This is a genomic window from Duganella sp. Root336D2, from assembly GCF_001425005.1.
Taxonomy (GTDB): domain Bacteria; phylum Pseudomonadota; class Gammaproteobacteria; order Burkholderiales; family Burkholderiaceae_D; genus Rugamonas.
In genome coordinates, this window is sequence record NZ_LMDB01000001.1 from 1 (window position 1) to 57,671 (window position 57,671).

The 57,671-nt window shown below is 62.3% G+C and carries 41 protein-coding genes, 1 pseudogene and 1 riboswitch (1 of these 43 running past the window's edge); of the genes and pseudogenes, 16 read left to right on the top strand and 26 right to left on the bottom strand.

The genetic code is table 11. The annotated features are described in order from the left end of the window. The coding region (locus tag ASD07_RS31520; RefSeq protein WP_229207003.1) for a hypothetical protein at positions 1-184 on the top strand (184 nt) is incomplete at its 5' end. 43 nt (positions 185-227) lie between these two features. On the opposite strand, the gene ASD07_RS00005 is transcribed toward ASD07_RS31520, so the two are convergent. The 3 genes and pseudogenes from ASD07_RS00005 to ASD07_RS00015 form a co-directional block, all read right to left on the bottom strand. Then, entirely contained in the window at positions 228-509 is a 282-nt protein-coding gene (locus tag ASD07_RS00005) for an Ig-like domain-containing protein (protein WP_055923372.1), read from the bottom strand. Between the two features lie 8 nt (positions 510-517). Then, a pseudogene (locus ASD07_RS31320) lies at positions 518-2,094 on the bottom strand (S8 family serine peptidase); the annotation flags it as partial. Between the two features lie 120 nt (positions 2,095-2,214). Then, a riboswitch (cyclic di-GMP riboswitch) is annotated at positions 2,215-2,301 on the bottom strand. Between the two features lie 324 nt (positions 2,302-2,625). Further along, the gene (locus tag ASD07_RS00015; RefSeq protein ID WP_055923376.1) at positions 2,626-4,098 is read right to left on the bottom strand and encodes a S8 family serine peptidase; all 1,473 of its coding nucleotides are present in this window, start codon (positions 4,096-4,098) and stop codon (positions 2,626-2,628) included. 237 nt (positions 4,099-4,335) lie between these two features. Here ASD07_RS00015 and ASD07_RS00020 point away from each other — a divergent pair, with 237 nt between their 5' ends. Continuing rightward, on the top strand, positions 4,336-6,426 hold the full coding sequence (locus ASD07_RS00020; protein WP_055923378.1) for a 3-hydroxyacyl-CoA dehydrogenase NAD-binding domain-containing protein: 2,091 nt from the start codon (positions 4,336-4,338) through the stop codon (positions 6,424-6,426). Here ASD07_RS00020 and ASD07_RS00025 read toward each other — a convergent pair. Beyond that, a complete protein-coding gene (locus tag ASD07_RS00025; protein ID WP_055923380.1) occupies positions 6,423-6,965 on the bottom strand; it encodes a GNAT family N-acetyltransferase in 543 nt (180 codons plus the stop codon). The two genes, ASD07_RS00020 and ASD07_RS00025, sit on opposite strands and share 4 nt — an antisense overlap. 39 nt (positions 6,966-7,004) lie before the next feature. On the opposite strand from ASD07_RS00025, the gene ASD07_RS00030 reads away from it, so the two are divergent. Further along, positions 7,005-7,748 carry an ABC transporter substrate-binding protein gene (locus tag ASD07_RS00030; RefSeq protein ID WP_055923382.1) on the top strand — a complete coding sequence of 248 codons (744 nt, stop codon included), beginning with the start codon at positions 7,005-7,007 and terminating at the stop codon, positions 7,746-7,748. Here ASD07_RS00030 and nadB read toward each other — a convergent pair. Beyond that, positions 7,745-9,352: an L-aspartate oxidase gene (nadB, locus tag ASD07_RS00035; RefSeq protein WP_055923385.1), complete on the bottom strand. Its 1,608-nt coding sequence runs from the start codon at positions 9,350-9,352 to the stop codon at positions 7,745-7,747. The genes ASD07_RS00030 and nadB overlap by 4 nt on opposite strands. 101 nt (positions 9,353-9,453) lie before the next feature. On the opposite strand from nadB, the gene prsR reads away from it, so the two are divergent. Further along, positions 9,454-10,800 (top strand): PEP-CTERM-box response regulator transcription factor, encoded by a 1,347-nt coding sequence (gene prsR / locus ASD07_RS00040; protein WP_055923387.1) that lies wholly within the window; start codon positions 9,454-9,456, stop codon positions 10,798-10,800. On the opposite strand, the gene ASD07_RS00045 is transcribed toward prsR, so the two are convergent. Together ASD07_RS00045 and ASD07_RS00050 are read right to left on the bottom strand one after the other, a co-directional pair. Then, positions 10,774-11,394, bottom strand: coding sequence for a hypothetical protein (locus tag ASD07_RS00045; RefSeq protein ID WP_055923389.1), 621 nt, complete (start codon positions 11,392-11,394; stop codon positions 10,774-10,776). The two genes, prsR and ASD07_RS00045, sit on opposite strands and share 27 nt — an antisense overlap. Then, positions 11,379-12,083, bottom strand: a complete 705-nt coding sequence (locus ASD07_RS00050) for a hypothetical protein (RefSeq protein ID WP_055923391.1) — start codon at positions 12,081-12,083, stop codon at positions 11,379-11,381. The genes ASD07_RS00045 and ASD07_RS00050 overlap by 16 nt, the downstream gene beginning before the upstream one ends. 98 nt (positions 12,084-12,181) lie before the next feature. Between ASD07_RS00050 and ASD07_RS00055 the strand changes: the two genes are divergently transcribed. From ASD07_RS00055 to ASD07_RS00065, 3 genes are read left to right on the top strand one after another with little or no spacing between them, the layout of a single operon-like run. Beyond that, the gene (locus ASD07_RS00055) at positions 12,182-14,263 is read left to right on the top strand and encodes a glycosyltransferase (protein ID WP_229207004.1); all 2,082 of its coding nucleotides are present in this window, start codon (positions 12,182-12,184) and stop codon (positions 14,261-14,263) included. Positions 14,264-14,273: 10 nt separating this feature from the next. After that, on the top strand, positions 14,274-15,692 hold the full coding sequence (locus tag ASD07_RS00060; RefSeq protein WP_162246519.1) for an oligosaccharide flippase family protein: 1,419 nt from the start codon (positions 14,274-14,276) through the stop codon (positions 15,690-15,692). Positions 15,693-15,703: 11 nt separating this feature from the next. After that, positions 15,704-16,750 carry a glycosyltransferase family 4 protein gene (locus tag ASD07_RS00065; protein WP_055923395.1) on the top strand — a complete coding sequence of 349 codons (1,047 nt, stop codon included), beginning with the start codon at positions 15,704-15,706 and terminating at the stop codon, positions 16,748-16,750. Between the two features lie 2 nt (positions 16,751-16,752). On the opposite strand, the gene ASD07_RS00070 is transcribed toward ASD07_RS00065, so the two are convergent. From ASD07_RS00070 to ASD07_RS00085, 4 genes are all read right to left on the bottom strand, one after another. After that, entirely contained in the window at positions 16,753-17,499 is a 747-nt protein-coding gene (locus tag ASD07_RS00070) for a class I SAM-dependent methyltransferase (protein WP_055923396.1), read from the bottom strand. Continuing rightward, the gene (locus tag ASD07_RS00075) at positions 17,496-18,260 is read right to left on the bottom strand and encodes an XrtA-associated tyrosine autokinase (protein WP_055923398.1); all 765 of its coding nucleotides are present in this window, start codon (positions 18,258-18,260) and stop codon (positions 17,496-17,498) included. The genes ASD07_RS00070 and ASD07_RS00075 overlap by 4 nt, the downstream gene beginning before the upstream one ends. Positions 18,261-18,271: 11 nt before the next feature. After that, positions 18,272-19,795 (bottom strand): XrtA system polysaccharide chain length determinant, encoded by a 1,524-nt coding sequence (locus tag ASD07_RS00080; RefSeq protein WP_055923400.1) that lies wholly within the window; start codon positions 19,793-19,795, stop codon positions 18,272-18,274. A gap of 102 nt (positions 19,796-19,897) precedes the next feature. Further along, positions 19,898-20,833 carry an EDSAP-1 family PEP-CTERM protein gene (locus tag ASD07_RS00085; RefSeq protein WP_055923402.1) on the bottom strand — a complete coding sequence of 312 codons (936 nt, stop codon included), beginning with the start codon at positions 20,831-20,833 and terminating at the stop codon, positions 19,898-19,900. Between the two features lie 40 nt (positions 20,834-20,873). On the opposite strand from ASD07_RS00085, the gene ASD07_RS00090 reads away from it, so the two are divergent. Beyond that, positions 20,874-21,719: a long-chain N-acyl amino acid synthase gene (locus ASD07_RS00090; RefSeq protein WP_200953730.1), complete on the top strand. Its 846-nt coding sequence runs from the start codon at positions 20,874-20,876 to the stop codon at positions 21,717-21,719. Position 21,720: 1 nt separating this feature from the next. Next, positions 21,721-23,331: an FAD-binding oxidoreductase gene (locus ASD07_RS00095; RefSeq protein ID WP_082507021.1), complete on the top strand. Its 1,611-nt coding sequence runs from the start codon at positions 21,721-21,723 to the stop codon at positions 23,329-23,331. On the opposite strand, the gene ASD07_RS00100 is transcribed toward ASD07_RS00095, so the two are convergent. The 6 genes from ASD07_RS00100 to ASD07_RS00125 all read right to left on the bottom strand — a co-directional run bounded on the left by ASD07_RS00100 (position 23,316) and on the right by ASD07_RS00125 (position 29,876). Then, positions 23,316-24,203: a hypothetical protein gene (locus ASD07_RS00100; protein WP_055923408.1), complete on the bottom strand. Its 888-nt coding sequence runs from the start codon at positions 24,201-24,203 to the stop codon at positions 23,316-23,318. The genes ASD07_RS00095 and ASD07_RS00100 overlap by 16 nt on opposite strands. 96 nt (positions 24,204-24,299) lie before the next feature. Then, positions 24,300-27,041 (bottom strand): XrtA/PEP-CTERM system TPR-repeat protein PrsT, encoded by a 2,742-nt coding sequence (gene prsT / locus ASD07_RS00105; RefSeq protein WP_082507022.1) that lies wholly within the window; start codon positions 27,039-27,041, stop codon positions 24,300-24,302. A gap of 94 nt (positions 27,042-27,135) precedes the next feature. Continuing rightward, positions 27,136-27,516, bottom strand: coding sequence for a hypothetical protein (locus ASD07_RS00110; protein WP_200953731.1), 381 nt, complete (start codon positions 27,514-27,516; stop codon positions 27,136-27,138). A gap of 235 nt (positions 27,517-27,751) precedes the next feature. Next, on the bottom strand, positions 27,752-28,147 hold the full coding sequence (locus ASD07_RS00115; protein ID WP_055923411.1) for an Hpt domain-containing protein: 396 nt from the start codon (positions 28,145-28,147) through the stop codon (positions 27,752-27,754). A gap of 14 nt (positions 28,148-28,161) precedes the next feature. After that, positions 28,162-29,442: an alpha/beta hydrolase gene (locus ASD07_RS29830; RefSeq protein WP_082507023.1), complete on the bottom strand. Its 1,281-nt coding sequence runs from the start codon at positions 29,440-29,442 to the stop codon at positions 28,162-28,164. 68 nt (positions 29,443-29,510) lie between these two features. Beyond that, complete coding sequence (locus tag ASD07_RS00125) at positions 29,511-29,876, bottom strand: hypothetical protein (RefSeq protein ID WP_055923412.1); 366 nt, start codon at positions 29,874-29,876, stop codon at positions 29,511-29,513. A 191-nt stretch (positions 29,877-30,067) separates the two neighbouring features. Between ASD07_RS00125 and ASD07_RS00130 the strand changes: the two genes are divergently transcribed. The 3 genes from ASD07_RS00130 to ASD07_RS00140 all read left to right on the top strand — a co-directional run bounded on the left by ASD07_RS00130 (position 30,068) and on the right by ASD07_RS00140 (position 35,052). Further along, positions 30,068-32,203, top strand: a complete 2,136-nt coding sequence (locus tag ASD07_RS00130) for a hypothetical protein (RefSeq protein WP_055923414.1) — start codon at positions 30,068-30,070, stop codon at positions 32,201-32,203. Between the two features lie 113 nt (positions 32,204-32,316). Beyond that, entirely contained in the window at positions 32,317-34,569 is a 2,253-nt protein-coding gene (locus ASD07_RS00135) for a PAS domain S-box protein (protein WP_156397790.1), read from the top strand. An 87-nt stretch (positions 34,570-34,656) separates the two neighbouring features. Then, on the top strand, positions 34,657-35,052 hold the full coding sequence (locus ASD07_RS00140) for a hypothetical protein (RefSeq protein ID WP_055923415.1): 396 nt from the start codon (positions 34,657-34,659) through the stop codon (positions 35,050-35,052). 15 nt (positions 35,053-35,067) lie between these two features. Here ASD07_RS00140 and ASD07_RS00145 read toward each other — a convergent pair whose 3' ends face one another. The 4 genes from ASD07_RS00145 to ASD07_RS00160 all read right to left on the bottom strand — a co-directional run bounded on the left by ASD07_RS00145 (position 35,068) and on the right by ASD07_RS00160 (position 39,985). Next, complete coding sequence (locus tag ASD07_RS00145; protein ID WP_055923417.1) at positions 35,068-36,132, bottom strand: M35 family metallo-endopeptidase; 1,065 nt, start codon at positions 36,130-36,132, stop codon at positions 35,068-35,070. Positions 36,133-36,291: 159 nt separating this feature from the next. Continuing rightward, positions 36,292-37,386: a rod shape-determining protein RodA gene (gene rodA / locus ASD07_RS00150; RefSeq protein ID WP_055923418.1), complete on the bottom strand. Its 1,095-nt coding sequence runs from the start codon at positions 37,384-37,386 to the stop codon at positions 36,292-36,294. 132 nt (positions 37,387-37,518) lie between these two features. Further along, positions 37,519-39,129, bottom strand: a complete 1,611-nt coding sequence (locus ASD07_RS00155) for an alpha/beta hydrolase (protein ID WP_055923419.1) — start codon at positions 39,127-39,129, stop codon at positions 37,519-37,521. A gap of 16 nt (positions 39,130-39,145) precedes the next feature. Then, positions 39,146-39,985, bottom strand: coding sequence for a universal stress protein (locus ASD07_RS00160; protein WP_055923420.1), 840 nt, complete (start codon positions 39,983-39,985; stop codon positions 39,146-39,148). A gap of 198 nt (positions 39,986-40,183) precedes the next feature. Here ASD07_RS00160 and ASD07_RS00165 point away from each other — a divergent pair, with 198 nt between their 5' ends. Both ASD07_RS00165 and ASD07_RS00170 read left to right on the top strand, forming a co-directional pair. After that, positions 40,184-42,316, top strand: coding sequence for a TonB-dependent siderophore receptor (locus ASD07_RS00165; protein WP_055923422.1), 2,133 nt, complete (start codon positions 40,184-40,186; stop codon positions 42,314-42,316). A gap of 12 nt (positions 42,317-42,328) precedes the next feature. Then, positions 42,329-43,543: a PepSY domain-containing protein gene (locus tag ASD07_RS00170; RefSeq protein WP_055923424.1), complete on the top strand. Its 1,215-nt coding sequence runs from the start codon at positions 42,329-42,331 to the stop codon at positions 43,541-43,543. A gap of 5 nt (positions 43,544-43,548) precedes the next feature. Here ASD07_RS00170 and ASD07_RS00175 read toward each other — a convergent pair whose 3' ends face one another. The 4 genes from ASD07_RS00175 to ASD07_RS00190 form a co-directional block, all read right to left on the bottom strand. Next, the gene (locus ASD07_RS00175; RefSeq protein WP_055923425.1) at positions 43,549-44,619 is read right to left on the bottom strand and encodes a trypsin-like serine protease; all 1,071 of its coding nucleotides are present in this window, start codon (positions 44,617-44,619) and stop codon (positions 43,549-43,551) included. Positions 44,620-44,801: 182 nt separating this feature from the next. Then, positions 44,802-45,218, bottom strand: coding sequence for a response regulator (locus ASD07_RS00180; protein ID WP_055923427.1), 417 nt, complete (start codon positions 45,216-45,218; stop codon positions 44,802-44,804). Positions 45,219-45,294: 76 nt separating this feature from the next. Beyond that, positions 45,295-46,938 carry a ShlB/FhaC/HecB family hemolysin secretion/activation protein gene (locus ASD07_RS00185; protein ID WP_055923430.1) on the bottom strand — a complete coding sequence of 548 codons (1,644 nt, stop codon included), beginning with the start codon at positions 46,936-46,938 and terminating at the stop codon, positions 45,295-45,297. A gap of 42 nt (positions 46,939-46,980) precedes the next feature. Then, a complete protein-coding gene (locus tag ASD07_RS00190) occupies positions 46,981-51,654 on the bottom strand; it encodes a YDG domain-containing protein (protein ID WP_082507024.1) in 4,674 nt (1,557 codons plus the stop codon). Positions 51,655-52,042: 388 nt separating this feature from the next. On the opposite strand from ASD07_RS00190, the gene ASD07_RS00195 reads away from it, so the two are divergent. Continuing rightward, positions 52,043-54,259, top strand: a complete 2,217-nt coding sequence (locus ASD07_RS00195; RefSeq protein ID WP_055923434.1) for a hypothetical protein — start codon at positions 52,043-52,045, stop codon at positions 54,257-54,259. Between the two features lie 29 nt (positions 54,260-54,288). Here the strand turns inward: ASD07_RS00195 and ASD07_RS32255 are convergent, their stop codons facing one another. Next, positions 54,289-55,617, bottom strand: coding sequence for a sigma 54-interacting transcriptional regulator (locus tag ASD07_RS32255; protein ID WP_055923436.1), 1,329 nt, complete (start codon positions 55,615-55,617; stop codon positions 54,289-54,291). A gap of 300 nt (positions 55,618-55,917) precedes the next feature. Here ASD07_RS32255 and ASD07_RS00205 point away from each other — a divergent pair, with 300 nt between their 5' ends. Further along, positions 55,918-57,671, top strand: the 5' portion of a protein-coding gene (locus ASD07_RS00205) for a hypothetical protein (protein ID WP_055923438.1). The gene runs 391 nt beyond the window's last position; 1,754 of the gene's 2,145 nt are visible here — the first part of the coding sequence; it begins with the start codon at positions 55,918-55,920; its stop codon lies off the right edge, out of view.

Below are 57,671 nucleotides of genomic sequence, written 5' to 3' on the forward strand. Positions count from 1 at the left end.
TGTTTCAGATCTTGCTGTAGGGAACTATAATCATGCAATTGCCGTGTGGCAAGCAGAATTTTTAAAACTTTTTTTGAATGTCGCAATTAAGTCTGGAATTAAAGAAACTTTAGTTAATTCAAGGACTTGGGTTATTTCCTATAGTCACTTTTACTTTCGAAGTCTCAATAATGAAATTAAATAAAAAAAACCCGGCCGAAGCCGGGCTGTAACAGGGTATTTAGTAATTAGCGGGTCACTTGTACAGTGGTGGTGGAGGTGTTGCCRGCGGCATCCTTGGCCACAGCCTGGACAGTGTGGTTGCCGGCAGCGATCTTGCGGGTGTTCCAGCTGTAGGACAGGGAGGAACCGGCGCCGGATGCTTKMAGCTGGCCGTCGATGTAGACACTCATGTTGATGCCGGCCGAGCCGCTGTTRTCGGAGGCGTTCACGGTGACGTTCACAGTGCCGGACACCGAACCGGAGGTCGGGTTGGCGATGGTGACCACTGGAGCGGTGGTGTCAGCCACCGGTGCGNTCGGAGGCGTTCACGGTGACGTTCACAGTGCCGGACACCGAACCGGAGGTCGGGTTGGCGATGGTGACCACTGGAGCGGTGGTGTCAGCCACCGGTGCGGCCACGGTGTTGGCGACGTTCACCGACACGGTGCTGGAGCTGGCCACGTTGCCTGCAGCGTCATAAGCGATGGCTACCAGGCTGYTCATGCCGTTGGCCACGCCTTTCGAATCCCAGCTGAAGCTGTAAGGSCCGGTGACGTCGGARGCGACCACGGTRCCGTTGACTTTCAGGTCGACCCGGCTGACAGCGACGTTGTCGGTWGCGTTCACGTTGACGGCGACCAGGCCGGAAACGGTGCTGCTGCTGACCAGGTTGGTGATSGCCACGGTCGGTGCGCTGGTGTCGGCTGCCGGGGCGGCCGGGGTAGCCTTGGCGGCGGCCACGGCGGCTGCCGCGTTGACACGGCCGTAGCCGAAGTAGATGTCACGGCCGGCGGCGCCGAGGTCGGTCGCGGTGCTGAACAGGATGCTCTGCACCTGGGCGCCGGTCAGTGCCGGGTTGGCCGCCATCACCAGTGCGCCGACTGCCGCGGCGACCGGGCTGGAGAACGAGGTGCCGGCCTGCATGCGGTAGCCGCCGCCACGGGTGGTGGTGTTGATGTTGGTGCCTGGAGCCGACAGCTGTACGAAGGAGCCGTAGCTGGAGAAGCTGGCCTTGGCGTCGTTGCCATCGGTGGCGGCGACGGCGATCATGGAATCGGTCGGGGTGAAGCCTTCGTTGATGTTGCTGTTGCCGGCGCCGACGAACACCAGGCCGTTCTTGCTCTTCATGTAGTTCGAGGCGCTGATCACGGCCGAGCTGCTTGGCAGGTAGGCGTAGCTGGCGTTGGCGATGCGGGCGCCGTGGTCGGCAGCGTAGGTGATGCCGGCGGCGATGGCCGAGTAGGAACCCTGGCAGGCGCCGGTGGACGTCAGGTAGCCGGTGCGGATCGGCATGATCTTGGCTTTGCCGGCGACGCCAGGCACGCCCAGGGCGTTATTGGTTGCCGCGGCGGCGGTGCCGGCAACTTCGGTGCCGTGGCCGCAAACGTCGGCGGAGTTGCTGTTGTTGTCGTAGGTGTTATAGCCAGGCACGATGTTAGCGGCCAGGTCAGGGTGGGTCGATTCGACGCCCGAGTCGACGATGGCGATGGTGACGCCTTCGCCCCAGCTGCTGTCCCAGGCGGTGCTGGCGCCGATCTTGCCGATGTACCAGGCGCTGCCCATGTATGGATCGTTGGCGGTGGCAGCGATATCGACCAGCTTGTCGAGCTCGGCGAACTTGAAGTGCGGGTTGTTCTTCAGCTTGTTGGCGATGGCTTTTTCGGAGCCGTGCGCCACGTCGATCACGTGGATGTTGCTCTGGCCCAGCTTGCGGGCGCTGCCGGCACCGTTAGCCTTCAGGATCTTGGAGAATTCCGCCACGGTCAGGCCGGCTTTCGGTTCCACAATGATGCGGCCCTTGATGAAGTCTTCGTTTTGAGCGGCGAAGGCTGGTGCAGCCAGGGTAGCGACAGCGGTAGCGATTGCGGCGGCGATGGTGGTGATGGTTTTCATGGTGCGAGTCCCTGTTTCAAAAAATAAAAACGAGGACTGCCCGCCGGTCTATAAGCCGGTAGAAGACTGCATCACAACCCGCACAGGCATATGAGCGCCCATGTTGAGGGGATACTTTTGTCTGGCAGTCCTGCCGTCATGGAGCCGAAGCTCTTTAGACCGATGACTTTGCGTCCCACCGTTTCCAGTGGTTTGCCCTGTTTCAGATCTTGCTGTAGGGAACTATAATCATGCAATTGCCGTGTGGCAAGCAGAATTTTTAAAACTTTTTTTGAATGTCGCAATTAAGTCTGGAATNTGTTTCAGATCTTGCTGTAGGGAACTATAATCATGCAATTGCCGTGTGGCAAGCAGAATTTTTAAAACTTTTTTTGAATGTCGCAATTAAGTCTGGAATCAAAGAAACTTTAGTTAATTCAATGACTTGATATATTTCTTTTGGTTACTTCTACTTTCGTAGTCACAATAATGTTTTTAAATTAAAAAGCCCGGCCTAAACCGGGCTGTATCAAGGCAATTAGAATGATTGCATTAGCGCGACGCGCTATTGGCGACGTTCACCTGCACCGTGCTGGAATTGCCTGCGTTCCCAGCGGCATCGTAGGCCACTGCGGCCAGGCTGTTGATGCCGTTGGCGACGCCGCTGGAATTCCAGCTGAAGCCAAATGGAACGGACGTATCGGAAGCAACGACAATTCCGTTCACCTTCAGGTCGACGCGCGTCACGGCCCGGTTGTCGGATGCATTCACGTCGATCGCTACCAGGCCGGAAACTGTACTGTTCCCGCTGGGGCTTGTCATGGCAACAGCCGGCGCTACGTTATCAGGCAGAGGCGCAGCCATAGCGGCTGCTACCGCGCCGGCAGCATTGACCCGGCCGTAGCCAAAGTAGATATCGCGTCCGGCGGTCCCCAGGTCGACTGCGGTATTGAACAGGATGTCCTGTACCTGGTCGGCGGTCAGTGACGGATTGGCGGCCATCACCAATGCGCCGACGGCTGCCGCAATCGGACTTGAAAAGGATGTGCCATTCACGCCACCGTAGCCGCCGCCTTTCACCGTGGTGTAGATACCGGAACCCGGCGCGGACAAAGCGACGAAGGCGCCGTAGCTCGAGAAACTGGCGCGTGTGTCATTCGAGGCGGTAGCCGAGACCGGGATCATCGCGGTGGTGGGGGTAAAGCCTTCATCACGGTTGTAGTTTCCGGCCGAAACGAACAGTAGGCCGCCTTTGCTGCGCAAGTAATTCGCCGCGCTTTGCACCGCAGAACTGGCTGGCACGCTGGCGTAACTGATGTTGGCTATCCTGGCGCCATGATCCGCCGCCCAGGTCAGGCCGCTCGCCATGGTTGAGAAATAGGCATAACAGGAGCCCGAACTCAGGAAAGCGATTCGAATCGGCATGATCTTGGCTTTGCCGGCCACACCCGCCACACCGAGGGCATTATTGGTCACCGCAGCGGCCGAGCCTGCGACCTTGGTGCCATGGCCGCAGACATCCGCCGTATTGGTGTTGTTGTCGTAGCTGTTGTAACCAGCCACAATATTGCCCGCCAAGTCTGCGTGGGCCGAATCGACGCCCGAGTCCAGGATCGCGATGGTGACGCCGGCCCCCTGGGAAGTATCCCAGGCCGTATTCGCTGCAATTTTGTTGATATGCCACTCGCTGCCGAGATAGGGATCATTGGCGGTGGCCGCAACCGGAACCATCTGGTCCAGTTCCGCGAATTTGAAATGCGGGTTGTTCTTCAATCTGCTGACCATGGCCCGTTCGGAGCCCTTGCTGACTTCCAGCACGTGAATATTGCTTTGCCCGAGCCTGCGGGATTGATTACCGCCGTGCTGTTTCATGAGCTTCGACATTTCGTCAATTGCCAGGCCGGCACGCGGCTCGACAAGGATGCGGCCAAGGGCAAATGCTTCGGGCGGTGCGGCGCTGCTGGAGGCGGTATAACTTGCAAACGCAAGGGCGATTACCGAGGAAAGCGAGAGAATTGATTTCATGGTGCGAGTCCCTGTCTTTAATAGATTAAAAAACGAGAACTACCCCGCGAGATATTATTCGGCCGATTAATGGAAGGCAAGCGGATTTATGCGAATGTTTGTGTTGGTAATATCCTTGGGCAATATGTTTTATATAATTCAGAACGAATTTCCCGACTCGAAACGTACGATCGTTCGATTGCTGGGTTATAGTAGCTGCTCGGCACCACCATCACACCAAGAAAGAAGAGACATTCCATGAGCGCAGATTACGCAGTCCACGGTTCCATTGCTGTCATTTCGTTCAACAACCCGCCAGTCAACGGCCTCGGGCTGGCGACGCGGACTGCCGCTATCGAAGGCATCCGGCGGGCGCAAGAGGACGATGCGGTAAAAGCCGTTGTGCTGACCGGTGCGGGCAAAGCGTTTTCCGGCGGCGCCGATATCAAGGAATTCAATTCGCCCAAAGCGCTGACCGAGCCGACTTTGCACAGCCTGATCCGCGCGGTGGAGGGTTGCAGCAAGCCGGTGGTGGCAGCGATCCATTCCGTTGCCATGGGCGGTGGCCTGGAATTGGCACTTGGCTGCCATTACCGCGTAGCGTTGCCTGGTGCCCAGATCGCCTTGCCGGAAGTGAAACTGGGTTTGCTGCCGGGGGCTGGCGGGACGCAGCGGTTGCCGCGCGTGCTTGGCCTGGAGATGGCGCTGAACATGATTGTGTCCGGCACGCCGGTGCTGTCCGAAAAGCTGGCGGGTACCGCACTGTTCGACAAACTGCTGCCTGCCGGGGCTGACCTGCTGGCCGAGGCCAAGGCCTTTGCGGAAAGCGTCGCCGGCCAGCGTCCGCTGCCGAAAGTGCGCGACCGCAAGGTCGACTATCCCAATCATGAAGCTTTCCTGCAATTCAGCCGCAATACCGTCAAAGCGGTGGCCGGCCCATTCCCGGCACCGATCGAATGCCTGGAAACCGTGGCGGCATCCGTCACCATGGAGTTTGAAGCCGGCCTGAAATTCGAGCGCGAACGCTTCCTGCACCTGATGCAAACCACCGAATGCAAATCACTGCGCCATGCCTTTGTGTCAGAGCGCGCCGCGGGCAAGATTCCCGATGTGCCGCCCGATACCCCGGTGCGCGAGATCCGCAAGGCCGCCGTGATCGGCGCAGGCACCATGGGGGGCGGTATTGCAATGAATTTTGCCAACGCCGGCATTCCGGTTGTGCTGCTGGAAACCCGGCAGGAAGCGCTGGACAAAGGCCTTGCCACGATCCGCAAGAATTATGAAAACACCCTGAAAAAGGGCAAATTAACGCAGGACAAATTCGACCAGCGTGTGGCCTTGATCGGCGGCACCCTGGATTACGCCGCCATCGCCGACGCCGATATTGTCATCGAAGCAGTATTCGAGGAGATGGGCGTCAAGGAAACCGTATTCCGTCAGCTGGACGAGGTAATGAAACCGGGTGCCATCCTGGCTTCGAATACTTCCACGCTGGACCTGGACCAGATCGCGGCATTCACCAGCCGTCCGCAAGACGTGGTCGGCACACATTTCTTCAGCCCGGCCAATGTCATGAAGCTGCTGGAAGTGGTGCGTGGCAAGGCGACCGGCAAGGATGTGCTGGCCACCACCATGGCGCTGTCGAAAAAGCTGAAGAAAACCGGCGTGGTTTCCGGTGTCTGCGATGGCTTTATCGGCAATCGAATGATCGAGCAATACTTCCGCCAGGCTGGTTTCCTGCTGGAAGAGGGCGCTTTGCCGGAGCAGGTGGACAAGGCGATCGAGAAATTTGGCTTCCCGATGGGGCCGTTCCGCATGAGCGACCTGGCCGGCAATGATATCGGCTGGTACATCCGCAAACGCCGCTATATCGAAAAGCCGGAAGTCGTGTATTCGAAGACTGCCGACTTGCTGTGCGAGATGGGGCGCTTTGGCCAGAAAACCAGCGGCGGCTGGTACGACTACAAGGAAGGCGACCGTAAGGCTTACCCAAGCGCGGAAGTCAACCAGATGATCGTCAAGCATTCGGCCGATATCGGCGTTGTACGCCGCCATGTCAGCGAGCAGGAAATTGTCGAGCGCCTGGTTTATGCCCTGGTGAATGAAGGCGCGCTCATCCTGGAAGAGGGGATCGCCTTGCGCGCCTCCGACATCGACATGGTCTACCTGACCGGGTACGGCTTCCCGCTCTACCGCGGCGGCCCGATGTTCTATGCCGACACGGTGGGGCTGGCTAACGTAGTGGGCGCTATTGAGAAATTTGCCAGGGGCCGCCATGGCGAAGCCTGGAAACCGGCCGCGCTGCTGCTCAAACTGGCCGCCGAAGGCAAAGGTTTCAATAGTAATTAAGTAATATGCTTGCGCATGCGCAACAGCGGTACCGAGACGTTGCCGGGCAGCGCAAGCGCGAACTCTTCCACCGGCTTAAAACCGCAGGCAATGTACAACGGCACGCCCGGCATGGTGGCTGCAAGTTCCATGGCATGGAAACCGGCGGCGGCTGCCTGGTGTTCGCAATGCTCCATCAGCATGCGGCCCAGCCCCTGGCGCGGCACCGTGGGATCGACAAAGAATGCCCGGATCCGGGCTGGCTGGGTGGCCGGATCCAGCAAGGGGTCCGGGCCGGATTTGTGCTGGTCGCCGCCGAACAGCGTGGCCCGCTTGCTCCAGCCGCCGCAGGCCCGCAGCTCGCCATCGCGTACGATGAGGAAATACGTGCCGTCATCCACCAGCTGCGTGTCGACCCCGAATACATGGCGCGTCACCGCGGCGGCCTGTTCGTCCGAATAGAAACCCTTGCTGAGCTCGATTCCTGAGCGCCGGATCAGGGCCTTCATGGCCGGGATATCGGCTGTTGTGGCAGCGCGCAGTGTGGCTGGATTTGTCATTCGGAAATGCTATCATAGGGTGGCACCCAGGGAGAAACCATGCGCAAATTCGCTGCTGCTATCTTCGCCTTGCTTTGCTGCCTGCCGGCGGCCGCCCGCGACCTGCTGGTGATCGGTACCCATTTCGAACGCGTGTACGAGCGTGGCCAGGAGGGCGAGATTGTTGGCTTCGGCCCGGAAGTGGTGCGCCTCATCGCCCAGCGCCTGGGGCACCGGGCCATCTTTGAACTCTACCCCTGGGCGCGTGCCCAGGCGCTTGTCGCGCAGGGCAAGGCTGATATCCTGGTCGGCCCCTACAAGACTTTCGAGCGCCAGCAGCTCATGTCGTTTTCACGACTGCCGTTCTACCAGGACCAGATGGTGTTCTACGTGCGCAGGGGCGCGATGCAGGATTGGGACGGGGACTATGCCTCCTTGTCGGAGCAGCGCATCGCGATCGTTAACGGCTGGTCGTATGGGACGGCCTTCGACAAGGCGCGGCCGCAATTACGGCTCGACGTGGTGAACAGCGTCGACAGCGGCCTGAAAATGCTGGCGGCGCAGCATGCGCATATGTTTGCCAGTAACCGCCGTAACACCGAGCCGGTGCTGGGGCGAATGGGACTGTCCGGCCAGCTGTCCATGCTGCCGCGGGTGATCGAGGTGCAGGACGGCTATTTCGCGTTCCCGAAACGCCCCGCGTCCGACGCGCTGCGCAAGGAATTCGATGCGGAATTCCAGCGCCTGGTCGATAGCGGAGAGCTGAAGCGCCTCGGCGTGCGGCACGAAGTGACTGTGCCTTAGCGGCGTTCCGGCGTGAGTACGGTCGGCAGCGCTTTCGGCAGCGTGGCCGGATAGTCGCGACTGAAATGCAGGCCGCGGCTCTCGCGCCGATGCAGGGCGCTGTTGACGATCAGCGAAGCCACTTCCACCAGGTTGCGCAACTCCAGCAGGTCGCTGGTAATGCGGAAATGGCGGTAATACTCGTCGATCTCCTCTTTCAGCAGGGCGATGCGGTGCTGGGCGCGCTCCAGGCGCTTGGTGGTGCGGACGATGCCCACGTAATTCCACATGAAGCGGCGCAGTTCGTCCCAATTGTGGGCGATCACCACTTCTTCATCGGCGTCGGTAACGCGGCTCTCATCCCAATCCGGCAGGTAGGGCGTGCTTTCCTTGTCCTGGGCGAGGATGTCCTGGGCGCAGGCGCGGCCAATGACCACGCATTCGAGCAGGGAATTGCTGGCCAGGCGGTTGGCGCCATGCAGGCCGGTGCAGGCCGTTTCGCCCACGGCATACAGGCCCGGCAAGTCGGTGCGGCCGAACAGGTCGGTTACCACGCCGCCGCAGGTGTAATGCGCTGCGGGCACGATAGGAATCGCCTGCCTGGTGATGTCGATGCCCAGTTCCAGGCAGCGTGCGTAAATGGTCGGGAAGTGTTCGATCAGGAACTCGGCCGGCTTATGGCTGATGTCCAGGTGCACATAATCCAGGCCGCGCTTCTTGATTTCGAAGTCGATGGCACGCGCCACCACGTCGCGCGGCGCCAGTTCGGCGCGTTCGTCGTGAGCCAGCATGAAGCGCTGGCCGGCGGCGGCGCCGGCTTCCGGCGGCAGTTTCAACAGGCCGCCTTCGCCGCGAATTGCTTCCGTGATCAGGAAGGACTTTGCGTAAGGGTGGTACAGGCAGGTCGGGTGGAACTGGATGAATTCCATGTTCGACACGCGGCACCCGGCGCGCCACGCCATGGCGATGCCGTCGCCGCTGGCCGTGTCGGGGTTGGTGGTGTACAGGTAAACCTTGCCGGCGCCACCGGTTGCCATCACGGTATGCTCGGCGGTGACGGTGTGCACCTGGCCGGTGGTGACGTCCTGCACGTACAGCCCGTGGCAGCGCGGCTGCCCGTTGGCAGGGCGCGGTCCCAGCTTGTCGGTGGTGATCAGGTCGATCGCGCAATGCTGCTCGAACAGGCTGATATTCGGATGGGCGCGCACCTTTTCTTCCAGCGTGACCTGCACGGCATGGCCGGTGGCATCGGCAGCATGGATGATGCGGCGCTGGCTATGGCCGCCTTCGCGCGTCAGGTGGAAGCCGAGTTCCGCATTCTCGTCGCGGGTGAACGGTACACCGAGGCCAATCAGCCATTCGATGGCTTCGCGCCCGTGTTCGACGATGAAGCGGGTGGCGCCCTCGTCGCACAATCCGCCGCCGGCCACCAGCGTGTCGGCGATGTGCTGCTCATGGCTGTCGCCTGAATCGAGCACGGCGGCGATACCGCCCTGGGCCCAGTTGCTGGCGCCATCGAGCAGGGCGCGTTTGGAGATGATGGCGACTTTGCGGCTTTCCGCCAGGTGGAGTGCAACAGAGAGGCCGGCCAGGCCGCTGCCAACAATCACGACATCGAATTTCATGGTGTTTCGGGCTTATTTTTAGCGTAATAAGCAACAATATAAACTATTTGCCGTTGCGCTGCCTCAAAAGCCCCACTGGCGGCATGCTGCATCATGGGCTCATGACCAAGAAAAAGCTGCTCGTGGTGGAGGATGACCTGGGCCTGCAGAAGCAGTTGCGCTGGGCTCTGGACGCGTATGAGGTGGTCTTTGCGGGCAACCGCGATGCCGCCCTGGGTCAATTGCGCCGGCACCAGCCGGCAGTGGTGACGATGGACCTCGGCCTGCCGCCGGAGCCGGACAGTGCAAGCGAAGGTTTGCTTTTGCTGCAGCAGATGCTGGCCATTGCTGCCGACACCAAGGTAATCGTCCTGTCCGGCAACCAGGACCGCGAAAACGTGCTGAAGGCAATGGCGCTCGGCGCCTATGATTTCCACCAGAAGCCCTTGGACGGCGCCATGCTGTGCCTGATGGCGGAGCGTGCCTTCTTCCTGCACTCGGTCCAGCAGGAAAACCGGCGCATGCTGCAAACCGAGGCCGATTCGCCCCTGGCGGGGCTGGTGACACGCGATCCCGGCATGCTGCGCGTGTGCCGGAGCATAGAAAAAGTCGCCCCCAGTTCCGCAACCGTGATGCTGATGGGAGCCTCCGGCTGCGGCAAGGAAGTCCTGGCGCGCGGCCTGCATCAACTTAGCACCCGGCACGACCGGCGCATGGTGGCCATCAATTGTGCTGCGATACCCGAGCACCTGCTGGAGAGCGAGCTGTTTGGGTACGAGAAGGGCGCTTTCACCGGCGCGGAGCGCCAAACGCTGGGCAAGATCGAACTGGCAGCAGGGGGCACTTTTTTCCTTGATGAAATCGGCGACATGGCCTTGCCGCTGCAGGCGAAGATGCTGCGCTTCCTTCAGGAGCGCGTGATCGAGCGCCTCGGCGGGCGCAGCGAGATCGCGGTTGACGTGCGCATCGTCTGTGCTACGCACCGCAACCTGAAGGTGATGGTGGACGAGGGGCGCTTCCGCGAAGACCTCTTTTACCGGCTGACTGAAATCGTACTGGTGGTGCCGCCGCTGCGCGAACGGATCGGCGATGCGGTCTTGCTGGCGCAGCACTTCCGGCATCGTTTCCTGCAGTCGGAAGGGTGCCCAGCATGGCCATTCCATCCGGATGCGCTGGCCGCCATTGAAGCTTACGGCTGGCCCGGCAATGTGCGCGAGATCGAAAATTGTATCAAGCGTGCCGTAATCATGAGCGAAGGGCCGCATATCTCGCTGGAGGACCTGGGTTTGCCTGCCGGTGCGCCCCAGGCCGAGAACATCGACCTGCGCGATGCGCGCAATGCGGCCGAGTACCGGGTGATGGTCAAGGCGCTGGCAAGAACGGGAGGAAATATTGCGCGTGCTTCCGAATTGCTCGGTGTCAGCCGCCCCACCTTGTACGACTTAATGAGCCACCACGGCATCAAGTGAGTCGGGTTCGCGCCATTCGCGCGCTGCCTTCAATTGCTGCCGCAGTCCGGGCAGCGGGAATCCGAGTCCATAGGCTTTGTGCGCGGCGTCCAGCGCCGCCGGCCAATCTTTCCGGCGCACGTGGGCCAATCCCAGGTTATACCAGGCCGCAGCGTCGCCGGGTTGGATGTCCAGCGCGGCCCGCAACTGCCCTATGGCATCGGCATCGCGCTTCAGCGACAGCAGGTAGGCCCCAAACAAGGCCCGGGCGGCGCCGTCGCTGGGAACGAATGCGATGGCGCGCGTGAAATAGCACTCCACTGTATGGTGTGCACCGGGCACCTGGACTTTCTTTGCGCGCAATCCCAGCCGGGCCATCGCGGCCAGGGCGCGGGGATGGTTGGGGAAGTGCTCCAGCGTGTAGGCGATATCGCCGCCCAAGGTGCCTGACATCCCGCGCAGCAGCGCCTCCACCTGCGGGCCGAAATGGAAGGCTTCCACCACGGCCAGCCCTTTGGCATCTTCGCCGTTGTAGTAGTCGCCGCCGGTGCTGCCTTTGCTGAAAGGAGGACAGTCTGCTGCGAGCGCTGCGAGCAGCATCAGGTAGGCTGGCATGGGTGTCCTCCAGGTTCGAGCGCGCGGGTGTCGAAAACAAGTTGCGGCCGCGAGCCGGGGCCGGCGGAGAGGTGGATGAATGGCCGCCGGCCTGCAAACATCAGCTGCCAGCGCCCCAGGGCGATGAAGGTTGCACTGCCAAGGTGGACAGTGCCGATACGCCGGTGCGCCCGCAGCGAGCCGGGATTGAAGGCGGAAATCCGGCTGCAGGTCCATTGCACTCCGCGCGCGCGCATGCGCCGGTGCGCCTCATCCCAGATTCGGCAAAAGGTCATGCCCAGGCGCATATGCGGCTGCACGAAGACGTCGTAGTCCCAGCAAGAATCCGGCGCAGGCAGGAAGTAGCGCGCGCGCACCTCATCTTCCTCATAGGCGCCGAACTGGTACCACAAGGTTGCGGCGAGTTCCCTGCCTTTCCAGGCCGCGATGCTGCAGCCGCCCTGGCGCAGGCGCGCCGCAACCACTTCGCGCGGCCTCGGATAGTCCGGCGGCAATTCGGCCAGGCTTGCAACAGACGATATAACGATCTTGCCGGGAGCGGAGCGCATGGCTGCCGGCGCCACGCGCTGCGCAACGAAATGGTAGCGCCACAGCTGCAGCCCAAGGAGGCGCAATGCCCGCGCAAGGGCGTACCAGGCCGTATTGCCGGGGCCGAGTTCCGAGATAGTGTGCAAAAGGTGGGTGGCCATGCAGTCATTACAGCAAAGCTTTGCGCGAGCTCTTTGAGCTAACGCAAGCGCGTTCTCCGTCGCCTTGCATAGACTGGCATTTCCGGGGAGGGATCATCATGCTCACTGTGCTGATGGCTACGTTCAATGGGGTGCGTACTTTACCTAAAGTGCTCGATGCCTACACGCAGTTGCATAGCCCGGAGGAGGGCTGGCGCCTGCTGGTCGTGGATAATGGCAGCGACGATGGCACGCGCGAATTGCTGATGTCCTACGCCAGCCGCCTGCCGCTGCACTATGCCTACGAACCGCGGCGTGGCAAGAACGCGGCGTTGAACCGTGGCCTGGCGGTGGCGATGAAAGGGCCCGAGACGCGCCTGTTTGTCTTCACCGACGACGACGCCACGCCTGAGCGCGACTGGCTGGTGCGCTACGCCGACGCAGCAAACGAACGGCAGGGTTTCGCGATTTTCGGTGGCAGCATCGTGCCCGATTGGAGCGAGATGCCGCCGGAATGGCTGCTGCGGCTGGTTCCCTGCGGCCTGACGTATGGCCTGACCGACCCCAAGCTGCCGGAAGGCCCTGTCTATCCGGGGCTTGTGTGGGGCGCCAATATGGCGGTGCGCGGCGAGGTCTTCCGCCACGGCTACCGCTTCGACGAGTCGATCGGGCCGGCCGCAGGCGAATATGCGATGGGAGGCGAAGTCAGTTTTACCCGCCTGCTGGAGGGCGCCGGATTCCAGTCCTGGTTCTGCCCTGCGGCGCGTGTTGCGCACCATATACGCCCGGTGCAGCTGACGCCCGACTGGGTCATGGCGCGCGCCCGGCGCTATGGCCGCGGTGCCTGCCGGCTGACCAAGGCGGGCCAGTTTCCCGAGCTGTTTGGCGCACCGCGCTGGATGCTGCGCAAGTACATGGAAGAACTGGGCGGCCTGGCTACAGCCATGCTGCTGCGCCAGCCGGAACGGATCTTCCAGCGGCGCTGGGAACTGGCCTACCTTGGCGGCTACATTGCAGAAGCGGCAGCGGCCATCAAACGCCCGGCCAGCCGCCGCATCGTGCTGACCAGCTTTTCGGGCGAGTTGGGCGGCATGGAGCTGCGCATGCTCGACGAAGCCCGCTTCCTCAAGGGTGTCGGCTATGAGTGCGTGTTGGCGCCGCCGCGCTTTGTCGGCGATGAGCGCTGGCGCCAGTCGGCGCAGGATGAATGCGTCGAAATAGCCGATCTGAAGGTGCCGCCGATGCTGGAAGAATGGCCCTGGCGCCACCTCAACCGCTTGCGCGCGATGGCCTTCAGCGCGCCGGCATTGCGCAAGCTGCGCCCCGACCTGGTACATGTGGCATTCTGCTGGACGACTTATGGCGCCAGCGCTTTATGGCTTGCGCAGCATTGCGGCGTACCGGCCGTGATCAGCGTCCACAACGCGTTCCCGCATACCGAGTTCAATGAATGGCAGCGTGGCCAGCTGCAGCGTGCCATGTCGGGAGTACGAGGCGTGTACGCAGTATCGGATTCTGCGATGAATCACTTCCTGGCGCTGTATCGCCATTGGCTGCCCGCTGGCGCGCGGCTGGCGGTGATACCGAACTGCGTCGATATGCGGCGCTTCCAGGCCTCGCCGCGGCGGCGCGCCGCTGCACGGCGCCAGTGGGGCATTGCCGACAATGACGAGGTGATCGGCAGCGTCGGCCGCCTGTCGGGGCAGAAACGCCCGGAGGAACTGCTGGCGATCTTTGCCAGCCTGGCCCAGACGCGGCCGCGCTTGAAGCTCATGCTGGTCGGGACCGGCCCGCTGGAATCGACGCTGCGCGAGACGGTGCGCCGCCAGCGCCTGACGCGGCGCGTCATCTTTACCGGCTTCCAGGCCAAGGTTGAATCCATCATCCCCGCCATGGACCTCCATTTGCTGGTCAGCCTGCGCGAAGGTTTCGGCATTGCGACGATCGAGGCAATGGCGTGCGGCGTGCCGGTCCTGGCTACACGGGTGCCCGGCAGCGCAGATATCCTCGAGGGCAGCGCAGGCGGCTTGCTGCTCGCTCCGGGCGACATCGACAATGCGGTCCTGACGATCGACGCATTGCTGGACGATCCTGAACGCCGCGCCGAGATGGGGCGCCAGGGCAGGGCGGAAGCAGAGGCGCGGTATGCGGTCCCGGTTATCAGCGCGCAAGTGGAGGCCTTCTATGACGGGCTGACGTGAAATGCGCGGCATGGCGCGCAACTTTGCCTTCGGCTTTGCCGAAAAGTACCTGCAGGCCGCATTGGCCCTGGCATCTTCCATCATTCTCGCGCGGCTTCTGTCCCCTTCGGAGATCGGCGTCTATTCGATCGCAGCGGTGCTGACCGGGCTGGCCCAGGTGTTCCGCGACCTGGGGACCGGTCAGTTATTAATTGCACGGCGTGATCTGTCGAGAGCAGAACAGCGCGCCTTACTGACCATATCGATTGCCATGGGATGGGGCCTCGCCCTGCTGGTGGCCGCCTCGGCCGACGCACTTGCGCACTTCTATCGGCAACCGCAACTGGCGCAAGTGCTGCACATCCTGGCCCTCAACTTCGTCCTGGTGCCGTTTTCGTCCCAGGTAACGGCACTGCTGCGCCGTGAGATGCGCGCGGGCGCGCTGTTAAGGGTGTCTGCGAGCTACAACGCGACGCAGTTTGTAGCTACCATCGCGTTGGCCAGCAACGGATCAGGACCCTGCGCCCTGGCGTGGGGCAGTTTTGCGGCGACGCTGGCAGGCTTTCTGGCGGGGCTCTTCCAGCAGCCTGCCGGTATGGCATGGCGTCCCGGTTTGCATGGCATCTGCGCTCTGGTCCGGCCCGGCGGGCTTGCCGTGACGTCGAACGCAATCGACGAGGTCGGCGTCGTGGCGCCCGACCTCGTCGCCGGCAAACTGCTCGGGGTGCAGGAGGTGGCCTTGCTCGGCAAGGCGCAATCGGTGCTTTCGCTGTTCAACCAGGCCGTCACCAGTGCGGTCTCACCCGTGGTCTTCCCGCTTTTCGCGAAGCAGGCACGCGAAGGCGGTGATCCGTTGCAGGCATACATCGCGGCGGCTGCGTGCATCACTGCCTTGTCCTGGCCCTTCTTCCTGTTTGCCGGCCTGTTCGCAGGGCCACTCGTGTCGCTGTTGTACGGCCAGCAGTGGCAAGGCTGCGTACCTTTGATACGGATCATGTGTGGCGCCGCTGCGCTGTATAGCATGTTCAATATGGCGCGCTATCTGTTGCTGGCCACCGGTCATATCGGAGAGCAAGCGAGGATCGACGCCATCGCGGTAGCGGGGCGCTTGGCGATACTCGTTCCCGCTGGACTGGCGGGGCTGGAATGGCTGGCGGCGGCGGTTGCCCTCAGCCTCCTGTTACGCAGCTGGCTGGTGTTGCGATGCCTGCGCAAGCTATACGGACTGGAGCCCGCTGTCTTGCTGCGGGCATTGCGCAAGAGCGCCCTGGCTACGGGTGCTGCGCTCGCCCCGGCCATGCTGGTGCTGGCAGCGGCCCGCAACGAGGCGCCTGGAGTGCTGCATTTGCTCGCCGGCGGCGGCGCGGGAGCGCTTGGATGGGGACTGGCAATCTGGCTCCAGCAGCATCCTTTGGCCGGCTTCCTGCGTCGCACCGGCTGGCAACCATGAGGGGAGGGGTCATGCGCATCGGAATCCTGTCTTATCCCATGTTGTTCCAGCGTGAAGGCGGGCTGCAGGTCCAGGTGCGCGAGACCGTCGCGGCGCTGAACCACCTTGAGGCCTCGATGTCGGCGGAACTGGTCGACCCGGCGCGCCAGAGGTTGACCGACTTCGATTTGATCCATGTTTTCTCTGCATTTAACGGCAATTTCCGCGTAGTCGAATCCGCGGTCGAACTGGGTCTTCCGGTGGTGCTTTCGCCCCTGGTCTCGCCCACCTGGAGCCGCAATGCAGGCCTTCGCGCGCGGGTGGCGGACCGGCTGGCAGGGCGCATCTGCTCCTATAACCTGCAGACAAGCTACGCCCAGACCAAGCGCGCGCTGCAACTGGCGGACCTGGTGATCGCGTTGGGCGAAGCCGAACGGGAGGCGATCGTGAGCGGATTCCTGACCGATCGCTCGAAAATCCGTGTCTTCCCCAATGGCATCAGCCGCCAGTTCTTTACCGCAAAAGGCGAGCTGTTCCGCCATCGCACCGGTATTGTCGGCCCCTTCGTGCTGACCGTGGGCACGGTCTCGTCATATAAGAACCAGCTTGGCCTGTCCCAGGCGCTGGCAGGCAGCGAGCTGCCACTGGTGATGATCGGCCCGGTCGCCCGCGAGGAGCACGACTACCTGCAAAGCGTGCTGAAGTCGCCCTGGTCGCGCTGGCTTGGCGCACTGGACCATGAGGATCCCTTGCTGGCCAGTGCCTATGCTGCCGCCTCGGTGGTGGCCTTGCCCAGCCAGGGTGAGATCTTCCCCTTGTCGGTGCTCGAGGCACTGGCGGCGGGCACGCCGGTGGTCATGACACAGGACAGTGCGCTGCAGATTGACGGCTCGGATGGCATGCTGCGCAAGGTCGCATGGAACGACCAGGCCGGCCAACGGGAGGCGATTGTCAGCCTGGCTGCCCGGCCACCGCTACGCACCAGCGTGCAGTCGATGGTGGAGCAATTCACCTGGCAGCGTGTCGCCTCCCAGGTCGCAGCCTGCTACCGCGAACTGGTGCCGGCGGATACGGCCTGAATTCAGGTTTTAGGCTTGTAGCGCAGCATCGCGGCGCCTTTTTCACACGGCAGCGAACTGATCTCAAGTTCCGGGAATTCAGCTGCCCAGCGCTGCAGGGCCGTGCGTTCGCCGGGGCGCATTGCGTCGTCCAGAAAGATTGCTGCGCCAGGCGCCAGGCGCGGGAAAAGGAGGGGGCCGGCAGGATAGCGCGCGGCCTCGCTGGTCGCCTGGGGCGGCCCATCGATCACGACCATCTCGATTGCCTGTCCGGTCGCAAGCCCGCTGCAGTCGTACCAGGGCTGCTGCCGGTCGCCGAAGGTCTGGGTCAGCAGCGGGGCGTCGATGACCGTTGCCCAGTCTGCCAGGCCGTGCAGCTCCAGCAGGCGCCGGGTGCGCCTGGCATAGGCGGGATCGTGCTCCAGGCTGTACACTTTCCCGGCGCCGTTGATCTGCATGCAGCGCGCCAGCACCAGTGTCGAGGTGCCGCTGCTGCATTCCACCACGCACAAGGGCTTTTCATCAAGCGCATAGGCCGCCAGCTCCTGCAGGAAGTCGGGCGATGCAGCCCAGCCCCGTGTCAAAGGCAGTGCGCGCTGCAATCCGAGGCTGATATACAGGCCTTGCAAGGCTTCAAGCTGCCGGAAGAGCGACGCATGTTCCTGCCGCGAATCATCCCGCAAGGCATGCACCAGCAGGTGCATATTCCGCACCTTGTGCAGGATATAGGCGCACAACAGCAGCACCCCGATGGCCGCGGCATCGATCATGCGTAGTATCCGTAGTATTGGGCACCGGGAAAGGCGCGCGATTTGTTGTAGACCAGGTTTACATGCCGGCAGTGTTCGATGCGCTGCAGCGCTGCCTGCACCGCGGACTGCGACGTGGTCTCGGCCTCGACCACCATGACAACCTGTCCCATTTGCGAAACCAGTACACTTGCTTCGGTGGTCAGCAGCAATGGTGGCGAGTCGAAAATGATGATGCGGTCCGGATAGCGGCTGGCCAGTTCCTCCAGTAGCCGGCTCATGTTGCGGCTGGCAAGCAGCTCGGTTGCATGGCGGCTTGCGGGGCCGGACGGCAACAAAGTAAGGGAGGGAACATTGGTGCGCAAGATAACGTCGGACAATTCCACGCTGCCATCGAGCAGCACATTCATCAGGCCGCTTTCGGCCTCCAGGCCCAGCACCTTGAGTACCGATGGCCGTGCCACGTCAGCGTCCACCAGCAGTGCGCGCGAGTCCTTCTCCATCGAAATGCTCATTGCCAGGTTGACGGCGCAATAAGTCTTTCCTTCCCCTGGCAGGGCGCTTGTGACGACGATCAGGTTGCCATGCGGGATGGCATTGGCGCCGCTCGAGCGCGCATCATTGAGCAAGTGGCGCTTGACGATGCGAAAGTCCTCTGCAACTGAAGTGCGGCCACTCTCGTGCGTGATCATGCCCTTTTGGCGCATGCGCACCAGGTTGATGTCAGCATAGCCTAGCTCGGCCGGCGGTACGACTTCCAACAAACTGGGCGGTAGTTGCATGGGACCTCCAATCACTGGTAGAGCAGGGTGAATGCCATCACGCAGCAATAGCTTAATAGAAGGCAAGCGCTGCCGGCGCCAAAACCAAGGCGGTCGCGCCCGTGCCTGCGCTTTTCGTCGTCGGTCCAGTTCATGCCGATCGTGCCCAGCACCCGCATGCCGGTTGCAGCGCGCAGTTCGGCCGGACTCAGGAAAGTAGGTCGCAATTCCGCCAGCCCAAGCGCCGCGGCTGTGCCGCCGAGCAGGCCGGCGGCCAGCACGGCGCTGTAATACAGTGCCCGGTTGGGACCTATCGGCCGTTGCGGCATGGTCGGCGGATCGATGATTTTGAAACTCATCATCTCGGTAGTGGTTGTCAACTCGCCCGACAGCTTGGCCGCTTCGCGACGCGCAATAAATTTTTCATAGTTCTCCTTATTGACCTGGTAGTCGCGGGTCAGCTGCCCAAGCTGGGACTCGAGTTCGGGGACAGCGTTGCGCTGCTCCTGCAGATGCGCCTGGCGCTTTTGCATGGCATCGACGCGGGCCCGCAAGGCCGCGACCCGTGCCTCTGATTCAGCCAGCGCGACTTTCATTTGCTGGAACAAAGGGTTGTACTGGCGCGCCGTATCGCCAGGATCCGCCTGTTTCTGGCGTTCCTGCTGGCGCTTTTCTTCGAGCTGGGCGACCAGGCGCAATGCGGCGACAACATCGGGGTGCAGGTCGGTGTACTGCAGGCGCAAGGCGTCCAGGTTCTTGTTCAAGGCGCTGATCCTGGCATCGAGCTCGGACACTTCGGCCGGCGTGCCGACGGCGGCAAGCAGGGGTTCGTCGCCACCAAACTGCGCTTCAATCGCTTTGCGTGCCTGTTCTGCTTCCGCCAGTTCGAGCTGGGCACTTGCCAGGGATTCACTGGCCGCCAACAGCTTGCCACCATAATCCTGGCCTTCGCGGGGCAGCAGGTAATTGTGTTTCAAGCGGAACTCCTTGACTGAGTTTTCCGCCGTCAGCAGGCGCTCTTCATAGCTCTTGATCTGTTCGTCGATGAACTGAACCGCCTTTTCCGAGTCGCCCCTTTTTCCCTTGAAGCTGCCCTCGAGGAAGATCGACAGCAATGCCTGCACCACATCGCGCACCTGGCGCCGGTCCGAATGCGTGTAACTGATGGTGTAGATATCGTAGGTGCCGGTGCCATTGATATGGATGCGCTTCAACATTTCTTCGACCATCGCATCGTGATCGCGCGCCGACACGGTGCGCACATCAAGGTCGACCATGCGCAGCACGCGCTCGATATTCGGGCGGCTGAGCAAGGTCCTGCCCATGATGGCAACCTGCTGTTCAACGTTGGGCATGCTGGTCATCCCCACCATCAGTGGCTTCAGGACGCTTTGCGTGTCGACGAACACCCGTGCCGTGCTCTGGTATTCGTCGGGGAGGGAATAGACCTTGGCCCAGCCTGCCATCACAAACAGCCAGGTGATACCGAATCCGGCCCAGCGATGCTGCCAGATGCCTTGCAGGCTTGACAGCAATTGGCTGAAGAGTTGCTCCATGCTGCGCTCCCTGGTGATACGCCTCGGTGCTCTGGATTATATGGGCGGGATTGCAGCCTGGCTGGCGAACCCGCCCGAACTTTGAGGCCTGTCAAGAAGTGCTCAGGATTTGCGGCGGCGCAGCGCCAGCGACATAGCCAGCATGCCTGCGGCCAGCACGGCCATTGAATCGGGCTCGGGCAATTCCTGCTGCAAGGCGTTGGCCAGGGTGTTGTGCTGGATCGTGATCTGGTAGCTGGTACCGGCGCTCAGCAAGCCCGAAGTCTTGGTGAGCGGCGAGCCGAGCGGGGTGGCGAAGGTGTAAGTCAGGATGCCGGGACTGCCATCAGTGCGGCTGCGCACGCTGAACGCGTTCAACTGGTCCGGTGCGAAGTCGAAGATCCTGCCCTGGGTAGTCAGGTCGACGATATTGATGGACCAGGACAGGCGCGCGTTGGCATTGGCATCGGGCCCCGATCCGGGCGAGACGTAGGCCTGGGTAAATGCCGATGCGTCAAACGACACGGTCATGGTGTCGGCCGCACCCAGGGTGAACTGGAAAGTGGTGGAAGTCCCCACGTCCGAGTTGCCCGAGGCAATGGCATTCAAGGCGGTCGAGGCATCGGCACGCGTCCGCGCGTGCGCTCCGGCTGGCGCGGCGCCGATCGTAATCGAGGCCCCGGTCAAGTCCTGGTCGGCATAGCCGAAGGTGCCCGGCACCGGTGGCGGGCTGGCAAACGGGGTGAAATCGTTATTGGCCAGTCCGCCGCAAGTCCCGCCGACGCACTGATGGGCCACGTTTGGCGTACCGGTCAGGATGGGAATCGAAGACGTCCCGTTGGCAAAGACGCCGTTCAGGGACGCCGTTGCATGGGCGTCGTTGGTGCCCTGCAGGATCGTGAAGTCGGCCGTGCTGTAGGCGGTGCCGTTGGCGTGGAGCAGGCGGAAATTGTTGATGTCGAGGATGGCCGAGGCGAAGGTCGATGCCTGGACCGGTGCACTGGCGATGCCCGCCATCAGGGCGGCAGTGGCCAGTAAGGAAGTGCGGAAGGTAGTCATAGCGTGGATCTCCCGGTTGGATTGCGGCGGGTTTGCCGGCATGGTCGTACCAGCAGCATCCGTGCCATGCGCCGCCGCCCCGCTGGGCGCTGGCCATGAAAAGAAATCCGACGCGTGCGGAACCTTGCGCCAGGCCGAGCATCCAAGCCGTATTCCGATAGGAGGACGCACCGTGGACGACGACACCATTGTTTCCCTGTTGATTGACGAAGGCGCCGGCGGCGAGGAGCCACTGCACGCCATCGACCAGCAACTGTTCCACATCCGGCTGGCGAATTCGGCCGGCAAACGCGAAGCGGCCAGTGTGCTGCTGCAAAAGATGTATGGCTGGCGCGGCTACGAGGTGGAACCGAATGCGCCGCACGAACCGAACCGTATCACGCTGGCGGCCGACAGCCAGGGCGAAACTGTCGGCACCATGTCGCTGTGCCTGGATGACCCCGGCATTGGCCTGCCGGCCGATGAAAATTTTGGCGACATCCTGGCGGCCCTGCGGGCCCAGGGACGGCGCCTGTGCGAGCCGGCGCGGCTGGCGATTGACCGCAACGTCAATATGCGGATATTCGCGGCGCTGATCCATATTTCCTATGTCTACGCCCACAACCTGCATGGATGCACCGATTATGTGATCGAAGTCAATCCGCGTCATGTACGCTTCTACAAACGCATGCTGGGCTTTCGCGACGCGGCGCCGGAACGGCACTGCAGCCGTGTCGGCGCGCCTGCCGTGCTGTTGCGGCTTGACCTGGGCCATATGGCCGAGCAGATCCGGCTGTATGGCGGCCGTATGGAAACGGCGCCCAATGAGCGCTCCTTCTACCCCTACTTCTTTTCACCGCAAGATGAGACCGGTATCACGGTGCGCCTGCGCGAAGGGAGGGACTGAGATGGCAAACCTTGACCCCGCACTGCGCGCCTGGCGTTTGCTGCTTGGGCCTGCCCGCGTGCTCACCTCGTCCACCGACCTGGCCCCGTATATGGCCAGCACCGCGGCCAGTCCCGTGGCGCCGCTAGCCGTGCTGCGTCCGCTGTCGCATGGGGAAGTGGTGGCCATCGTGCGCAGTGCCGGTGAATTTGACATTCCGCTTTATCCGCTGAGTACCGGCCGCAACTGGGGATATGGCGACGCCAATCCGAGTGGCGCAGGGCAGGTGATCCTGGACCTGGGCGGGATGAACCGCATCCTTGAAACGGACCGCGAGCTGGCCTATGCCGTCATCGAGCCCGGCGTCACGCAGGCACAGCTGGCCGGCCACCTGGCCGAGCAGCAATTGCCGCTGTGGATGGACTGCACCGGCGCCGGGCCGGATACCAGCCTGGTCGGCAACATCCTGGAACGCGGCTTCGGCCACACGCCCTACGGCAACCGCATGTTGCACGTGGCCGGTATGCGCATCGTGCTGGCGAGCGGCGACACGCTGGAGACCGGCTTCGCGCATTTTGCGCACGCCAGCGCGGCCTATCTCTATCCCTACGGCGTCGGGCCCTGGCTCGATGGCCTGTTCACCCAATCGAACTTCGGCATTGTTACCAGCCTCGGCCTATGGCTGATGCCGCAAACCGAAGTGGTCAGCCACATGGTTGCGAGCGTCGCCGGATTCGGCGCGATTGCTGCCGTGGTCGATGCGCTGCGCCCGCTGCGCATGGATGGCACCTTATCCAGTGTGGTTCACATCGGTAACGATTTGCGCGTGCTGTCGGGCGGCATGGTGTTCCCGGCTGCGCAGCTGCCGCAGGGGCCGCCTTTGCCGCCGCAGTTGCGCGCCGAGTTCTGCCGCCAGGCCGGCATTGGCGCCTGGACCGTGTCAGCAGCGCTGTACGGCCGGCCCGCCCAGGTCGCCGATGCGCGCCGCACGCTGCGGGCAGCCATTGGAAGGCTGGCCACGCTGCGTTTTATCGACGAGAAGATGCTGGCCTTGGGCCGCCTCGCGGGCCGCTGGCTGGGGCAGGGCAAGCTCGGCACCAGGATCTCGGCACAAGTGAACCTGGGCCAGTCCCTGCTGAACATGAATCGCGGCATCCCGGATGGCCGCTTCCTGGCCGGGGCCTACTGGCGACGCCGGGGCGGCTTGCCGCCGGAGTTCCCGCGCGGCGCCAACCCGGCGCGCGACGGCTGTGGAATGATGTGGCTGGCCCCGGTGCTGCCGCTGCGTGGCCGCGACCTGCTGCACGTGCACTCGCTGGTCGAGCCGCTGTTCGCCACGCATGGCTTCGACCTGTTCGAAACCTTCAGCATGGTCAATGAGCGCGCATTGGGCGGCGTGCTGACCATCTGCTTCGACCAGGAGGATGCGGTGGAAACCGCGCGCGCCCGATTATGCTACCAGGCCGCATTCGAGCGGCTCAAGGGCGCCGGATATATTCCTTACCGTGTGGGGCCGCAATCAATGAAGGCCCTGGACAGCGGTCATGACACCTACTGGGGCACGGTGGCGCGCATCAAGGACGCACTTGACCCGCAGCACATCATCGCCCCCGGCCGCTACCAGCCCCGCTGACGGCGCCGGCGCATCCAGGCCAGCATGGCGGCGCCGAGCGGCAGCAGCGCGCTGGTAGCGGGCTGGTCCAGGGTTACCTGCGCGATCACCGGGTCGGACAGGCGGGCGCTCCAGCCATTCTGGCCGATCGCGGTCAGGGCCAGGATGCTGGTTGTCGTATTGGTGCCATAGAAGTCGGCTCCCGCCTGTTGCATGCCGTTGCTGAAATAGCTGCAGGCCGGCCCCCCTGTGCAGCGTGCCAGGTAGCTCCCAAAACCGGAAGCGGGCGACGCGAGTCCGCTCAGCTGCTGGTACAGGGTGACCGGCGTGGCGCCCGGTGCTGCGGCCGCCAGGCCGGGGACGAATTCCCAGCGCATCAACAGTGCGCCATCGGTGATGCCGCCAAGCTGGCTGAAACCCTGGCGTTGCGATGCCCTGATGCCGCCGATGCCGAAGCCCGGATTGGTTCCGCCGCTCAGCTTGTCAAGGTAGAAATCGAGGTGGATCTTGCCGTCGCAGCCAAACGAGAGATGCGTGCACCCGCTGCCGAACACCTGGTGGGCCGACGATCCCGCCAGCGGCAAGACCGCAGCATCGGCCGCACCGTACATCATAAAGGAAATGCTCTGGTTATCCTGGCCGCTGCGCCATAGCTGGCTGGCCGGGTTGCCCAGTTCGTGGATGCTGGTCATATAGCCGGCGCCGAAGCTGGCTTCGGGCATGCCCGCGGCGCTGCCGCTATCCGCGCTGCGGGCCAGGTAGCCGCTGAATTTGAGCTCGACGGCGCCTGGCGCGTGCAGCACGAATGGGGCGAGTGGGCTCGCAGCGGCCGGAGCGGCGAGCACCATGGCTGAAAGCCAGGTGGCGCCTTTGCAAACTACGCTCTTGAACATGGTGTGCTCCTAGTGATGGATATGAGCCATGTTGCAAGGAGCGCGCCAGCAGCAATGCAGGGGCCGAGCGCGCGACCCGTAAAGCCCGCCGACGCCTTACAGCTTGGCCAGCAATCCTTCGACTTCGGCACGGTGCGCAAAGCCCTGGAGCGCCAATAGCTGCTCGCACTGGCTGCGCGCGGCACGCTTGTCGCCGCTGCGAAATAGTGCGTGCGCATAATGCAGGCGGATGTCGCTTGCTGTCGGTGCAGTTTCCAGCGCCTTCTTCAACAATGGCAGGGCACGCGCCGGCTTGCCGTTTTCCGCCAGGATCCAGGCCAGGGTGTCGGCCACGGCGGGATTGCCTGGCGCCAGCTGGTAGGCGCGTTCGGCCGGCCGCATTGCATCGCCCTCTTTGCTCTGCAGCAGGGCCCAGGCCAGGTCGTTCAAGGCCAGCACATTGTCGGGGTCGTGCTGCAGGATGAACTCGTACTCGCGCTGCGCGGCGCCGAATCTCGCCTGCTGCAGCAGATGGCTCGCGAAATATAGTCTGGTGGGCTGGTCGCCCGGATGCTGGCCGAGCCAGTCGCGCATGCGTTGTTCGGCCGCGTCCGCTTTGCCGGCGGCATGCAGGGCGCGATGCAAGGCGATCAGTACCGGACCGCTGCGTTGCAGGCCGAAAGCACGTTCATACGGCGCCACGGCATCGGCTGCCTTGCCCTCTTCAAGCAGGGTGTCGCCTTCGAGCTTGAAGCCAATGGCGGCGCCGGGCTGGCGTTGCTGCGCCGAGCGCGCCAGCTTGCGCGCCTCGTCAAACGCGCGGCTATCGAGCAGCAGCATGCTGGCAAGTACAAGGACATCTTCCCGCGCCGGGTTGAGCGCAACGGCTTTGCGCGCAGCCTGCAATGCAAGAGGCTTCCGGCTCAGGGCGAGCGCCGTGCGGGCAATGCGCAATTGCACGTCGGCTTCGAGTGGACGCAGCAGCGCCAGCTTCTGCAGGCTATCGAGCGCTTGCGCATGCTGGCCGGCGGCTGATGCGGCCTGGGCCAGCACATCGAGGCTGGCAGGCTCATTGGGGCGCAGTGCCTGCAGGCGCTGCGCCTGCTGCAGTGCCTTGCCTGCTTGCCCGCTGCGCAAGTAGAGCGCTGCCAGAGCCTGCACCGGGGCAGCGCCGTCCGGCGCCGCGGCGATGGCCCGCTCCAGCCAACTGGCCGCCGCCGGCACATTGCCTTGCCTGGCTTCGAGCCTGGCCAGGGCCATCAGCAGCGGCAGGGTGTCGCGGCTGCGGGCCAGCGCGGCCTGGTAACGCTGGCGTGCCAGTGGCACCTTTTTTTCCAGCACGTCGAGTTCCGCCAGGTTGTCCAGCGCGGGCATGTGTTCGGGGTCGAGTTCCAAAGAGCGGGAAAATGCCTTGCGTGCCCCGGCCAGGTCGCCGCTCGCAAGCAGCACCCCGCCCTTGAGGTTTTGTACCGCAGGATTGTCGCCCTGCGCTTCCATGCGCCGGACTTGTTCCATCGCCTTGCTGAAGTTACGGTTGCGCATATGGCTCATGACCAGCAGGGAGGCAGCGCGCGAGGCTACGCCTTCTTTCTGAGCGGCCTGCTCCAGGGCGTCGACTGCGCGCGCATCCTGCCCCTGGCCGAGCAGGCTCAGGCCGTTGGCGGCCAGCAGGCTGCCTGATTCCGGCGCCAGGCTGCTGGCACGGCCAAACCAGCGCGCCGCCAGTTCATGCCTGCCGGCGCGCATGGCTGCCTCGCCGCCCAGTGCCAGCAGGTCGATGTCCTGCGGATTCTCGGCAATTGCGGGCTCCAGCAGCGCCACGGCGTCGCCAGGCTTTCCCTGCCGCAGCTCGCATTGGGCCTGCAGGCGCAGCGCGAAGAGTTCCTTGGGCTGGGATTGGCGATAGCGGGCGATATGGGCGCGGGCCTGGGCGGTGGCACCATTTTCCAGCTCCACAGTGGCGGCCAGCAGCACGCTCGGCAGATGATCGGGCGCCGCCCGCAGCACCATTTGCGCGCGTTCCAGGGCGGCCTTGTGCCTACCTTCGGCCAAGTCGAGCAATCCCTGCGCGTACAGGATGACGAGGCTGGAAGGCTGGATCTTGCGGGCGGCGTCGAGTTGCTGACGGGCCAGGTCCGGCTTGCCTTGCAGCAGGTGAACTGCTGCGATGTCAGCGAAGGCTTGCACGTTGTTTCTGTCGTGTTCCAGGATGACGCGGTATGCCGCCAGGGCGCCGGCAAAATCGCCCCGCATCCGCAGCAAGTCTCCCTTGAAACGCAGGGTGTCGCTGTTATGCGGATCGGCCGCAAGGGCGCGCTGTACCGAATCGGCGGCGGCGTTTGTCTCGCTGCGCAGCATGGCAAGCCTTGCCTGGCCGAGGTGTGCCTCAACCAGCTTGCTGTCCTTGCCCAAGGCCAGTGTGTAAAGCCGGCCGGCATCTTCCGTCTTGCCCAGCCCAAGCAAGGCGTGGCCACGCCAGGCCTGGATGGCTGGCGTGGCCGGCTCCGCTTGCAGTTCGTCCAGTACGCCCTGATAGGACGCCTGCGCAAGCAGGGCCCGCACCAGCAGCGGCAGCAGTTGCGCCCGAGTTTGGCCGAGGGCGAGTGCTCGGCGCAGTTCTTTTTCCGCCGAGATTGGATCTCCCAGTGCCAGGTGCAGTTCGCCCAGCATGCGCCGCGCGGCACCGTGCCCGGGCTCCTGCTGCAGCAGGTTCTTGAGATGGATGACCGCAGCCCGGTCTGCGCCGCTGTCGTGTGCCTTGCGCGCGTCGGCAAGTACGTCGGCCACGGGTTTGATCCGCTGGCAAGCGAGGAGGGCGGCCAACGTCATTGCCGCGGCGATTGTGATCGGACGAGACATGAAAAAACTCCCAGGCTGGTGGAATTACCAGCGTAGGGAGCTCTCACATCTGCTTATTGATCGCGCTCAAGAAAGCATGCGATCCGGCGCAGGGTTATTTGGTGTGCTGCTGATTAGCGAGCTGGACATACAACGGCCAGCCTTGCGCGCCGGCGGCGTTGGCCACCGTAGCACTGGAGCGGAAGCGGGTAGACAAATAGTCAACAGATACGGAATCGCCGGCAAGCGCTGCCTTTTCCAGCAAACGCATGGCTTCGTTGTGCTTTGCAGCATCCTGGACGTAAAGCAGGCCCAATTCACGTGCGGCAACGGGCGAACCTTGCTCAGCCCATTCGCGCATGCGCCGTTCCGCAGCTGCACCGCCATGCTCCGCCAATTTCTTCGCTACGGCTTCGACAACCGGGGCCGGCGGCTCGACGTCTTCCTTGACCTGGCAGGCAATCAACATGCCGACCATGACAAGGGTGGATGTCACAATAACTCCCGCCTTGTTAAATAGTTCCATATTTCTTTGTGTATCCCCGAACGGATGGCAATTATATCAATTAATTGCCCTGCGTCAAGTCGCGGGCAACTTTCAGGATTTTATGAAATGCGAGGCGACAGAGGCGCACGGCTCGCAAAAATGCCAAACCTAAACAATGTTTCCGATCATAACATGCGGCTATTGCGCCGCACAAAAAGGCTGGGGTAACAGATGTAACTAAATGCTAGCGGACGGCCGCGCGGCCGGCGTGCTGGTCGAGCCACGCTCCTGCATGGTCAAGAACCAGCTTCAATTCACCTTCGAGCGCGGTGAAAAGCAGGGGAATTTCGACGATCTTGCCTTCTTGCAAGGCCAATTCAAGTGCGAGGGAGGCAGCGACAAAGCGCTTTGCCCCCAGGTTGCCAATCGAACCGCGCAGGTTGTGCAGGATGCGGCGCGCTTCCATCATTTTGCCGTCGCGGATTGCTTCCCCGGCCAGGTTGAGCGGCTCAATCCCGGGACCAATGCCGTCGCGCACGATCTTGACGATGGTATTCAGGGCTTTTTCGTCCTGTCCCATGTATTGCAGCAGTTTTTCGACACAAAATACCGCTTCATCCGGTGCACTTGCGTAACTCATAGACAAAGTCTCCGTTATACGCGGAACGTCCAATGGCGTCCCATCGCACTTTCGACCGCCTGCAAGCCGAAGCGTTCGGCGGCCCTGGTATGTTTTTGTATAAGGTAATACATATCGCTCAAAGCAGAGCGCTGTTCGGCAAAGTAAGTGTGGCCAATGAAATCCGTATCGACCTTGCTGGCGTCAATGGTCTCGACACCTGGCGCCACCAGCAGGCCCGGTCCGCTCTCGCCGGCACGGGCATAGCCGTGCACGGCTTTGGAAGCATGCAAGGCATTGTCTTCAGACGAAGCATACAAAGTCAGCGGGCCAGGCACGCCGGCCAGTGCCGGCAACAGCTGCTGGCGGAAAACATCTGCGTCAATATCCGGTGCTGCCATGATGACTTCACGAATGCGGCCGGCCAGGTCCGGGCGCGCGGCAAGCACGCTGGCAGTTGCCTGGGCCAGGGCGCGGTTGCCCATGCTGTGCGCGAGCAGGTAGACATGCTCGGCGTCGGACTGCTGCAGCACGTCTGCCAGGAACGCAGCAAGGTCGGCCTGGGTCCATTCCACATTAGCTTCATCCAATATATATCCTGACAGCTTGCCTTGCGAGGGCCAACTGTAAAAAATCGGCGTACCGTGAAATCCCAGGTCGTAGGCCAGTTGGCCGGTGCGCCTGGCCGCATCCTCGAACGAAGTGCGAAAGCCGTGGATGAAAAGCAGGGCGCTGCCGGTACCGCTGGCGGCAATGGATTGCCGCACTTCCGCAAAAAAATTGTCGCGCTCGCTCAAGTCGGCTGAAAGCAACACGACATGCTGCTCCGGATCCTGGCGGAATTCCATTCTCAGCAATGAGGGAGATTCCATTTCGCCCATGCGATGGTCGCGCGGAATGCTGACTTCGCAACTGCCGTAACGCAGCTGGCCACGCACGCTGCCAAACAGGCGCGCAGGGTGGCGATCGCCGCTCAGTTCGCGGTCGCTTGCGAAATACACTTTCATCACAGCATGGTCTGGCGCGCCGTCCAGTTTGGCCGTGGCGGGCGTGCGCGCATTGCGCCGCCGTTCGACCTCGTCAATGAGGTTGCGGGCTGCTGCGCGCAAGTAGCGGTCGCCAGCCAGGCCTGCCGAAGCGAGCGCATCGCTCAGGGCGAATTGGCGCGAGCGTGAGCCAGGGTCCTCCTCTACATCGGCGATCGCATCGGCCACCGACGGGGATTGGGCTGCAAGGCGGGACTTCAGCATCTGGTAGGCCGCACTGATGCCACCCTCGCCGGCACCTGCCGTCACCGCTGTCGTAATGACGTCCATGCTCTTCTCCTGGCTGATTAATGCATATCTGACCACACACCCAACGCCAAGTCCAGCGCCACGTGCAACTAGCGCTCAGGTGCCAGTTCAAGCCGGTTGATGCGGGCCGCCTTGTTGAAATCGATGGCGATGCGCAGGGCTTGCGGCTGGCATTTCGCACGGTACACGTAAAGCCGGTCTTCCCCATTTACGTTTCTCGAAAGCAGCTCGAGCGCGAAGGGACGGGCGCAGCCTTTCAATAGTGCGGGCAGTCCCGGCGGCGCCAGGTAGCTGGCGCCGCGCTCGGTGAAACGCCCGGTCGCAGGCTTGGCTTCCGCCACGCCTTCCAGGACTTCGGCCACCTGGGCCGTGACGTCGGGCTCGTCATCGGGAATTGCGGCTGCCGTAGCGAAGCAGCAAAGGCATGAAAAAAATAACAAAATGTTCAATTTCACTGACGACTCCTTCTAACGTTGCGTGCGCGGTCTTGACTGAATGCTTTTCCGTTTTTCAGCAGAATTCCATTTAAATCAGCGAACTTTTAGTCGTTATACTCGGCCCTCACGCTGTTGAGTGCTAGGCCCGGCGGGGCTTGTTCTTCCATCCAAAAATTACATCTATAACCGCTTCAGGAGAGATTTACAACATGCGCTACACAACTCGTACCACGATCGCTTCCATGGTCATGCTGGCATGCGCCGGCATGGCGCAAGCAGGCGAAAAAACCGTCGACAACCTGACCGTCTTCACCAATACCAAGGCCGCTTCCGCCGAGGGCGTGCTGAAGGTTAACGCCGCACGCTTCGGCCTGCCTGCGAACCTGAACAACCTGGTGCTGGTAGCGGTCAAGGAATCGCTGACCGGCAAGCACTACTACTACCAGCAAATGCTGCGCGGCCTGCCAGTCGACCGCGCCCAGATCGTGGTTTCGATCGGCAAGAACGGCGACTTGCAAAAGATCTTCAATGAAACCCGCCATATCTCGGCCAAGGTCGATGCGGACGCGGTGAACCAACTGTACAACAAGTCCCAGATCAGCGACGACGAAGCACTGGACAAAGGCTGGAAGAACATGAAGGTCCAGCACAACCTGGTAAACGTACCTTCGGCCACCCTGGTGTGGGTACCGACCAAGGATGGCGTGCAACTGGCACGCAAGGTCAATATTGAAGCCGAGATGCCGACCGGCGGCTTCGTGCAGTACCTGAATGCCCATGACGGCAGCGTGATCGATTCTTACTCCACCTCATTGCCACGCACCAACAAGGGCGGCGAACGCAGCCTGGCAGCCCGCTCCGCAGCACCGGGCCAGGCGCTGGACCGCCACGCCGCGACCGAGGCCGCCAAGGCCAGTTCCAGCGTGAGCGCGCTGAAGGCGGGCAGTACTGCCACCGTGCTGGCAGCTTCCGGCATCAATGGCAGCGGTTATGCTTTCGATCCGGATCCGCGCACCACGCTGAACAACGATGCGCTGACCGATACCTCGGCTGCCTCCGCCTTTGACGCAGCCTACTCGAGCAAGACCCTGCGCGACCTGACCGTGACTTCCGGCGTCTACAAGCTGACCGGTCCGTACGTCAACATCAAGAACATCGAAGCGCCGGCTACCGCACCGAGCACCACCACCAATGGTGTGTGGACTGCCAAGCGCGGCAACAACGCCTTCGACGACACCAACGTCTACTTCCACATCGACCAGAGCCAGCGCTACATGCAGTCGCTGGGCTTCAGCGGCAGCAAGGGCATCCTCGAGCGTTCGATGGATATCGATACCGACGGCGTGAACGGCGACGACAATTCGCACTTCAGCGGCACCGGCGCCACCGGCTACCTGGCCTTCGGCCATGGCTGCGTCAATGACAGCGAAGACGCCGACGTCATCCTGCACGAATACGGCCACGGCATCCAGGCCAGCATCAACTCCAGCTGGTCCGGCGGCGATACCGGCGCCATGGGCGAAGGCTTCGGCGACTACTGGGCCGCATCGTACTCCTACAGCACCCCGAACGGCCAGGTCTACCACCCTGAGTGGGCCTTCAGCTGGGACGGCCACGGCTCCTGCTGGGCCGGCCGCATGCTGAACCGCACCGATGCCAAGTACAACAGCAGCAAGTCGTACAGCGCGCACAGCTCGGTGACCGAAAACGGCGTGACCTTCCAGTCCGACGAACTGTGGTCGGCCCCGCTGTACTCGTCGATGGTGTCGCTGATCGCAGCAGGCAAGCCACGCGCCAACATCGACAAGATCATCCTGGAAGCGCACTTTGGCCTGGGTTCCAACATCAAGATGCCTGCCATGGCAACGGCAATCGTGAACGCGGCGAAGACCCTGTTCCCATCGGACCTGAGCTACGCCAACACCTTCCAGGCCAAGTTCGAAGCGCAGAACATCCTGAGCGGCGGCGCCTGCACCCCGGTGAACATGTCTGAAACGGAAAGCAATAACACCATCGCGAGCGCCAACCCGATCAGCGCATCGTGCACCACGGCCAGCGCCAACATGAGCACGAGCGCCGATGCCGACTACTTCGCCATCACCGTTCCTGCAGGCAAGACCCTGACTGCCACCATGACCCCGAATGCCTCTTCGGACTACGACTTGAAGCTGTACAACAGCGCAGGTACCGAACTGGCGTCGAGCGTGAAAGGCACGGGGCAGGCCGATGTCGTAACGCGCGCCAACACGGGCTCGACTGCTGTAACGTGGTATGCCAAGGTGTACTACTACTCTGGTGGCACTGGTTCGACCAGCGGCACCTACACCTTGAAAGCCTCCTGGTAATTTAAAGGGCGCACCCCCGCGCTATCGACCGCCTCGCCCGTAAGGGGAGGCGGTTTTTTTTCACGCGAATTCGCTTACAATTGGTATGCACCGAGTCCGCCAAAAGACCATCCATGCAAACTGACCTGGGCAAGTTCATCCTGGAAGAAGCTCCCGGCGGCATCATTGCCACCGATGGCCATGACGTCGTGCTGTTCTGGACCAAGGGCGCAACGGAGATTTATGGTTACAGCGCGGAAGAGGCGCGTGGCCAACGGCTGGCGGAACTGATCGGCATGCCGGGCCAGCCGGTGCGGCAGGAATTCGGCGCCGATTTCGAATACCTGCGGCGCCGCAAGGATGGCCAGGCCGTCTATGTCGGCGCTGCCTGCAAGGCGGTCTACACGGCCCAGGGCGCAATCGAATACGTCATCCACAGCCAGAACGACATCACCGACGCCAAGGCGCTGCGCGACGCACGCCAGGTCGAGTCGCGCTACCGCGGCCTGCTGGAGTCGATGCCCGATGCAATCGTGATGGCCAACTCCACCGGCCGCATTGTGCTGGTAAACAGCCAGGCCGAGCGCCTGTTCGGCTTCGAGCCGCGCGAATTGCTGGGGAAACCAGTCGAAGTGTTGCTGCCTGATCGTTTCCGCGGCGGGCATGTCGCGCATCGGGCGCAATACTTTGTGCAACCGCGCACGCGCACCATGGGCGCCGGGCTTGAGCTGTACGGCTTGCGCAAGGATGGCCTGGAGTTTCCCGTCGAGATCAGCCTCAGCGTGATCCAGATGGAAGACGGCGCCATCGTGATGAGCGCGATCCGGGACATTGGCGAGCGCAAGAAAGCCGAACAGAAATTCCGCGGCTTGCTGGAATCGGCGCCCGACCCGATGGTGATTGTCAACGCGCGCGGCGAAATCGTGCTGGTCAATACCCGCACCGAGCAACTGTTCGGCTACCAGCGCCAGGAGCTGCTTGGCAAGCCGATTGAAATCCTGATACCGGCTCGTTTTGCGGGGCGGCACCCGGCGGCGCGCGGCAGCTTCTTCGACAAGGCCCAGCCGCGCGCCATGGGTGCCGGCACCGACTTGTATGCGATGCGGCGCGACGGCTCGGAATTCCCGGTGGAGATCAGCCTGAGTCCCTTGAAGACGGAAGACGAGCTGCTGGTCTCGAGTGCAATCCGCGACATCAGCGGCCGGCGCCAGATTGAGCACAAGCTGCTGGAGCAGAAGCTGGAACTGGAGCAGGCCAGCAGGGCCAAGGACCATTTCCTGGCCAGCATGTCGCATGAATTGCGCACGCCGCTGAACGCCATCCTCGGCTTCGGCCAGCTGCTGCATAACGAAAAACTGCCGCTGACGCAGCAGCAGCGTTATGCCTTTGCCGGCAATATCGTGCAGGCTGGCCAGCACCTGCTGCACCTGATCAATGAAACACTGGACCTGGCAAAGATCGAGGTCGGCGCCGTCACGCTGTCGCTCGAACCGGTGGCGCTGGACGACCTGCTGCACGAAGCCAGCAAGATGATCGAGGCCATGGCCGACGCGCGCCAGGTGACGGTCTACCTGTCCGAGCCACGTGGCATGTATGTCCGGGCCGATCGCATCCGCCTGCGGCAGGTCGTGCTGAACCTGCTGACCAATGCGGTCAAGTACAACAGCAAGGGCGGCCACGTCTGGGTCGCCTGCGGCGAGGCGGATCCCGGCCGTACCTGGCTGGCCGTGCGCGACGACGGCCCCGGACTGAGCGGCGAACAGATATCCGGCCTGTTCCAGCCTTTCAACCGGCTTGGCCAGGAGGGCGGCTCGGAAGAGGGCAGCGGCATCGGACTTGTGCTCAGCAAGCGCCTGGCCGAGTTGATGAACGCGTCAATCAGCGTCGCCAGTTCGGTTGGGCAGGGCAGCACCTTTACGGTTGAGTTGGCAGCCACCGCGCCGCAACAGCTGCCGCGTCAGGACGGCCAGGAAGACTTGCGGTTGCCGGCAGTTGCAGGTGGCCGCCATGGCAAGCCGCTACTGCTGTATGTGGAAGACAATCCTGCCAACCTCAAGCTGGTGGAGGAAATCGTCAAGCTTCACCTCGACCTCGAACTGCTGTCGGCAACAGACGGCAATACCGGAGTCGCGCTGGCGTGCAAATACCTGCCCAATGTAATCTTGATGGATATGAACCTGCCGGGCATCAGCGGCCGCGAAGCCCAGCGACGCTTGCGCCAGGACGTCACGACACGCGACATTCCAGTGGTTGCGCTCTCCGCCAACGCCATGCCGCTTGACGTGCAGGCAGCGCTGGAGGCAGGCTTCTTCCGTTACCTGACCAAACCCCTGAACATCAAGGACTTCCTGGAAGTGGTCGGGGAAGCCCTGGAACAGTCGCCCTAACCATAGGTTTCACGTGTAACGAGGTCTGGATTGAATATTAATATTGCAGTCTTGCTAGCGGCCGGCGCCTTGTCGGGAGAACCGAAAATGCTCGACGTTAAATTCACCGTCAAGGAGACGGCCGGCCGGCCCGTGCTGCACATTGCCCTGGCCAACCATTCGGCCCGGCCGGTAAAGGCCCTGCGCGCGCTGGCGACGGAAGAAGAGATGTTCGGCAAGCTGTTCGAAATACGCGATGCGGAAAGCGGGCAGCTCCTTGAATATCAAGGCATCATGGTCAAGCGCGGGCCGCTGACCGACGAAGATTATCTCGCCATGAAGGCGGGCGCGCGCCGCAGCAATGCAATCGACCTGGCGCCGGCCTACGGCTTCAAGCAAGGCCGCCATGCTTACACGATCAGTTATGCCGGGCATTACCTCATGGATGGAAAAGAAATACCGCTCACCGTTGGACCGGTACGCTTTGAGCATACCGGCAGGTGAGCGGCAAGGGGCGACTTATTGCAGGGCAGGTGTGTTCTCGCCGAAATATTCGTGCGAGTCGGCGTTGTCAATGGCCTGGGTCGGATTGCTGATCGCCAGGCTGGCGGCCGCCGATTGGCCATAGGCATGGTCATCGGTGCCTGCGGTTACGTTGAAGTGGCTCATCTCATGCACCAGGGTGCCGCCCTTCGAGTCGGTACCGGTCATCGGCGCGCTCCAGAATGCCTTGCAGACGTAGATCTTGTATGGCTGGTTCGGATATACGTAGGCGTAATACGATTGCTTGCAGCCGCAGTCGACAGTGACCGGCTTGTTGTCGAAGGCATCCTTGATGGCCGTGAAGTGCGACTTTACGGTCGAGTAGCGGCTCGAAGTGTAAGTGCCGAACCACTTGGTGTAGCGCTGGCCGGTCTTGTTGGCGCCCAGATAGCCGTTGGCGTCGTTGGCCATGTTCTTGGCGGCCGACACGGCGCTGGTGACGGTCGATTGCTGCGACGCGGTGCACTTGCTGAATGACAGGCTGCCAGCGAGCGCTTCCGGCGCGGCCGGTGCCTTGGCGACGCTGCCGCGCGGCAGGCTGCCTTCGATCGAAATGGCGAGCGCATCCGATTGCAGGGTATCGGACTGGCGCTTGTCTACCGCTTTGCCCATCGGGTCCATGCTGCTGAACAGCTTGGATGATTTGGTGAGGTAGCGGATGGAATAGTCGCCCGAGATGCTCATGTTATACAGGTGGGACAGTTCCACCGTCACCTTGTGCGACTTGCCCGGGTGGATCACATAGTAATCGGCAGGCGTCGGCGCAGCACGCTTGACGTGCATGCCCTCATACGGCACTTTGGCGCCGTCGCGGGTGACTTCAAACAGGGATTCCTCAATTTCGCCGAACGGGGTGTGCCACTTCAGGACATACTGCGGCACCGACGACGTGTTGGTCAGGGTCACCTGGACCATGACGTCATCGCTCGGGCCCAGAGCGCGTTTGTCCATGCTGATGCTGGCGGTCAGTCCGTCGGCCGCATAGGCGCCCAGGCTGAAGGAAGCTGCGAGTGCGAAAGCGCCAAGGTGTTTCAAGTTCATTCGTCTCTCCGTCCGGTTGTGGTTGGGTGATCCAATCTTGCCGGGGAGGCTGCGCCAGTTCAATCGAAATCGCAAACTTGTCGTCATTTCAACAACGGATCCGTTACGCCTTGAACAAGGAGCGCCGGATTTGTCCAATCTCGGACAGTTGTAACGCGCTCAGGCCTCGCTTTGGCGCCGGATGGCCATCAGGATGCCGCAACCGATGCCCAGCGTTACCAGGGCCGTGCCGCCGTAGCTGAAAAAGGGCAGGGGCACGCCAACCACCGGCACCACGCCGCTCACCATGCCGATATTGATAAAGGCATAGGTGAAGAAAATCATGGTGATGGCGCCACCGAGCAGGCGGGAGAACGGGGTCACCGCAGCGGCCGAAATCTGCAGGCCGCGCCAGATCAGCAAGGAATACAGCAGCAGCAGCGCAATGCCGCCCAGCAGGCCGAATTCCTCAGCAAAGACCGAGAAAATGAAGTCGGTGGAGCGCTCCGGGATGAAGCCGAGATGACCCTGGGTGCCGTCCAGCCAGCCGCGGCCCGCCATGCCGCCGGAACCGATGGCGATTTTAGCTTGTGTAATCTGGAAGCCCTTGCCCGCCGGGTCTGCGTCCGGATTGAGGAAGGTCAGCACCCGTTGGCGCTGGAAGTCGTGCAGCAGCTGCCACACGATGGGCACTGCCGCCAGGGCGCAGCCAGCCAGTGCGGCGAGCGCCTTCCATGACAGGCCCGCCAGTACGATCACATAGAATCCCGCTGCCAGTACCAGCATCGCGGTACCGAAATCGGGCTGCTTGGCAATCAGGCCGACAGGAATGGCCAACAGCACGGCGGCCGCGACAAATACCTGCCAGCCTTTGGCGCCATCGAAACGATGGAAGTACCACGCCAGCATCATCGGCATCGCGATCTTCATCATTTCCGAGGGCTGGAAATCGTGACCCAGGTTCAGCCAGCGCGTCGAACCTTTTTTCGTCACGCCGAACAGGAATACCGCCACCAGCAAGGCCACACCCAGCGAATACAGCGTGACCGCATGGCGCATCAGCATCGAGGGCGGGATGTTGGCCACGGTCCACATCAGGCCCAATGCCATCAGCACGTTACGCAATTGCAGTTCAAAGCGGCCGGGAAAATCGGCTGACGCGGAGTAGAGGGTGAGCAGGCCGGCTGCCAGCAGCAGGGCGAGGATGGCGGCCAAAGGCGCGTCAACAGCCAGCACCGGCCGCAGGCGGCGCCACAAAGGGGGACTGCCGCTCATTGGAAGGCCTGCAGCCAGATGACGCGGCCCGCCAGCACGGCAAAACCTGTAAGTGCGATCGCGCCAAGCATGGCAAGCCGGCGGCGGAACTGTTTTTCCTCATTTTTCATGGCCGAAATTATAAGGCCAAGGCTAACGCTCCCGCACGTAGTTTCCAGGGGCTTCACATAACCACGGATAATCCGGATGGGCCTCCGGCGCCGGCTCGCGCCATTCGCCGCAGCGCCCATGCAGCCATGCGGTCCAGTCCTGCCACCACGAGCCTGGCGTGGGCGATTGCACAGCCAGCCAATCCTTGGCATCACGGCCCGCCACCAGGGGCGCCGACCAGTACTGCTGTTTGGCGCTGCCCCCCGGCGGGTTGATAATGCCGAGGATATGGCCGGAGGCGGTCAGCACATAATGCACCGGCGCGCCCACCAGCGCGGCGCTGCGGTAGGTGCTGCGCCAGGGCGTGATGTGATCGGCCACCGCACCGACCGCATACAGGGGTTGGCGGATGCGGCCCAGGTCCAGCTTTTGGCCACGCATGTCGAGCGCATCGGCCTTGGCCAGGCGGTTGGCCAGGTACAGCTGCCGCAGGCAAAAGCTATGCGTGGCGCGCGGTTGCCGCGTGCCGTCCGAGTTCCAGGCCAAAGGCGCCAGCGCCGGTGCCGGTTCGCCAAGCAGATATTTGTGCACCACGTAGCGCCAGATCTGCGTGTTCGGGCGCAGCATGCGAAAGCTCCAGCCGATCTGCTGCGAATCAAGGAAGCCCTGGCGTGCCATCAGGCCGTCGAGCAGCGCTACGCTTTCGTCGCTAATGAAGCTGGCGATATCGCCAGGCTTGGAAAAATCGGTGAGCGTGGCCAGCAGGGTCCAGTGTGCGACCGGGATATCGCGCACGGCGCGGTGGCGCCGGTTCAGCCACGCCATGAGGGCCGACAGGGCGGTACCGCCAATGCAGTAGCCGACCGCGTGTACCTGCGGGGCGCCGGCGACAGTGCGCGCTGCCTCGATCGCCGCGAGGATGCCGTCGAACAGGTGGTCCTCGAAGCTCACCTCCTGCATATCGCCGCGCGGGTTCTTCCAGCTCAAGACAAAGACCTCGAATCCCTGCCCGACCAGGTGGCGCACCATGCTTTGCCGTTCGGTCAGGTCCAGGATGTAGTACTTGTTGATCCAGGGCGGAACCAAGAGCAGGGGCACCGATCGTACTTCGCGGCGCACAGGCGCGTACTGGATCAGCTCCATCATCTGGTTGCGCATCACAACGCGGCCCGGCGTCGCTGCCAGGTCGCGTCCAAGCTGGAACTGCGCCGGATCCACCATGCGCAGATCGCCGGCCAGGAGGTCGCGCAGCCATTCTTCGAAACCGTGCTTGAGGCTCGCGCCGCCGCTGTCGAATGCGCGGCGCAGTACTTCTGGATTAGTCAGCGCAAAGTTACTCGGTGCAATCGCATTGCACCAGTGCCGCAGCCAGAATGCGGCACTGTGGGCTTCGCTCTCGGCGACGCCAGGCGTGTCGTACACCTGGCGTTCGAGCGTACGCGTGAAGCCGAGGTATTGCTGCATCAGTCCATGGAAGAAGGGATTGTCGCGCCAGGCCTCGTCGCTGAAGCGGTCGTCGCCCTCGGCTGCTTCAGCCAATGGCGCAGGCATGCCGCTGGCCCAGGTGACGCTGGCCAGTTCCTGCCACGCCCGGGCCATCTCCAAGGGATGCGCCAGCCATGCGGCGGCGACATTGGCAAATGGATTTGGCATGCAGGCCAGTATAGACCTAATGCGCCATCAATACCGGTAGCGTCATGCTTTGCAAAACAGTGCGGGATGCCCCGCCCAACATGATTTCGCGGAAGCGGCTATGACCATAGCAACCCATGACGAGCAGGTCGGCATCTGTGTCCGCGGCGAAAGAGAGCAGGGCCGATCCGACATCGATCGCGGTTGCCTGTGAGGAGACCTCGACGCTGACGCCATGACGGGCCAGGTACAGCGCCATATCGGCACCGGGTTCGCCGCCATGGGTGTCCGGTTCGCGGCCGGCATTGAAGACGGCCAGCGTGACCTTGCCGGCGTGCTCCATTAGTGGGATCGCCGCCGTGATGGCACGGGTGGCCTCCATGCTGCCATCCCAGGCCACCAGCACGCGCTGAAAGGGCGCTTCGTAATGTCCGGCGTAGGGCACGACCAGAACCGGTCGCGCGCTGTTCATGGCGACATATTCCGGCGTTTCTTCTTCCAACGGCGAAATCGGATCGTCCTGGTTGACCTGGCCCAGGACCACCAGGTCGCCGTAGCGCGACTGCAGCACCAGGCCATCGGAGGCCTGGTCATCCAGCAGGCGCGATTCGAATGACGGCATATCAAGCATCTGGCATTGCGACTCGAAACGCCGCAGGTTGGCACGCGCGTTCTCGCGCGCCTCGTCGATGCATTGGGCGGCCATGCCGACGCCCATTGCCGTAGCGTGATCGGCGTACAGGAAGCGGGAAATGCCGGTCATTGCCGTACCGACCAGGCGACCATTGGACATGCGCACGATCTGGGATGCAAGCCGCACCCTGCGTTCGGTTTCGGCGGAACTATTGACGTGCACGACGACGGTCTTGAAGCCCATGGCAGCCTCCGTGTTGGATAGATAAGAAAAGTCTAGGGTTTTGCGCAATCCAGCGGCATGATCTGGGTCAACTTCAATCTAATCCGGTAACTTGCATAAGCAAGTGTTGACTTTTAGATGCGAATGGTTATCATTTGCGTTTTCATATAAAAGCCAGCCTGTTGCCAGCTAAAGATCATTCAATTAGCTGAGGTAACGATGGGTAAGAAGAAGTTGGCCGTCCTGCTGGGGTTGGCTTTTCCGCTGGCGGCAGTTGCGGAAGACGCGGCGCTGATGCCACAAATCCAGGTCACTGCACAAAAGCTGGATTCGTACACTACGGACCGCAGCCGCACTGCGACGCCGCTGAATATGTCCTTGCGCGACACGCCGCAATCGGTGTCCGTGGTGACCCAGCAGCGCATTGAGGACCAGGCGCTGCAGACCGTGACCGATGTCGTCAACAATGTGACCGGGGTCTCGGTCAACCAGTACGAAACCCACCGCGCCGGCTTCACTGCGCGCGGCTTCGACATCGACAACCTGCAGATTGACGGCGCGCCGACCACCTGGGACCAGCCCTGGAGTTCCGGCGAAGTGGTGGGCAGCCTCGCCATCTACGACCGGGTGGAAGTGGTGCGCGGCGCGACCGGCCTGATGACGGGCGCCGGCAACCCGTCGGCCGCCATCAACCTGGTGCGCAAACGCGCCACAAGCAAGGAGCTGACCGGCAGCGCCGAGATTGGCATTGGCCGCTGGAATGAGCGCCGCGGCATGGTCGACGTTTCCTCAGGCGTCAATGCCAACGGCACTGTGCGCGCACGCGTGGTCGGGGAATACCAGCGGTCCGACAGCTGGCTTGACCTCCTGAAGAGCAAGAGCAATACCTTCTACGCTACGGTGGAGGCCGACCTGGCCCCGCGTACCGTGCTGTCCGCAGGCTACAGCCGCCAGAAGAACGAACCCAAGGGCCCGATGTGGGGCGGCCTGCCATACTGGTACACAGACGGCAGCAAGACCAACTGGGATGCATCGAAAACTTCCGCCGCGGACTGGACCCGTTGGGAGAGCGAATTCGAGAACGCATTCGCCGACCTGGAACACGCCTTTGACAATGGCTGGACGTTGCGCGCGGGTTTCAGCCAGGGCGAGCGCAAAGCCGATTCAGCGTTGCTTTACCTGTCCGGCGTGCCGGAGCGCGTGACGGGCCTGGGCGTAGGCGCTTTTGCCGGCTCCTACATCACCCACACCAATCAGGACAATTTCAGCCTGCACGCCAGCGGCCCTTTCGAGCTCGCGGGCCGCAAATATGAGGCGGCGGTCGGCTACATGCATTCGAAGCAGGAATTCAACGCCGACAGCCGCGCCGCCGACTACGGCAGCGGCTATCCGCCAGTAGGGAACTTCAATACCTGGAATGGCGCCGCCTATCCCGAGCCGAAATGGGGCGCGCCGACGTTTTACGAAAGCAGCGTAACCAGGCAGGAAGCACTGTACGGTGTCTCGCGTTTCTCGATCACCGATCCGTTGAAAGCGATTATCGGTGCGCGCATCACCAACTTTGACAAAACAGGCGTCGGAGCCTGGAGCCCCGCCTACCGGTTGAAGCACGATCGTGAACTGACACCGTACGCGGGCGTGGTGTACGACATCAACGAAAGCCTGTCCGCGTACGCCAGCTACACCGACATTTTCCAGCCGCAGAACCGCAAGGACCGGGCGGGGAATATCCTCGACCCGGTGGCAGGCAAGAGCTACGAGGCGGGCATCAAGGGCGAGTTCCTGGACGGCCGCGTGAATGCCTCGCTTGCAGTATTCAAGATCAAGCAGGACAAGCTGGCCCAGGAAGCCGGCCTGGTTGACCGCGACGGTGCCGGCCCTCTGGCGCCGGAAGCCTACTACCGTTCTGCGGACGGGGCCAAGAGCGTTGGTTTCGAGTTCGAGCTGTCAGGCGAACTGGCGCGCGGCTGGAACGCCACCGCCGGCTATTCGCAGTTCAAGGCGAAAGACGCTGCGGGCGCCGACATCAACAGCGTCTACCCGCGCAAGCTGTTCCGCGTCTTTACCACTTATCGCCTGGATGCGCTCACCGTAGGCGGCGGGGTGAATTGGGAAAGCCGTACCTATACGCTTGACCCCGGTGCGCCAGCGGCTACCAATGGACTGATCGAGCAGGACTCCTTCGCGCTGGCCAGCCTGATGGCGCGCTACGACTTGACGAAGCAGCTTTCGCTACAGGCCAATGTCAACAACCTGTTCGACAAAAAGCACTTCGGCATGTTTTCAGCCTACGGCGCCATTACTTACGCTGCGCCACGCAGTGTTTCGGCCAGCCTGAAGTACCGTTTCTAAATCGAGGACGACATGCGCGCAACCTGGACCCTGGTTCACCGCTACCTTGGCCTGCTCACGGCGGGCTTCCTGTTCATCAGCGGCCTGACGGGGGCGGTGATCTCATGGGACCATGAGCTGGACGACCTGCTTAACCCGCACCTGATGGCGGCGCATACGGCGGGTAAGCCGCAGTCTTCACTGGAGCTGGCGCGCCAGCTCGAGCAACGCCATCCCGAGGCAAAGGTTTCGTATATCCCGCTGCATGCAGGGCAGGGAGAATCGTTGGGGTTTGGCGTTGAGGCAAGCGGCTTCAACCAGGTGTTTGTCGATCCCGTCAGCGGCGCGGAACTGGGTAAGCGTGAGTGGGGAGCAGTCTGGCCGATCCGCAAGGAGACCCTGGTGTCCTTCCTGTATCGGCTGCACTATTCGCTGCACATTCCTGAAATGTGGGGCATGGACCGTTGGGGCATCTGGCTGATGGGCGTGATTGCGATGGTTTGGGCGGTCGACAGCTTCGTTGGCTTCTACCTCACGCTGCCTGTCCGTGCCCGCACGCCGTCTGCCCGCGGCTGGTGGCAGCGCTGGAAGCCCGCCTGGAAAGTCCGCTGGGGCGGCGGCAGTGCCAAGCTCAATTTCGACCTGCACCGGGCCGTCAGCCTGTGGACGTGGGGCCTGCTGTTCATCCTGGCCTTTACAGCGTTCTCGCTGAACCTGTACCGCGAAGTTTTCTATCCCGTGATGAAGACTGTCTCGGAGCTGACGCCCACGCCATTCGATACCAGGGTGCCGCGGGATTTGCGGAATCCGAACCTGGCCCGCGTTGGATATGCCAAGGTCCTGCAACAGGCCGCGCAGGAAGCCCGGCTGCGCGCATGGACCGTACCGCCTGGCAGTGTGTACTATTCGCAGGCCTATGGAATTTATGGCGTGAGTTTCTTCAAGCCGGGCGACGATCATGGTGCTGGCGGCGTGGGACCGGCGGTGCTGTATTACGACGGCATCGATGGCCGCCTGCTGGGTGACCGCCAGCCATGGAAAGGAACTGCGGCCGATATATTCGTCCAGGCGCAGTTCCCCCTGCATTCCGGCCGCATCCTCGGACTGCCGGGGCGAATCCTGATTTCCGCCATGGGAATCGTGGTCGCCATGCTCAGCGTCACCGGAGTGGTGATCTGGTGGCGCAAGCGTTCGTCGCGGGAGAGGGCGGCCGCAGCGCAAAAAAGTGCGATGCAGCCCGCCCTGTGAAGCGCTCAGTGCCGCCGGCCGCGGCGGAGGGCGGCTGCCAGTGCCAACAGGCCAAGCGCAAATATCGCGGCGCTCGCAGGCTCAGGCACCACCTGTATCGCGCCACCGGTCGCCCTGGCCAGGTAATCGAGGTAGCTGTTCAGGGCAATGCCGCCAAAATAGGTGCCGAAGGCACCGGCAACAATGCCATCCGGCGTACCGCCAAAGGTGTTGGTAGCGATCAGCATCAATTCGCCATACTGCTCGATAAACGAGGGGCCGCCCGAATCGCCGCCGCCGATGCCAGATTCACGATCGTTGGCCAGCTGTGCGGAGCACGCCAGGCCCCATTCGCAGAAGGTGTCGTGGCCATTGCCATCGAAGTCGGCGTACCAGACTTCGTTGGGTCCACTGAAACCCTGTTCGTCATCGGCATCGAACAGGTCGACGACGTTCTGGCCAGTACGCTTGATGCGGAAGTCCGGGCTGATGGTGTAGCCTTTGATGCCGTCGCCCGAAGTGCCGTAGCCGGCCATGATAAGGCGGGTATTGGCCTGCAACTGCTGGCCTGCCAGCTTGTAGATCTTGGCCGACGGAGGCGCATCCTGGCCGAGTGTGATGACGGCCAGGTCATCGTTCACGCAAAAGCCTGACACGCCGGCCGGGCAATTGCCAAATCCCGCGTAGTTGGGATTCATCTGGACTTTGGACGCGGTTACTACGGCACGCCCAGGGTCGCCCGGCGTGGAGGAAGCATTGAATACAACGCGGACATCGTTGCCAGGCTTGTTAAGGTCGATCAGGCTGCCTTTGCCATTCGTATCCACGCAATGGCCAGCCGAGACCACCTGGCGCTTGCCGACCAGTGCACCTGAACAGATATAGCTCAGTCCGTCATAGCGGATATTGATGCTTACCACGCCGGAGAAAGGCGAGGCGGCAGTATTGGGATCTACGTGGGCTGCAGGGGTGTCAGGCAGTGCGCCCGATGTGATCAACGGTGTGATGGTGCCGCCTGGCGTAGCGTGTGCTGTGCCGGCAAAAGCAATGAACGCCAGTGCCATGCCGAACAGTTTTTTTGCGATGTTTGGTCCCACGTCGTTCCCTCCCGAGAATATTGCTCAGTGAATGAATACGTTGGGAAAACGTTTAGCAATAAACGGGCCCAGCAAATAAGCCGCTTTACTTTCAGTCACTTACTTTGCGGGGGCAGCAGGCGCTTGAAAAAATGTAAAACTTTCCGACATTGCATTGCAAATTGATATACAGCGCCGGCATGTTACTGCCGAGCTGCAAGCCGCCGCCTGGCGGCAACCAGGGTATCGGTAATGTTGCCGATGCTGAAGGGCTTCACGATAAATCCCATTGCACCGCGCGAGACGGCCGACTGGACGACGCCCTGGTCGTTATTGCCCGATACGACAATAACGAAGACGTCAGGGCAGCGCGCTTTGATTTCGGAGATTAATTCCAGGCCATCACCATCGGGCAGGCCGAGGTCCAGCAGCACGATATCGGGCGATAGTTGCGTGCATCGTGCAAGTCCGGCCTGGGCTGTTCCGGCTTCTCCCAGAACCGCCAGTTCTGCTTCATTCGCACCGAGGCGCATCATCGAGCGCATCATTGCGTTGTCGTCGATGATGAAAACGGACTTCGGCTGCTGTTTGTGGAACGGAGCGATAGTAGCGTTTTGCATGGCGCGCCCTGTCTGCTAGCTGTCAGCACCGGCAGGTTAACATCATGCAGCGCCGCGTGGCGCGCGGCTCCCGCGTTCAGAAGCGATAGCCGAGGTTAAGCCAAGCCATCGCCTGCCTGTCATGGGGCTCGGAGCGCGGCGCCCCACCACGGATACGCCAGGCAGCAACCAGTGAGGCATTGAAGGCGCGATTGTCGTAACGCAGGCCGAGGCCCGCACCGGCCAGGGAGCGGTGGTTGCTGTCGCTGGTCCATGGCTCGCGGTTGGCGGTGATGCGGCCGGCATCGTAAAAAACGTAAGGCATGAAGGCGCCGGCAGCGTAGCGCAGTTCGAGCTGGACCAGGGCACCCGCATCGCCATAACCCTCGCCTCCGGGATAGGCACGCACGCCATTCCGGCCGCCGAGCCCGAATTTCTGGGACGAGTCCAGGTTCTTGCTGGCCCATTGCGCCGATAGGCGTCCATACAGGTCCACGTGTTCGGCCACCGACTGGATGCGGGCGAGGTCCAGGTTCAGCTTGGAGAAATGGCCGGCGCTGCGGGAGGTCGTTGCGTCGGTCTCCAATAAGGCGCCATCGAGGCTGAGGCGTCCCGGCGTCCATGAAACGGCGCCGTAGGTGACACCGCCGCGCAGCAGGTTGTCGCGCACGTCGAAATTCATGGCAATCGGCACGCTGTTGCTCGATTTGTCGCTGCTGCTGTCTGTGGCGCCTTGCCGGTCGCGCAGGCGCTTATGTTCCAGCGTCGCCGACAAGGTCAGGTTGCGGCGCTGGGATCGAACCAGCGGATAGCTCAGCCCAGCGCTGCTGACATTTGCCGTGCCGGTTGCATTGAGGGCCGCAAAGCTGTCCGCCAACGCGTAGTAGGAACGGCTGTAGCCAACGCGGCCGCGCAAGCCGCTTGCGCCCAGCGGGACGGCGTATGCCGCGGAACCAAACCACATTTGCTCGTTGGTGTACATGCCCTGCAGCGAGACCTGGTCGCCAAGCGTAAACGGGCTGTCAATGTCCAGGTTGGCATGGGCGCGGGTGCGCCCCGTGTAACGCGTGCCGTTGTTATCGAGCCCGATCTCGCCTGCGTAACGATGATTGCGCTGCACTTCGACGGCAAGGTCGCCGGTACCAACCTCCTTCCCGGGACGCACCACAGGAATGCTGCGCACGCCCGGCTGGTCGTCGAGGATAAGGGTGACACGCTCGAGTTCATGGCTTTCAATCACACTGCCGGGCTGCAGTGGTGACAGGAAACGCAGTGCTGCGGGACTGAGGGACTTGTCACCGTTGCTTGTAATTGCACCGTAGCGGCCTTCCAGCACTTCGATGCGCAGGCTGCCTTGCTGCAGATCCTGCTGCGGCAGGTACGCTCGAGCAAATGGATAGCCCGCTGCACGATAGTAAGTGGAGAGCTTGTCCGCCAATGCACTCAGGCCGGCGAAGTCGAAAGTCCTGCCAACCACAGGGCCCAGTTCGCGCAGGAGTTCTTTCTGTGGGATGAGGGTATTGCCGGTGACGGTTACCTGTTTCAGCGTTACCGTCAGTCCGCCAGGAGGGACTGTGGCGGGAGGGGGCGGGGGAGGTAACGGGAGCGGTGGTGCGGGAACAGGCTCCCGCAGCTCCCGCTGCCCGTTTTCCTGCAAAGACTGCGCGCCTTGCTGGGCAAAGGCCGCCTCGGCGAAGGCGTAAAAGATGGCGATGGTCAGAATGGTGTTGGCTGGTCGCATGTCGGCTTTCAACGCTGTCTGATTGACAACTCCATTCTATCGTTACTTTTGGTCGTTTGTCGCTGTTCCTTCATTAATTGGGACGGCAGATGGCATCTGGATGCCGCCAGAGACCACAAACACGCTCAGGAACTTGACGTCGCGGCCAGCGGTCAGGCTCTGGGTTGCAGGCATGTTGTCACGATTGCCGGAGCCGGATTGAACGCTGCTGGAGTCGCTGACATCGGTGTAGTTCAAGCCACCGACGCTCAGCGAGGGCAAGGTTGGGGTTGCGCCACCCGTGATGATGGGGCTTGCGGCCTGGGCTGCGATAGCGGTCCTTGCGTCTGGCATGGCCGATGGTTCTACGGCCGGTGCCGGCGCCGCCATTGGCGTGGGAACTGGCGCTGCTACAGGCGCAGGTTCTGGCGATACTGCTGCAGCTGGTGCTGGAACCGGGACGCTGATTGCAACTGGAGCCGGGGCAGGCGCTGCTACAGGGGCTGCTACAGAGGCTGCTACGGGCGTTGGCTCAGGCACCGGGATTGCGGCCGGGGCTGCTACCACAACAGGGGCTGGCGCCGGCGTCACGACCGGGGCCGGAGCTGGAACGACGATCGGCGTTGGCTCAGGCGTCGTGACCGGAACCGGGGCCGGAACCGGCGTTGGCACAGGCACGGAGACTGGTTCCGGGACCGGCGTTGGCACCGGAACGCTGACTGGTTCTGGAACTGGCGTTGGCACAGGCACCGAAACTGGTTCAGGAACTGGCGTTGGCACCGGAATGGTGAGCGGCTCTGGAACTGGCATCGGCACAGGTACTGTGACTGGTTCTGGTTCAGGCGCCGGGGCCGGCGTGGTCTCTGGAGCTGGAACAGGAGTTGGAATCGGTACAGGCGTTGGCACCGGCAGCGCCGTGATGCTGGCCGTCGTCGCGCCGCTGCCGGAGAAGCTGTAATTGCCTGCATCGCTGCCACCGAGTGCAAGACCAGCCACATTGACGTTAAGCGAGCTGCCTGGGGTCGCTTGTGCGAATTGCGCAGTCGCCGCGCTGCTGTCGATATGTACATCATCATCGCTGATCACGCCGCCCAGCGAACCGCCGGAGGTCAGCGCTGCCACTGTATTGCCGTCCTCCACTTTGTCTGCTGCGGCCAGGTCGCCCACAGTCAGTGCTTTCGGGAAGATCGAAGCCATAAGCCCAACCGGCATCGTCAACTGATAGTTCGACGCCAGGCCAGTGCCATCAGCCAGCACGATACCGCTCACGGAAACAGCTTTGTTGCTGCCCGCGTTGCGGTCCGCAAACGCCCCCGCCTGGCCGGAGAAGCTCAAAGTTTCCGAACCAACCAGGCCACTCAGCGTGCCGCCAACCAGGGTTGCGCCAGTCGTCGCATCATAGGTCTTGTCAGTTGCGGACATGCCAACGATGGTCAATGCCTTGCGTGCGATGGAAGCAGTCGTGCTGGCCTGGTCCGTAATGGTGTAGTTGCTGGCGTACGCCCCGCCGTAGCTGCTGTTGATGCTCACCAGCTTGCCGGCGCCGGCATTCTTATCGGTGAACGCGCCGGAGACCGTCAGGCTGATCGCCTCGCCGTCGACCAGGTTGGAGAACACGGCATTGCCCGCATTAAGCTGCGCCACCGCACTACCGTCATAAGTCTTGCCTGCCGCGGTAATGCCCGACACTGCCGTTGCACGCGGCGTGATCGAACCGGTTACGCCAACTGGATTGCTGATGGTGTAGTTGGAAGCCAGGCCGGAGCCATCCGACAGCACCAGGCCGCTCACCGTCACCGATTTCGCCGAACCTGCGTTCTTGTCCGCGAAGATCCCGGAAAGGCCGGAGAAGTTCAAAGTCTCCGCACCGACCAAACCGTTCAGGGTGCCGCCGTTAAGGGTTGCCGAGGTATTGCCGTCGTAGACTTTGTCAGTCGCAGCAAGACCGGTAAGGGTCAACGCTTTCGCCGCGATGGACGCGGAGTTCGCCGCACCAGCCGATCCAAGGCCGGGCAGGGAGTAGTTTGAAGCAAGGCCGTTGCTGCCATCGGTCAGCGTCATCGCATTCAGGTAGCTCGCGCCATTCACATTGGCGCTATTAGCGGCAGCGCCGGTGTAGTTCAGGCTTTCACCGGACACCAGGTTCCCCAGCATGACGTAACCACTCATATCGGTGCTGCCGTCATAGGTCTTTGCCGCCGCCACGGAAACAGCGCGTGCGGTGATGCTGGCGGAAGCACTGGCAGAAGTGCTGGCAAGCGCGTAGTTGCCGGCGTCCGCGCCGCTAAGCGTGATATTGCTGATGTCGACCGTATAGTTGCCGACATTCTTGCTTGCGAAAGTTCCGTTGCCGCTCAGGTTGACCGCATCACCGCTGACGACGCCGGTGGCCGATACATTGGCTGCCGTCGTGCCGTCATATACTTTGCTGGCGGCAGCCGGGGTCAAGGTCTTTGGTGTAATGGTGTAGCTGCCCGTGTTGAAGTAGCCGATAGCGTAAGTGGTGCCGCCGCTGGTATAGCTGGTCGGATTTGCGGCATCGGCGTTCAAGCCGGCATAAGAACCGGCGTTCTTGCTGCTGGTGGTATAGGCCACAGCCGGCGTGAGCGATGAAACGGAAAATCCTCCCGGGCCGCCCATCGTGGTGAATGCCAGGCCGGTGGCGATGCTGTTGCCGTCGTACGTTTTGGTGCCGGCCGCATTCTGGATCACGTAAAGCGGCTGGGTCGACATGCTGACCGCCTGGTAGGTCGCGTACAGGTAGCTGTTGTTCGCGCCAGGAATGACCAGCGTCCCGCAGTTCGGATAAGGCGTCGCACAGCTCGACAACTGCGGCGATTGGGTATATGCCGACAACTGCGGCGCGCCGTTGACGAACACCAGCCAGCTGGCAACCGAGTTCCCCCGGAATGCCACGCGCGCACGGTTGCCATAAGAGACCAGGCCAATTGCGCCCTGGTCCAGCACTGCCTGGGTATTGCCCGCCGTGGTATTGGAGGCATTCAGCAGCATGCCGCCGCCCGCCGAATTGCCGACCGTCGTGAGTGTGTTGGAATTGCCTTCGAAGGCGACGCCAAAAGTCTTGATGCCGGCCGTACTGACGCCGGTGATGAACAGGTTGCCGGTGCCGGAGTTGATGTTCGCATTCGACATGATGTACACGCCGCCGGTAACGCCAGCGTAGCTGCCGCTGTTGGAACCGACCACGGATTTGCCGTTGATGACGATATTGCCGCCGTCGGACAGGATGGATCTTGCACGCTGGAGGACAACTGCAGCCGTGCCGGAGCTTGAATTGAGTGCGTAACCGAAGCCATTGACCTGGCTGCCGGCATTGCTGCCGACCATGATATTGCCGCCGTTGGACTTGATGTCGGCATTGATGTCAACGCCGCCCAGGGTGTCATTGGCGGCATTGGCCGCACTCAGGGTCACGCCAAGCTTGCCTGCGGTGGAGGTGATGTCGCTGTTGACGATGATATTGCGGTCGGCACGCAGCGCCAGGGTTGCGTCGCCGCCGCTGGTCTTGGCGATGGCGCTGGCGACCGTGATGTCGCCGCTTCCTGAGCCGGTGCTGCCGTAGTTCGAAACATTGGACTGGGTAGTGACGGTCACGCTGGTGCCCAGGTTCAGGGCGCTGACGATATTGCTGGCGGCGCTGGTATCGATGGTGTAGTTGTAGGGATCGATCAGCCAATGACCACCCTGGCCGCGCGCGGCGCTGGCATCGATCTGCACGGCGCGTGCGGTGGAGACATGCGCCGCCGAGGTCTCGATAAAGCCGCCATTGCCGCCTTCCGGCGCGCTTGCATCAAGTTTGCCGGCGATATCGATACGGCCGTTCTGCATATCGCCCAGCAGCAGGATCTGGCCCTGTTCACCGGTGGCCATGGTGCGTGCCTGCACCAGGCCTTCATTGTTGATGACAGTGCTGACCAGGTCGCCGGCAGCCCTTGCGGTCAGCAGGACGTTGCCGCCATCGGCGCGGACCGCGCCGCCGTTTTCGACCAGCGCATCGATGGCGCCTTTCTGGATCTGCAGCTTGATCGGGCCGCCCAGGTCCAGCAGCACTTCGCTGCCGGCGCCCAGGAGCACATTGCCGCGCTCGGCGGAGATCTCGCCCATATTGCTCACGCGTGCTGCAACCAGGGCGACCGTTCCGCCGTTGGCGGCTTTGATATTGCCCTGGTTGATCACTGCGTTCGAGCTGGCGCCCTGCAGCTTGTAATTTCCGGACATGAAGTCCTGGTTGCTCATGTCCAGGGTCGACGCGAGCAAGCCGCCTACATTCACCTGTGCGGTCGGCGAGAACAGGACGCCGTTGGGGTTCAGCAGGAAGACCTGGCCGTTTGCCTTGAGTGCCCCCTGGATTTGCGATACATCGCTGCCGGTAACGCGGTTCAAGGCGACGGAGGAGGCGGAAGGCTGTACAAAATTGACAGTATTCCCTTTGCCGATGGAGAACGAATTCCAGTCGATGGCCATCTTGGCGCCGCCCTGCTTAATGGTCATCGCGCCGCCTTGCTGGCTAATATGGCCTTGGCCGGCGACGACCACGCCGCCAGTCGGCAAATCTGCCGCCAACGCCGCGCCGCCAATCAGGGCCAGGCTTGCTGTCGCCAGGGCGCGGCGCGTGGCGCGCGCGCCGCGCGCTTTGCCATGGGCGCCGCCCAGTTCGGAACGCACTTGCCACATACCCATGCTGGCATTCCACACAACTCGGAAAATCCTGTTCATAACGCTACCTCAGACGTTGAATTGAGACGGATCGGGCAATCGCGTTTGCATAAACGGAGCCAGACTCGGACAGCAGGATTCAGGGCTGTTGATTGATGTGCCTTGGCGGCAGTGCGGTGCGCAGAGGTGGGGCGTCACCAGGAGGATGCTATTTCTGTACGGCAATGACGATCTTACACAGATTTGACTAGTTTTCACACGGCAATACCGAAAAATAGTTTTCTGCGTTGGTGCGGCGCGTCACCTTCCAAATCTGTAGCGACCTGGCCTGAGAAAATTAGGTGCCGCACCCAGGGGAATTTAGGTGCCAGCACCAATCCGCCCGCCGCTGATCTTTTCTAAAGTTGGTTGACCCAGACAACTTTGGCTTTTCAGCCGGGAGGAAATAATGTTTACCCCACGTTCCATCACGCCGTTCGCTATTGCAGCGCTTTTCAGTGCCGGTGCGGCGCAGGCAGGGAGCATCGACGGTGCGCGTCCACCTCGGGAGGCGCCTTCGCTTGCAGTGTCCAGTGCCATGGCCGACTACCGGAAACTCGATGCCGACGTCTCGTTTACCTTTGCCGGGCCGCATATCGATAGTTTCGCGTCGAAGGCGAAGCCCGTGATCCCAGACTATGCCATGCAGGTGCTCGTCAAACTCGGCATGCCGGCGACTGCGAAACCGGTGCGCAGCCTCCTGCTGCCATCCAAGGGCCCGATCGCCAGCCGCGACCTGGAGACCAACGGCCTGGCCCTGCCATTCGTTGCCGAGGCTGGCAGCGCGGCAAGTGCTTCGCTGGGCACAGTCGATGGCGCCGACAAGCCGCGCGACGGTACGGTAGTGCCGCGCGAGGTACGGCAGGGGCCTGCGCCGGACCCCGACCGCATGGTGGATTGGAAAAGACCGGATGCGGCCACGCTCGCGCTCGAGAAGCGCGCTGCAATGCCGATCCTCTCGGCCTTCCTGGCGCGCCATGCCAGGATGTTTGACATCGATCCGGCCCGGATCGCGCAGTCGCTGCGCATCAAGGAATATCAGACGTCGCCGCTGTTCCGCAAGCTGACGATCGAGCAGTACGTTGGCGACGAAAAAGTGCTTTATGGCCGCACGCTGGTGCATTTCGATCTTAACTGGAACGTGATAGGTATCAGCCGGATGCTGCTCACACCGGCAAAGCTGCAGCTCAAGTCCACCAGTGCCGACATCGGCGGCGGCATCAGCCCGGAACTGGCGGCACGAACTGCATTGATTGCGCCGGCGCAGGCCGAATGCAAGCAAATGCAAGTCCGTACCATCCGCAACGAGCGCACGATCGACATCGCCCGCGGCCTTCGGGTGTTTGACATTGAATCGGGATCCAGCGATGGCGAGTGCCACTGGCGCACCATTGTCGATGCAGCGAACGGGCGCATCCTCAATGTGAGCGACCTGGTCGACCGCGCCTACACGGACGCACAGGTGAATCGTTGGCGCTACCCGAGCGGCAACCTGTTTACCCCAGCGCAAGTGATTTCAACCGGCCAGTACACCCGCAATGACCGCCGCCTCGAGCACGACTTCTTCTACATGATGAACGACCACCGCTGCGAAGGCGCGGCAGAAACCATGTGCGGCGAAACCAAATTTGCGAGCAACTGGTGTTCGGCCGCGTATGGCACGGACAGCGGCAGCTCATTCATCCGCGCTACCCGCAGGACCGATCGCGACTTTGCGCCGTACTTCCCCGGCGGCGCCAGCGAGACTTTCGGCGAGACGAATGCGTATTACTGGGCGCGCCAGTTCTCGCAATGGCTGAAACCCTCGCTCGATGCAATGGGCGTATTGCCCGACTCGGCCAGCGACTTCCCGCGCGTGCTCCTGGTATCGGACGCCTGCCGCTCCGGATCGGTCCATAATTCCACCTTCGCCATTACCACCGACGACAATAAGGGCGAAGGCGGGAATGTGATCCGTCTCGCGCATCGGGATCCTGCCGGTGCGTCGAATCACAATGCATCCTGCGAAGGTGGCGGCTGCTTTGACAACCCAAGCAATCTGCATCATGAGTTGAATCACTTCTTCCTGAAACGATATTACGATTTCGGTTCGGACCTCGATTGCGGCGGCAACAACCAGATGAAGTTCATCCATGAAGGTGCGCTTGGCACTGCGGTGCCGCAGGCGTTCTGGCAGAGCTATTACGGGGTCGGCTATAAACCGTCGAGCACCGACAAGCTATACTTCTCGCACTCTGAAACCGGGCAAGTGCACGAGAATGATGCAAGCCGAATGACGGTCGGCGGCTACCTCTGTGTCAACCAGACCACGGACCAGGGACCGTATCACGCCGGCCGTGTCGTTGGACAGGCGCTGTGGGAGTTCTACCATGGCATCAAGGTCACCGGCGCGACCCAGAGCGGGACCTGGCGCCCAACTACCGATACCGACTTTAACTGGATCGTGTATTGGGCGGCCGACCTGATGGCGGCATCGACCTACAAAGACCGCTACGAGTATGCCAACCGCTTCATGGAAATCCTCGACAAGCACACCAACTGGTCGAGTGGCGGGAAGCAGGACTACTGCGAGATCTTCCAGCATCACGGCTTGCGGGACTTCATCAACGCCGATTACTGCAACTAGGCGGTGTTTTGGACCACTCCAGCCCCTGTTCAAGCTGCCAGGCCGTGCGAGCGGTCCATCGGGGGCGGTGGCGGGGGCTGGAGCGGCTGCTCGGGGCCGGACGGGGTGGGGCTTGCGGTGTTTGCTCCGGTGGCGCCTGTAGAGCCTGTGGTGCCGGTACTTCCCGTGCCGCTGGTGCCGCTGGTGCCGCTGGTGCCGCCTGTGCCTCCGGTGGTGGCGGTGCTGGCGGCTGCTTCCGGTGCCGTGGCTGTGGTGCTGCGCTCGGCGCTGCCTGGTACCGTCGCATGCACCGGTCCAGCCTGTGCCGGCGCTGTGAGGCGCCCCGAAACCTGCCCACTGCGCGCCGTCTCCGCACCGGATTGCGCGGTGATCCGTGCACGCCGATCCTCAGAAGCCAAGCGCGATTCCGCCTCCGGATTGATGGTATTCACCCGGATGCGCTCCTGCGCCTGCCCGCCGGCGAGCCGTTCCAGGTCCACATGGTCCGTCTTGAACAGCAATTCAACCGAGGAGTTCAGGTCAAGGTCGGTATTCATCTCCTCCGAGGTCTGGGTGCGCTGGGTCGAAACATAAGCGATCGTGTTCTGCATCCGCGCATCGACACCCCAGGGACCAACCTTCGCCCCGACACCAACGCTGAGGTCATTACGCTCATCAAAACTGGAGCCTCGGTCGTCATTCGCGGCGCTGCGGGTGTCGATATGGAAGCGCATCGAAGCATTCAGCCGGCCGCTTTCGATAACGATGCGCTGCAAGCCCATCATCACCATCGTGGCAAGCATCTGCTGGCGGTTGCGTGCCAGGCATGAGCGTGCAAGAGGCACCAGCCGCTCCGGGTCGCCGGCCGGAACTTCGTCCTGCGGCTGGAGTCCTAGTACGGTACGAAGGGCCGCGGGGCTTGGCATGCCGGCGCCGGGCGCCAGTTGCAGCCGCGTGGCGGCATCGCGCGCTGCCTGCTGCTCCGCGCGCTCTTCGGGCGTCATTTCGGAGGCGGGAGTAGGGAAGGCTTCCGCTTCGCCGCCCTGCACGACAAAAGCGCCGGGAAAACGTTCCGCCAGCCAGGCCCGGGCGCCGGAGACGCGGGCGTTGGCGTGTGCGCCGGTGAAGGCGCCGCGCATATGGCCGAAAAGCTCGGACTCAATCAAAGTATCGGGCAGGGCGGCGCAGTTGACCACCACGAAATTGGCCCGGCTACGCGGACTGAGCGCATGAATCGCTTGCGCAACGCATTCCTTGCCGGTCCCGGTTTCGCCGGTGATCAGTACCGAGGCCGATGAGCGCGCGACTTTGGGCAGGTATGCACGCAAAGCTTGTATCGGAGGACTAGATCCTACCAGCGTGGCATCCAGGTCCAGCATGCGGGAATCTCCAGGCGGCGTCGGACTTGCAACGATAATCAAGTTTAACCGCTAGCATCTACACCAATTCTCACCAGCTGCCCTTGCTGCGCAAAATACAACATCAACGCGCCGCTGTCACTTCGCGATCGCCAGCGGCGTTGAAATTTAGGGGGCACGTCCCGCCAAATCTGGGTGCCAGCACCAATTCGGACATCGCAGCATCCACCTAAAGTGCTCGACATGCAGCAGCGCCACATCGCGCAGGCGGCATGTTCACCTCACCTTCACATACCCGATATCCAAACCAGGAGTTTCGCAATGGATGCCCAAAACAACGCTTCCGCCATGCAATCGAACCAGATGTTCCCAACGCTGCCAGACGCCCTCGAGATGCCGGCGCCTCAATCGGCTGCCGACATTCACCCGCATTTTCCCGGCCCCGGCGAACTGGTGAACCCGGAGTTCATCAAGATAAAAAGTGTGCGCCCAGGTTGCTACCTGCTGAACTACACCCCGAGCGGCATCGGCCTGGTGACTTACGACGGCACGATGCGCGTTGAAAAACATGCAGGCGGACGTACCGCGAGCGGCGACCTGTACCAGCGCCCGGTCCTGTTCCTGCCGCTGAAGAGCGCGCTGCCGGCCGACCTTGCACGGCCACTGCTCCTGTCGGGTCCCAATCCCGCCAGCGGCATTCCCATCCTGTCCCGCAGCCGCTATCGCTATTACCTGCGGGTCACCAAGATCCTGGAGAACTTCACCTTCGGCAACAGCTTCACGCTGGGCTTCGAGATGTGGCGCTTCACCAAGAATCCCGGCGCCTGGAATACCGGCGGCACCTGGAGCAAGGAAGAGTTGACGGCCCAGATGACATGGCAGGCAGCGCCAGCCGGCTTCCCTGAGCCGAGCCACTACCTGGCAGGCGACGTCAAAAACGCTTCCAACGTGGTGGTCGGCCGCCTGACGATGGGCTGGGTCTCCGACTTCCTGCGCAAAGCGACCATCGAAGTGGACCGCGTCAGCCAGTCCGAAGCCGTCATCAGCAACGGCGCGGGTGTGGACTGGGCTGTGATCGGCAAGAGCGTGGACTGGAACATCACCGCGATCCAAAGCAACAATAATGTCGTCGAGCCGAGCGGCATCTCATGGTCTAACGGCGAAGCCCATGCCGCAATGCTGGCCAAGCGCGACGCGTCCAACCTGGATGTCGAATGGCGTTACCATGTGCTGGCCATGCGCCGTCTGGACGAAACCGAACGCGGCATCATGTACGACAACAGCGGCACGGACTCCAACAACGTCCCGCGTGAAGGCTGCGCCATTTCCTCACACTGGACCATGCCGAACACAGCGGAGTGGGGCACCGTTGCAGGCCAGCGTTTCGGCACGGCTGCTGCGCCATACTTCCGCACCGCGGTGCACGAAATCGGCCATGCCATGGGCCTGTACCACAACACCGCCGATAACGGCTACCTGTGCACCACCGACGTGATCGCCTCACGCTCGCTCAATCCGGGCAGCCTGCAATTCCCGGCGAACATCCAGTGGTCCTATAACCCGGATGATGCGAAGCGCCTGCGCCATATGCCGGATATCTACGTGCGTCCTGGCGGCCTTCCGTTCGGCACCTCCTACGGTTCGACCCCGATCAGCCCAACCGACATGGAACTGGAAATCGACGGCCTGAGCATGTTCGTGATGCCTGTCGCCAGCGCAGTTCCGATCGGTGCCCCGGTTCGCCTGAACATCACGCTGCAGAACCAGACCAGCGCCCCGATCGCCGCACCAAACACCCTGAGCATGAAGAGCGGTATTGTGCGCGGCAAGGTGATCGACCCATGCGGCACCATTCGCACCTTCGCGCCCATCGTCATTTGCGTGGAAGACGACCAGGTCCAGCCACTGGATGCGCAAGACACGGTGGAGCATTCCCTGACCCTGCTGCGCGGCGGCCAGGGCGCGCTGTTCCCGATGCCTGGCGCTTACCGGATCATCGTGGAAGCCCGCTGGGACAATGGCGGCCTGGAATGCACCTGCACCGGCGAAAACACGGTCATGGTGACTTCCGCAGT

Coding starts and splice junctions, on each gene's coding strand:
- ASD07_RS00015 (WP_055923376.1), bottom strand. CDS start 4,098: ATGAAATCAATTCTCTCGCTTTCCTCGGTAATCGCCCTTGCGTTTGCA.
- ASD07_RS00020 (WP_055923378.1), top strand. CDS start 4,336: ATGAGCGCAGATTACGCAGTCCACGGTTCCATTGCTGTCATTTCGTTC.
- ASD07_RS00025 (WP_055923380.1), bottom strand. CDS start 6,965: ATGACAAATCCAGCCACACTGCGCGCTGCCACAACAGCCGATATCCCG.
- ASD07_RS00030 (WP_055923382.1), top strand. CDS start 7,005: ATGCGCAAATTCGCTGCTGCTATCTTCGCCTTGCTTTGCTGCCTGCCG.
- nadB (WP_055923385.1), bottom strand. CDS start 9,352: ATGAAATTCGATGTCGTGATTGTTGGCAGCGGCCTGGCCGGCCTCTCT.
- prsR (WP_055923387.1), top strand. CDS start 9,454: ATGACCAAGAAAAAGCTGCTCGTGGTGGAGGATGACCTGGGCCTGCAG.
- ASD07_RS00045 (WP_055923389.1), bottom strand. CDS start 11,394: ATGCCAGCCTACCTGATGCTGCTCGCAGCGCTCGCAGCAGACTGTCCT.
- ASD07_RS00050 (WP_055923391.1), bottom strand. CDS start 12,083: ATGGCCACCCACCTTTTGCACACTATCTCGGAACTCGGCCCCGGCAAT.
- ASD07_RS00055 (WP_229207004.1), top strand. CDS start 12,182: ATGCTCACTGTGCTGATGGCTACGTTCAATGGGGTGCGTACTTTACCT.
- ASD07_RS00060 (WP_162246519.1), top strand. CDS start 14,274: ATGGCGCGCAACTTTGCCTTCGGCTTTGCCGAAAAGTACCTGCAGGCC.
- ASD07_RS00065 (WP_055923395.1), top strand. CDS start 15,704: ATGCGCATCGGAATCCTGTCTTATCCCATGTTGTTCCAGCGTGAAGGC.
- ASD07_RS00070 (WP_055923396.1), bottom strand. CDS start 17,499: ATGATCGATGCCGCGGCCATCGGGGTGCTGCTGTTGTGCGCCTATATC.
- ASD07_RS00075 (WP_055923398.1), bottom strand. CDS start 18,260: ATGCAACTACCGCCCAGTTTGTTGGAAGTCGTACCGCCGGCCGAGCTA.
- ASD07_RS00080 (WP_055923400.1), bottom strand. CDS start 19,795: ATGGAGCAACTCTTCAGCCAATTGCTGTCAAGCCTGCAAGGCATCTGG.
- ASD07_RS00085 (WP_055923402.1), bottom strand. CDS start 20,833: ATGACTACCTTCCGCACTTCCTTACTGGCCACTGCCGCCCTGATGGCG.
- ASD07_RS00090 (WP_200953730.1), top strand. CDS start 20,874: ATGGTCGTACCAGCAGCATCCGTGCCATGCGCCGCCGCCCCGCTGGGC.
- ASD07_RS00095 (WP_082507021.1), top strand. CDS start 21,721: ATGGCAAACCTTGACCCCGCACTGCGCGCCTGGCGTTTGCTGCTTGGG.
- ASD07_RS00100 (WP_055923408.1), bottom strand. CDS start 24,203: ATGTTCAAGAGCGTAGTTTGCAAAGGCGCCACCTGGCTTTCAGCCATG.
- prsT (WP_082507022.1), bottom strand. CDS start 27,041: ATGTCTCGTCCGATCACAATCGCCGCGGCAATGACGTTGGCCGCCCTC.
- ASD07_RS00115 (WP_055923411.1), bottom strand. CDS start 28,147: ATGAGTTACGCAAGTGCACCGGATGAAGCGGTATTTTGTGTCGAAAAA.
- ASD07_RS29830 (WP_082507023.1), bottom strand. CDS start 29,442: ATGGACGTCATTACGACAGCGGTGACGGCAGGTGCCGGCGAGGGTGGC.
- ASD07_RS00130 (WP_055923414.1), top strand. CDS start 30,068: ATGCGCTACACAACTCGTACCACGATCGCTTCCATGGTCATGCTGGCA.
- ASD07_RS00135 (WP_156397790.1), top strand. CDS start 32,317: ATGCAAACTGACCTGGGCAAGTTCATCCTGGAAGAAGCTCCCGGCGGC.
- ASD07_RS00140 (WP_055923415.1), top strand. CDS start 34,657: ATGCTCGACGTTAAATTCACCGTCAAGGAGACGGCCGGCCGGCCCGTG.
- ASD07_RS00145 (WP_055923417.1), bottom strand. CDS start 36,132: ATGAACTTGAAACACCTTGGCGCTTTCGCACTCGCAGCTTCCTTCAGC.
- rodA (WP_055923418.1), bottom strand. CDS start 37,386: ATGAGCGGCAGTCCCCCTTTGTGGCGCCGCCTGCGGCCGGTGCTGGCT.
- ASD07_RS00155 (WP_055923419.1), bottom strand. CDS start 39,129: ATGCCAAATCCATTTGCCAATGTCGCCGCCGCATGGCTGGCGCATCCC.
- ASD07_RS00160 (WP_055923420.1), bottom strand. CDS start 39,985: ATGGGCTTCAAGACCGTCGTCGTGCACGTCAATAGTTCCGCCGAAACC.
- ASD07_RS00165 (WP_055923422.1), top strand. CDS start 40,184: ATGGGTAAGAAGAAGTTGGCCGTCCTGCTGGGGTTGGCTTTTCCGCTG.
- ASD07_RS00170 (WP_055923424.1), top strand. CDS start 42,329: ATGCGCGCAACCTGGACCCTGGTTCACCGCTACCTTGGCCTGCTCACG.
- ASD07_RS00180 (WP_055923427.1), bottom strand. CDS start 45,218: ATGCAAAACGCTACTATCGCTCCGTTCCACAAACAGCAGCCGAAGTCC.
- ASD07_RS00185 (WP_055923430.1), bottom strand. CDS start 46,938: ATGCGACCAGCCAACACCATTCTGACCATCGCCATCTTTTACGCCTTC.
- ASD07_RS00190 (WP_082507024.1), bottom strand. CDS start 51,654: ATGAACAGGATTTTCCGAGTTGTGTGGAATGCCAGCATGGGTATGTGG.
- ASD07_RS00195 (WP_055923434.1), top strand. CDS start 52,043: ATGTTTACCCCACGTTCCATCACGCCGTTCGCTATTGCAGCGCTTTTC.
- ASD07_RS32255 (WP_055923436.1), bottom strand. CDS start 55,617: ATGCTGGACCTGGATGCCACGCTGGTAGGATCTAGTCCTCCGATACAA.